The 50,577-nt window shown below is 38.5% G+C and carries 50 protein-coding genes, 1 pseudogene, 1 riboswitch and 2 other annotated features; of the genes and pseudogenes, 40 read left to right on the top strand and 11 right to left on the bottom strand.

The features are described 5' to 3' along the window. The coding region (locus tag SMSK597_RS0103030; protein ID WP_000181707.1) for a TetR/AcrR family transcriptional regulator at positions 1-535 on the bottom strand (535 nt) is incomplete at its 3' end. A gap of 132 nt (positions 536-667) precedes the next feature. Here SMSK597_RS0103030 and SMSK597_RS10540 point away from each other — a divergent pair. Beyond that, the gene (locus tag SMSK597_RS10540; protein WP_000645150.1) at positions 668-1,525 is read left to right on the top strand and encodes a cation diffusion facilitator family transporter; all 858 of its coding nucleotides are present in this window, start codon (positions 668-670) and stop codon (positions 1,523-1,525) included. Positions 1,526-1,586: 61 nt separating this feature from the next. Here the strand turns inward: SMSK597_RS10540 and galR are convergent, their stop codons facing one another. Beyond that, entirely contained in the window at positions 1,587-2,591 is a 1,005-nt protein-coding gene (gene galR, locus SMSK597_RS10535) for a DNA-binding transcriptional regulator GalR (protein WP_000212482.1), read from the bottom strand. Between the two features lie 164 nt (positions 2,592-2,755). On the opposite strand from galR, the gene SMSK597_RS10530 reads away from it, so the two are divergent. From SMSK597_RS10530 to SMSK597_RS10505, 7 genes are all read left to right on the top strand, one after another. Further along, positions 2,756-3,934, top strand: a complete 1,179-nt coding sequence (locus tag SMSK597_RS10530; protein ID WP_000191963.1) for a galactokinase — start codon at positions 2,756-2,758, stop codon at positions 3,932-3,934. Between the two features lie 18 nt (positions 3,935-3,952). Next, positions 3,953-5,434 (top strand): UDP-glucose--hexose-1-phosphate uridylyltransferase, encoded by a 1,482-nt coding sequence (locus SMSK597_RS10525; RefSeq protein WP_000177015.1) that lies wholly within the window; start codon positions 3,953-3,955, stop codon positions 5,432-5,434. Positions 5,435-5,503: 69 nt separating this feature from the next. Next, positions 5,504-5,908 carry a PaaI family thioesterase gene (locus SMSK597_RS10520; protein ID WP_000651221.1) on the top strand — a complete coding sequence of 135 codons (405 nt, stop codon included), beginning with the start codon at positions 5,504-5,506 and terminating at the stop codon, positions 5,906-5,908. Between the two features lie 156 nt (positions 5,909-6,064). Beyond that, entirely contained in the window at positions 6,065-6,919 is an 855-nt protein-coding gene (locus SMSK597_RS10515; RefSeq protein WP_004238417.1) for a DNA adenine methylase, read from the top strand. Between the two features lie 25 nt (positions 6,920-6,944). After that, positions 6,945-7,706, top strand: a complete 762-nt coding sequence (locus SMSK597_RS10510; protein WP_004238415.1) for a DNA-methyltransferase — start codon at positions 6,945-6,947, stop codon at positions 7,704-7,706. Further along, positions 7,703-8,326, top strand: a complete 624-nt coding sequence (locus SMSK597_RS0103025) for a hypothetical protein (RefSeq protein WP_000715242.1) — start codon at positions 7,703-7,705, stop codon at positions 8,324-8,326. Before SMSK597_RS10510 ends, SMSK597_RS0103025 begins: the two co-directional genes overlap by 4 nt. Before the next feature lie 2 nt (positions 8,327-8,328). Beyond that, positions 8,329-9,234 (top strand): type II restriction endonuclease, encoded by a 906-nt coding sequence (locus SMSK597_RS10505; RefSeq protein WP_001049915.1) that lies wholly within the window; start codon positions 8,329-8,331, stop codon positions 9,232-9,234. Positions 9,235-9,280: 46 nt separating this feature from the next. Here SMSK597_RS10505 and SMSK597_RS10500 read toward each other — a convergent pair whose 3' ends face one another. The 4 genes from SMSK597_RS10500 to SMSK597_RS10485 all read right to left on the bottom strand — a co-directional run bounded on the left by SMSK597_RS10500 (position 9,281) and on the right by SMSK597_RS10485 (position 12,801). After that, positions 9,281-10,543, bottom strand: coding sequence for a nucleobase:cation symporter-2 family protein (locus SMSK597_RS10500; protein WP_001194470.1), 1,263 nt, complete (start codon positions 10,541-10,543; stop codon positions 9,281-9,283). Next, positions 10,543-11,124, bottom strand: a complete 582-nt coding sequence (locus tag SMSK597_RS10495) for a xanthine phosphoribosyltransferase (RefSeq protein ID WP_000770415.1) — start codon at positions 11,122-11,124, stop codon at positions 10,543-10,545. The genes SMSK597_RS10500 and SMSK597_RS10495 overlap by 1 nt, the downstream gene beginning before the upstream one ends. Before the next feature lie 123 nt (positions 11,125-11,247). Continuing rightward, positions 11,248-11,343, bottom strand: a riboswitch (purine riboswitch). A gap of 232 nt (positions 11,344-11,575) precedes the next feature. Beyond that, on the bottom strand, positions 11,576-11,962 hold the full coding sequence (locus SMSK597_RS10490; protein ID WP_000386229.1) for a bleomycin resistance protein: 387 nt from the start codon (positions 11,960-11,962) through the stop codon (positions 11,576-11,578). Between the two features lie 11 nt (positions 11,963-11,973). Continuing rightward, complete coding sequence (locus tag SMSK597_RS10485) at positions 11,974-12,801, bottom strand: exodeoxyribonuclease III (protein WP_000767442.1); 828 nt, start codon at positions 12,799-12,801, stop codon at positions 11,974-11,976. 219 nt (positions 12,802-13,020) lie between these two features. Between SMSK597_RS10485 and SMSK597_RS10480 the strand changes: the two genes are divergently transcribed. From SMSK597_RS10480 to trpA, 29 genes are all read left to right on the top strand, one after another. Next, on the top strand, positions 13,021-13,920 hold the full coding sequence (locus tag SMSK597_RS10480; protein WP_000066798.1) for a CPBP family intramembrane glutamic endopeptidase: 900 nt from the start codon (positions 13,021-13,023) through the stop codon (positions 13,918-13,920). Then, positions 13,904-14,191, top strand: a complete 288-nt coding sequence (locus SMSK597_RS0103020) for an autorepressor SdpR family transcription factor (RefSeq protein WP_000006510.1) — start codon at positions 13,904-13,906, stop codon at positions 14,189-14,191. The genes SMSK597_RS10480 and SMSK597_RS0103020 overlap by 17 nt, the downstream gene beginning before the upstream one ends. Further along, complete coding sequence (locus SMSK597_RS10475) at positions 14,172-14,813, top strand: SdpI family protein (protein ID WP_000694120.1); 642 nt, start codon at positions 14,172-14,174, stop codon at positions 14,811-14,813. The genes SMSK597_RS0103020 and SMSK597_RS10475 overlap by 20 nt, the downstream gene beginning before the upstream one ends. 126 nt (positions 14,814-14,939) lie before the next feature. Next, positions 14,940-15,395 (top strand): DUF3290 family protein, encoded by a 456-nt coding sequence (locus SMSK597_RS10470; protein WP_000675342.1) that lies wholly within the window; start codon positions 14,940-14,942, stop codon positions 15,393-15,395. After that, a complete protein-coding gene (locus SMSK597_RS10465; protein ID WP_000174437.1) occupies positions 15,392-16,027 on the top strand; it encodes a DUF421 domain-containing protein in 636 nt (211 codons plus the stop codon). The genes SMSK597_RS10470 and SMSK597_RS10465 overlap by 4 nt, the downstream gene beginning before the upstream one ends. A 54-nt stretch (positions 16,028-16,081) precedes the next feature. Further along, the gene (locus tag SMSK597_RS10460; protein ID WP_000022589.1) at positions 16,082-17,827 is read left to right on the top strand and encodes an ABC transporter ATP-binding protein; all 1,746 of its coding nucleotides are present in this window, start codon (positions 16,082-16,084) and stop codon (positions 17,825-17,827) included. Further along, positions 17,817-19,559, top strand: a complete 1,743-nt coding sequence (locus SMSK597_RS0103015; protein WP_001180165.1) for an ABC transporter ATP-binding protein — start codon at positions 17,817-17,819, stop codon at positions 19,557-19,559. Before SMSK597_RS10460 ends, SMSK597_RS0103015 begins: the two co-directional genes overlap by 11 nt. A 183-nt stretch (positions 19,560-19,742) precedes the next feature. Further along, positions 19,743-20,435, top strand: coding sequence for a sugar transferase (locus tag SMSK597_RS10455; RefSeq protein WP_000922214.1), 693 nt, complete (start codon positions 19,743-19,745; stop codon positions 20,433-20,435). A 42-nt stretch (positions 20,436-20,477) separates the two neighbouring features. Beyond that, positions 20,478-21,704, top strand: coding sequence for a DegT/DnrJ/EryC1/StrS family aminotransferase (locus SMSK597_RS10450; RefSeq protein WP_001134535.1), 1,227 nt, complete (start codon positions 20,478-20,480; stop codon positions 21,702-21,704). Between the two features lie 920 nt (positions 21,705-22,624). Next, positions 22,625-24,733, top strand: a complete 2,109-nt coding sequence (locus SMSK597_RS10445; protein WP_000834723.1) for a glycosyl hydrolase family 28-related protein — start codon at positions 22,625-22,627, stop codon at positions 24,731-24,733. Then, entirely contained in the window at positions 24,717-25,463 is a 747-nt protein-coding gene (locus SMSK597_RS13030) for a protein phosphatase 2C domain-containing protein (RefSeq protein ID WP_000239035.1), read from the top strand. Before SMSK597_RS10445 ends, SMSK597_RS13030 begins: the two co-directional genes overlap by 17 nt. A gap of 57 nt (positions 25,464-25,520) precedes the next feature. Next, entirely contained in the window at positions 25,521-26,162 is a 642-nt protein-coding gene (locus SMSK597_RS10440; protein ID WP_000945323.1) for a phosphate signaling complex PhoU family protein, read from the top strand. A gap of 12 nt (positions 26,163-26,174) precedes the next feature. Further along, positions 26,175-27,650 carry a UDP-glucose--hexose-1-phosphate uridylyltransferase gene (gene galT / locus SMSK597_RS10435; protein ID WP_000848807.1) on the top strand — a complete coding sequence of 492 codons (1,476 nt, stop codon included), beginning with the start codon at positions 26,175-26,177 and terminating at the stop codon, positions 27,648-27,650. A 12-nt stretch (positions 27,651-27,662) separates the two neighbouring features. Continuing rightward, positions 27,663-28,673 (top strand): UDP-glucose 4-epimerase GalE, encoded by a 1,011-nt coding sequence (gene galE / locus SMSK597_RS10430; protein WP_000996560.1) that lies wholly within the window; start codon positions 27,663-27,665, stop codon positions 28,671-28,673. A gap of 183 nt (positions 28,674-28,856) precedes the next feature. Further along, on the top strand, positions 28,857-29,516 hold the full coding sequence (locus tag SMSK597_RS10425) for a DUF1868 domain-containing protein (RefSeq protein ID WP_000793804.1): 660 nt from the start codon (positions 28,857-28,859) through the stop codon (positions 29,514-29,516). A 24-nt stretch (positions 29,517-29,540) separates the two neighbouring features. After that, positions 29,541-30,608, top strand: coding sequence for an extracellular solute-binding protein (locus tag SMSK597_RS10420; RefSeq protein ID WP_000738379.1), 1,068 nt, complete (start codon positions 29,541-29,543; stop codon positions 30,606-30,608). Positions 30,609-30,710: 102 nt separating this feature from the next. Then, complete coding sequence (locus tag SMSK597_RS10415) at positions 30,711-31,721, top strand: ABC transporter ATP-binding protein (protein WP_000589134.1); 1,011 nt, start codon at positions 30,711-30,713, stop codon at positions 31,719-31,721. 11 nt (positions 31,722-31,732) lie between these two features. Further along, positions 31,733-33,424, top strand: coding sequence for an ABC transporter permease (locus SMSK597_RS10410; protein WP_001216168.1), 1,692 nt, complete (start codon positions 31,733-31,735; stop codon positions 33,422-33,424). Positions 33,425-33,426: 2 nt separating this feature from the next. Next, complete coding sequence (locus tag SMSK597_RS10405; RefSeq protein WP_001149046.1) at positions 33,427-34,137, top strand: MgtC/SapB family protein; 711 nt, start codon at positions 33,427-33,429, stop codon at positions 34,135-34,137. A gap of 95 nt (positions 34,138-34,232) precedes the next feature. Beyond that, positions 34,233-34,601 carry a hypothetical protein gene (locus SMSK597_RS10400; RefSeq protein WP_000656281.1) on the top strand — a complete coding sequence of 123 codons (369 nt, stop codon included), beginning with the start codon at positions 34,233-34,235 and terminating at the stop codon, positions 34,599-34,601. A gap of 107 nt (positions 34,602-34,708) precedes the next feature. Further along, entirely contained in the window at positions 34,709-35,710 is a 1,002-nt protein-coding gene (locus SMSK597_RS10395) for a LacI family DNA-binding transcriptional regulator (RefSeq protein ID WP_000789952.1), read from the top strand. 220 nt (positions 35,711-35,930) lie between these two features. Then, positions 35,931-36,155: a binding site (T-box leader), on the top strand. Positions 36,156-36,317: 162 nt separating this feature from the next. Continuing rightward, positions 36,318-37,496 carry a tryptophan synthase subunit beta gene (gene trpB, locus SMSK597_RS10390; protein ID WP_000208451.1) on the top strand — a complete coding sequence of 393 codons (1,179 nt, stop codon included), beginning with the start codon at positions 36,318-36,320 and terminating at the stop codon, positions 37,494-37,496. Continuing rightward, positions 37,493-37,718 (top strand) — a binding site (T-box leader). It overlaps the preceding gene by 4 nt. 71 nt (positions 37,719-37,789) lie before the next feature. Further along, a complete protein-coding gene (gene trpE, locus SMSK597_RS10380) occupies positions 37,790-39,151 on the top strand; it encodes an anthranilate synthase component I (protein WP_000439675.1) in 1,362 nt (453 codons plus the stop codon). Next, positions 39,148-39,714 carry an aminodeoxychorismate/anthranilate synthase component II gene (locus SMSK597_RS0103000; protein WP_000601908.1) on the top strand — a complete coding sequence of 189 codons (567 nt, stop codon included), beginning with the start codon at positions 39,148-39,150 and terminating at the stop codon, positions 39,712-39,714. The genes trpE and SMSK597_RS0103000 overlap by 4 nt, the downstream gene beginning before the upstream one ends. Positions 39,715-39,724: 10 nt before the next feature. After that, positions 39,725-40,729, top strand: coding sequence for an anthranilate phosphoribosyltransferase (trpD, locus tag SMSK597_RS10375; RefSeq protein WP_000658705.1), 1,005 nt, complete (start codon positions 39,725-39,727; stop codon positions 40,727-40,729). Then, a complete protein-coding gene (gene trpC, locus SMSK597_RS0102995; protein WP_000076517.1) occupies positions 40,726-41,493 on the top strand; it encodes an indole-3-glycerol phosphate synthase TrpC in 768 nt (255 codons plus the stop codon). Before trpD ends, trpC begins: the two co-directional genes overlap by 4 nt. Next, positions 41,480-42,079 (top strand): phosphoribosylanthranilate isomerase, encoded by a 600-nt coding sequence (locus SMSK597_RS10370; RefSeq protein WP_000169923.1) that lies wholly within the window; start codon positions 41,480-41,482, stop codon positions 42,077-42,079. The genes trpC and SMSK597_RS10370 overlap by 14 nt, the downstream gene beginning before the upstream one ends. Continuing rightward, entirely contained in the window at positions 42,057-43,280 is a 1,224-nt protein-coding gene (gene trpB / locus SMSK597_RS10365) for a tryptophan synthase subunit beta (protein ID WP_000331270.1), read from the top strand. The genes SMSK597_RS10370 and trpB (SMSK597_RS10365) overlap by 23 nt, the downstream gene beginning before the upstream one ends. Then, a complete protein-coding gene (gene trpA / locus SMSK597_RS0102990; RefSeq protein WP_001127034.1) occupies positions 43,273-44,049 on the top strand; it encodes a tryptophan synthase subunit alpha in 777 nt (258 codons plus the stop codon). The genes trpB (SMSK597_RS10365) and trpA overlap by 8 nt, the downstream gene beginning before the upstream one ends. On the opposite strand, the gene SMSK597_RS10360 is transcribed toward trpA, so the two are convergent. After that, positions 44,018-44,680, bottom strand: a complete 663-nt coding sequence (locus SMSK597_RS10360; protein WP_000565599.1) for a prepilin peptidase — start codon at positions 44,678-44,680, stop codon at positions 44,018-44,020. The two genes, trpA and SMSK597_RS10360, sit on opposite strands and share 32 nt — an antisense overlap. Positions 44,681-44,749: 69 nt before the next feature. Between SMSK597_RS10360 and SMSK597_RS10355 the strand changes: the two genes are divergently transcribed. Then, complete coding sequence (locus tag SMSK597_RS10355; protein ID WP_000155435.1) at positions 44,750-45,205, top strand: GNAT family N-acetyltransferase; 456 nt, start codon at positions 44,750-44,752, stop codon at positions 45,203-45,205. Between the two features lie 157 nt (positions 45,206-45,362). Here SMSK597_RS10355 and SMSK597_RS10350 read toward each other — a convergent pair. The 4 genes and pseudogenes from SMSK597_RS10350 to SMSK597_RS10335 form a co-directional block, all read right to left on the bottom strand. Beyond that, positions 45,363-46,241 (bottom strand): annotated as a pseudogene (locus tag SMSK597_RS10350) (SDR family NAD(P)-dependent oxidoreductase). Position 46,242: 1 nt separating this feature from the next. Further along, the gene (locus SMSK597_RS10345; protein ID WP_000120503.1) at positions 46,243-47,079 is read right to left on the bottom strand and encodes an alpha/beta fold hydrolase; all 837 of its coding nucleotides are present in this window, start codon (positions 47,077-47,079) and stop codon (positions 46,243-46,245) included. Between the two features lie 14 nt (positions 47,080-47,093). After that, positions 47,094-48,098 carry an NADP-dependent oxidoreductase gene (locus SMSK597_RS10340; protein ID WP_000861518.1) on the bottom strand — a complete coding sequence of 335 codons (1,005 nt, stop codon included), beginning with the start codon at positions 48,096-48,098 and terminating at the stop codon, positions 47,094-47,096. 81 nt (positions 48,099-48,179) lie between these two features. After that, on the bottom strand, positions 48,180-48,611 hold the full coding sequence (locus tag SMSK597_RS10335; protein WP_000379854.1) for an Rrf2 family transcriptional regulator: 432 nt from the start codon (positions 48,609-48,611) through the stop codon (positions 48,180-48,182). Between the two features lie 538 nt (positions 48,612-49,149). Between SMSK597_RS10335 and SMSK597_RS10330 the strand changes: the two genes are divergently transcribed. Further along, entirely contained in the window at positions 49,150-49,530 is a 381-nt protein-coding gene (locus tag SMSK597_RS10330) for a hypothetical protein (protein ID WP_224782904.1), read from the top strand. A gap of 395 nt (positions 49,531-49,925) precedes the next feature. Next, entirely contained in the window at positions 49,926-50,501 is a 576-nt protein-coding gene (locus SMSK597_RS10325; RefSeq protein WP_000810870.1) for a hypothetical protein, read from the top strand. Positions 50,502-50,577 lie beyond the last annotated feature (76 nt).

Here is a 50,577-nt window from a genome sequence, read left to right as displayed (position 1 = left end):
AGTCTTTAGAAATGAGAAGGTCTAGATAAAACTGGACAACTTCCTGATTTGTGAAGTCTTGACCTTTTTTGAGCCACCAGGTCAATGTTTCGATAAAGTTGGTCACGACCAAGTGTTGGAGATAAGAAGCAGGTAGACTTGGGTGAGATTCTTTCAACTCATCAGCCAGCATGGGGTAGACGTGGTGTTCCAACTCTCTCTGGAGTTGGCGGAGGAAGTAGTCATTCTTGGAGAATAGTAAACTGGTGATATGGTCTTGATTTTTCTGAAAATGCAGAAAGAGGTGGGCGAGGTAATCTTCGGTTGAAATGGCTTGCTCTCTTTCAAAAAGATGATGGAATAGGTAGCGGCAAAGCTCGTCCAGAAGCAGCTCCTTGCTCTCATAGTGACAGTAAAAAGTAGAACGTCCCACATCTGCGAGATCAATAATATCCTGAACAGTAGTGGCCTCGTAGCCCTTAGTGTTCAAAAGTTGTAGAAAAGCTTGATAGATGGCTTTTTTTGTTTTACTGATACGGCGGTCAATGTTAGTCATATGGACACTTGAGGCAAATTGTTCAGAACTGAATAAAGCTGACCTTTTGCTTCTATCCTTTCTTTGAGTTTTAGTGGATAATGATAATGAACAAGATGTTCATAAATCTATTATAACAAAGGAATGAGAAATATGAAGGCAAAATATACTGTTTGGCTAGCTTTTTTCTTAAATTTGACTTATGCCATTGTCGAGTTTATCGCTGGTGGAGTGTTTGGGTCCAGTGCAGTTCTTGCTGACTCGGTGCATGACTTGGGAGATGCGATTGCTATTGGGATCTCAGCCTTTTTGGAAAGTATCTCCAATCGTGAAGAAGACAGCCACTATACCTTGGGCTACAAGCGTTTTAGCCTTTTAGGGGCCATGGTAACGGCTGTGATTCTTATGACAGGGTCCGTTTTGGTCATTTTGGAAAATATAGCGAAAATCTTTCATCCACAATCGGTCAATGATAAGGGGATTCTCTGGTTAGGAATTATTGCGATTACTATCAATGTGCTAGCGAGTCTCGTCATTCGCAAAGGACAAACCAAGAACGAATCCATTCTCAGCCTGCACTTTCTGGAAGATACCTTGGGTTGGGTGGCTGTCATCCTGATGGCCATTGTTCTTCGATTTACCGATTGGTATATCTTGGATCCGCTCTTGTCTCTTGCTATTTCCTTCTTTATTCTGTCAAAAGCCCTTCCACGTTTTTGGAGCACGCTCAAGATATTCCTCGATGCAGTGCCAGAAGGAGTAGATATCCAGAAGATCAAGACGGATTTAGCAGAATTGGACCATGTCGCTAGTGTCAATCAGCTTAATCTCTGGACTATGGATGGTTTGGAAAAAAATGCCATTGTCCATGTTTGTTTAAAAGAGATGGAGCATATGGAAACTTGTAAAGAATCTATTCGAATTTTCCTCAAAGATTGTGGCTTTCAAAATATTACCATTGAAGTTGATGCTGACCTAGAAAGTCACCAAGCACATAAGCGAAAGGTGTGAGTTGGAGCGGAATCATAGAGATTATTAGAGAAACAGCCTTGCTAGAGGTCGTTTTGTAATCCTAATCATTCCTTGTACTTTCTCTCAGAGTCAGTCTGGTTCCCAGCATGGTCAGGCTAGGTATTTTGCGACCGTGGAGTACTTCTTTGTTAAGAATATCCATACCTGCTCGGCCCATTTCTTCGGTATAGACGGTGATGCTGGAGAGGGGTGGATAGACCTGCTTGGTCAGGCTGGTGTCGTTAAAGGAAATAAGGCTGACGCGGTCTGGCAGAGTGATTCCAGCTTCTTGGAGGGCACGGAGGGCACCGATAGCTAAACTATCGCTAGCTGCAAAAAAGGCTGGTGGCAGTTGGTCTCCCAAACTCTGAATAGCCTCCTTCATCAAGTCATAGCCAGACTGGGCAGTAAAGCTTCCTTGAAAGACCAGTTCATCATGATAAATTCCCTTCGCTTGACTGTAGTTTCTGAAATTTTCCAGCCGCTTATCCTCAATGATTTCTTCTTGGTCTGTTGTTTCCTCAAGCCCTGTTAGAATCCCGATACGGTCCATCCCTTGACTGAGGAAATAATCGACAACCTGTTTCATGGCAGTGTAAAAGTCCGTAATAATGCAGGTATGTCCCAGGGAAAGTGTATCACTGTCTAGAAAGACCAGGGGTTTTTGGTATTCTTCAAAGGCAGAAATCTGAGCTCGGCTAAATTTTCCGATGCAGAGAATCCCAATCACTTCCTCGCTTAATGTAAAAGGATGGTCATTAAAATAGCGCAAGATATCATAGTCCAACTCTTGGGCTCTTTTTTCTATGCCTAGGCGAATCTGGTAGTAGTAGAGGTCGTCCAGTTCCCCTTGTTCGCTGACCCATTGGATAATGGCAATCTTTTGTTTGGGTTTGTGGGACTCGCCTGTCTTGAGGTGCTTGGTGTAACCCAACTCTTCAGCAACGGTTAAAATACGGTGTCTGGTTTCTTCTGTGACAGATAGGCTCTGGTCGCCGTTGAGGACACGGGATACAGTCGCGATAGAGACAGAGGCTAGCTGTGCAATGTCTTTTAAGGTAGCCATAAATCCTCCTTCTTTTATGTTAGTATATCATATTTTTCTGCCTTTTACCGATATTTTAGTAAAAGTTTAGTAAAAAGGATTGACCTTGGAAAATCCCTTGGATACAATAGAAGAAAACGATTACACGTTAAGGTGACTTAACGGACAGTAAAAGGAGAATTCATATGACACAACATCTTACTGCTGAAGCTCTTCGTAAAGACTTTCTTGCTGTTTTTGGTCAAGAAGCAGACCAAACTTTCTTCTCACCAGGTCGTATCAATTTGATTGGTGAACACACAGACTACAACGGTGGGCACGTTTTTCCTGCTGCTATTTCCTTGGGAACATATGGGGCAGCTCGCAAGCGTGAAGACCAAGTTTTGCGTTTCTACTCAGCTAACTTTGAGGACAAGGGAATTATCGAAGCGCCTCTCGCCGACCTCAAGTTTGAAAAAGAGCACAGCTGGACCAACTATCCAAAAGGGGTTCTTCATTTCTTGCAAGAAGCTGGACATGTGATTGACAAAGGTTTTGATTTTTATGTTTATGGGAATATCCCAAATGGTGCTGGATTATCTTCTTCAGCATCATTGGAACTCTTGACAGGGGTCGTGGCAGAGCATCTCTTTGATTTAAAATTAGAGCGTCTCGATTTGGTTAAAATCGGAAAACAAACAGAAAACAACTTTATCGGAGTCAACTCTGGTATCATGGACCAGTTTGCTATCGGTATGGGGGCTGACCAACGTGCAATTTACCTAGATACTAATACTTTAGAATATGATTTGGTACCACTTGATTTGAAGGACAATGTCGTTGTTATCATGAACACCAATAAACGTCGTGAACTAGCAGACTCTAAGTACAATGAACGCCGTGCTGAGTGTGAAAAAGCAGTGGAAGAATTGCAAGTTGCCTTAGATATTCAGACCTTGGGTGAATTGGATGAGTGGGCCTTTGACCAATATAGCTATCTGATTAAAGATGAAAATCGTTTGAAACGTGCTCGTCATGCAGTGCTTGAAAATAAACGTACCCTCAAAGCTCAAGCAGCCCTTCAAGCAGGAGATTTGGAAACATTTGGTCGTTTGATGAATGCGTCTCACGTTTCTCTTGAGCATGATTATGAAGTAACTGGCTTGGAATTGGATATCCTTGTTCACACAGCTTGGGCACAAGAAGGCGTTCTCGGTGCTCGTATGACAGGGGCAGGTTTTGGCGGATGTGCCATTGCCTTGGTTCAAAAAGATACTGTTGAGACCTTTAAGGAAGCTGTAGGCAAACACTACGAGGAAGTAGTTGGCTACGCTCCAAGCTTCTATATCGCTGAAGTTGCAGGTGGCACTCGCGTCCTTGACTAGTCAAAAGGAGGCTCTATAGTGACCTTAGTAGATAAATTTGTAACATATGTCATTTCTGAAAGTTCATATGAGGAAATGGATCGAATCTACCTGACTAATCGTGTTTTGGCACGAGTGGGAGACGGTGTTTTGGAAGTTGAGACCAATCTGGATAAAGTGATTGACCTCAAGGACCAGCTGGTTGAGGAAGCCGTTCGATTAGAGACGATTGAGGATAGTCAGACTGCGCGTGAAATCCTTGGTGCTGAACTGATGGACTTGGTGACCCCTTGTCCAAGTCAGGTCAATCGTGACTTTTGGGCAACCTACGCCCAATCTCCTGAGCAGGCGATTGCGGATTTCTACCAACTCAGTCAGAAGAATGACTACATCAAACTCAAGGCTATTGCTAAAAATATCGCTTATCGTGTTCCATCTGACTACGGAGAACTTGAAATTACCATCAATCTCTCTAAGCCTGAAAAGGATCCGAAGGAGATTGCGGCAGCTAAGTGGGTGCAAGCTAGCAATTATCCTCAGTGTCAGCTTTGTATAGAGAATGAAGGCTACCATGGTCGGGTCAACCACCCAGCTCGCAGCAATCACCGTATTATCCGCTTTGAAATGGCTGGTCAGGAGTGGGGCTTCCAGTATTCGCCCTATGCTTATTTTAATGAGCACTGTATTTTCTTAGATGGGCAGCATCGTCCCATGGCGATTAGCCGTCAGAGTTTTGAGCGTCTACTGGCTATTGTAGAGCAGTTTCCAGGATATTTTGCTGGCTCTAATGCCGACCTGCCGATTGTGGGGGGCTCTATTCTAACTCATGATCATTATCAGGGAGGCCGTCACGTATTTCCTATGGAATTGGCTCCCTTGCAAAAGACTTTCTCTTTTACTGGTTTTGAGCAGGTCAAGGCTGGAATTGTCAAGTGGCCCATGTCAGTGTTGCGTTTGACTTCGGATTCCAAAGAAGATTTGATCATCTTAGCTGACAAGATTTTGCAGGAATGGCGCCAGTATTCAGATCCAAGGGTGCAAGTCTTGGCAGAAAGTAATGGAACACCACACCATACCATTACACCGATTGCTCGTAAACGCGATGGACAGTTTGAGTTGGACTTGGTCTTGAGAGACAATCAGACTTCTGCAAAGCATCCTGATGGCATCTATCATCCCCACAAGGATGTCCAACATATCAAGAAGGAAAATATCGGCTTAATTGAGGTTATGGGTTTGGCTATCCTTCCACCACGTCTGAAAGAAGAAGTGGAGCAAGTCGCTAGCTATCTTGTAGGAGAAGCTGATGCAGTTGCCGATTATCATCAGGAATGGGCATACCAACTCAAAGTCCAACATCCAGACCTAACAGATAGAGAAAAAGCCCTTGAAATCGTCAAGGACTCTGTGGGGGCTATCTTTGCGCGTGTACTTGAGGATGCAGGAGTCTACAAGCAGACGGAACAAGGGCAGGCAGCCTTTATGCGCTTTGTGGAACAGGTCGGAATTTTACCAGACTAGGAGCTTTCTCCTTGCACAGTCCTATAAAAAGTAGTATCATAGTGTCGTTTGAAATATCAGGAGGAAACGATGAAAGATTTTCATTTTGACGCTATATCTGCCTTTGAAAATTACGAAATTGAACAAATGAGAGATGGTCACGTTGTGGTGACGACCAAAGTAGTAGACTCGTCGCTCAACTACTATGGCAATGCCCATGGTGGCTATCTCTTTACCCTTTGCGACCAGATCAGTGGTTTGGTGGTCATATCTCTGGGACTTGATGGAGTGACACTCCAATCTTCTATCAACTACCTCAAGGCAGGAAAACTTGATGATGTATTGACAATAAAAGGAGAATGTGTCCATCAAGGTCGCACAACTTGTGTCGTGGATGTCGATATCACTAATCAAGATGGCAGAAATGTCTGTAAAGCAACCTTTACCATGTTTGTCACAGGCCAACGGTCAGAAGACAGACAGGTAAGGATATAGAGAGTAATTTAATAGAGTGAGGTGAATTTTGGAATTTATAAAATTTGCCTTACTCATTTTTTGATATTGATATGATTTAATTCTAAAATAGAAAATTTAGTAATGTGGTAGAAAATACAAGAGTTGTGTTTTAATTTCTATGGTATAATTAAAAGCATGAAGATAAAAGAAATAAAGGAAGTTACTTTACAACCGTTCACGAAATGGACAGGTGGTAAAAGACAATTATTGCCTGTTATTAGAGAATTAATGCCTAAAACCTATAACAGGTATTTCGAACCTTTTGTTGGAGGTGGAGCTTTATTTTTTGATTTAGCTCCTAAAGATGCAGTTATTAATGATTTTAACGCTGAACTAATAAATTGCTATCAACAAATTAAGGACAATCCTCAAGAATTGATTGAAATTTTGAAAGTTCATCAGGAATATAATTCAAAAGAATATTATTTAGATTTACGTTCTGCTGATCGTGATGAAAGAATAGATATGATGTCTGAAGTACAAAGGGCAGCACGTATACTCTATATGTTGAGAGTAGACTTTAATGGTTTATATCGTGTGAATTCTAAGAATCAGTTTAATGTACCTTATGGTCGTTATAAAAATCCTAAAATTGTTGATGAGAATTTGGTATCTGCTATTTCAACTTATCTGAATAATAATCAAATAGAAATTAAAAAAGGAGATTTTGAAAAGGCTGTTTTGGATGTTCAACCAGGGGATTTTGTATATTTTGATCCCCCGTATATTCCATTGTCAGAGACAAGTGCCTTTACTTCCTACACTCATGAGGGGTTTTCATATGATGATCAAGTAAGATTAAGAGATACCTTTAAGAAATTGAGTGATGCAGGGGCTTATGTCATGTTGTCAAACTCCTCTAGTTTTTTGGTAGAGGAGTTGTATCGAGATTTTAATATCCATTATGTTGAAGCTACCCGAACTAATGGAGCAAAATCTTCGAGTCGAGGAAAAATTTCTGAAATTATAGTCACAAATTATGAAAAATAACGAATATAAGTATGGAGGTGTTTTAATGACAAAACCATACTATAATAAAGATAAAATGATTCTTGTTCATGCAGATACGTTTAAGTTATTATCGAAAATGAAACCAGAAAGCATGGACATGATCTTTGCTGATCCTCCATATTTTTTGAGTAACGGTGGTATATCAAATTCTGGGGGACAGGTTGTATCTGTAGATAAAGGTGACTGGGATAAGATTTCTTCCTTTGAGGAAAAGCACGAATTCAATCGTAAATGGATTCGTTTAGCAAAAGAAGTTTTGAAGCCTAATGGGACTATTTGGATTTCAGGGAGTTTGCACAACATATACTCAGTTGGAATGGCATTAGAGCAAGAAGGTTTTAAAATTCTAAATAACATTACTTGGCAGAAAACAAACCCTGCCCCCAATTTATCTTGTCGTTATTTTACCCATTCTACTGAAACCATTTTATGGGCCAGAAAAAATGATAAAAAAGCTCGTCATTACTACAATTATGATTTGATGAAAGAGCTAAATGATGGTAAGCAAATGAAAGATGTTTGGACAGGTGCTTTGACGAAAAAAGCTGAGAAATGGGCTGGCAAGCATCCAACACAAAAACCAGAATATTTATTGGAACGTATAATTTTGGCTTCTACTAAAGAAGGGGATTACATTTTAGACCCGTTTGTAGGAAGTGGAACAACTGGAGTAGTTGCTAAGCGATTAGGTAGAAGATTTATAGGTATTGATGCTGAAAAAGAATATTTGAAAATTGCAAGGAAGAGGTTGGAATATACAGAATGAAAAAAGGTGGCATTGGAGGAGCAAATACTAAAACAGGTTTAGCTTTTGAAATACAAACGGATTTCCCTACATTTTTGGCTAGTCAAGATGGCTACAGTATTGAGAATATTGACTATGATACTAAAAGGACGGAACAAGGAGGAAATACGAAAATCATCAAAGGAACTAAATTGCGTTCGAAACCTTTTAGATGGAGTGTAAAATTTTTAGGAGACGAAGTTGGACAGATTTTCCAAAAAACTGGTCTCTATCGCTACTTTGATGAAATTGATGGATTTGATTATACAAAAATTATATCAGCTCAATTACTACCTGATGAAGCAATTTTTGTAGTAAGTAAAAATACAGTTTATATAGTTGAGAAAAAGACACAGAGTAAAGGTGGCAGCGTTGACGAAAAGTTACAAACATGTGATTTTAAATTAAAACAATACAAAAAACTATTTTCTCCATTAAATAAGGAAGTCAGTTATTCATATCTATTAGATAAAGATTGGTTTAAAAATCCACGATATAAAGATACTTTAGATTATATTATTAGTGTTGGATGTAAATATTATTTTAATTATATTCCGTTAGATGCGATTGGCTTACCATTACCTAAACAAGAGGACAATTAACTATGAATTTAAAAAATTATTTAATAAAAACTCCACAAGAAAGGTTAATGATTTTCTTAGAATCATTATCAATTACCAACAGAACTCCTGAATATTATGTAAATTGGGAGAAAGTTGATCGTGAGACAAAGAAGTATGAACTAGAGTTGAACACTTTAAACTACTTAATTGGTAAAGATGATATTTACATAGAAGCTCTTGACTTGTTCACTAAACAACCTAATTTATTAAAAGCAATTCCTAGTCTGATTGCAAGTCGTGATAATGTTTTAGATATTCTGACAATAGATAATGACGATAATATGTCTTTTGAGCAATTGGATTTCAAAACGATAGACGCTAGCAGAATAGATGATTACATAAAATTTATTGAGAAATCTGGTTTATTGAAGTTTTTACAACAACACGCTAATCGTTCATTAGTTGATTATGTTTATGGAGTGGAGACTGGATTAGATAGCAATGCACGAAAAAACCGAAGTGGGACAACCATGGAGGGAATTTTAGAGAGACACGTAGCAAAAATTTCTCAGGAACAAAAATTGGATTGGAAAGCTCAAGCTACAGCCCAATATATTAAAGACAAGTGGGGGATTAAAGTACCTGTCGATAAGTCTGAAAGAAGATTTGATGTTGCAGTTTATTCCCGAGAAAAACATAAGGTTTGGTTGATTGAAACGAATTACTATGGCGGAGGAGGAAGTAAATTAAAAGCGGTTGCTGGAGAGTTTACTGAACTCAGTGAATTTGTTGTTACTTCAGATGACGATGTTGAATTTGTTTGGGTTACTGATGGTCAAGGATGGAAAACAGCACACTTACCATTAGCAGAAGCATTTAGTCATATTACGAACATATTTAATTTAGAGATGTTAAGAGAAGGATTTTTAGCTGATTTATTTTTATAATGATTGCTCATTAGCTACACAAAAAAGAGGCTCGCACCTCTTTTTCTTATTTCTTTTTATGATTTAATACGGCATTGAGGACAATGGCGAGGAGGCTGGCTACGACGATTCCGTTTGAGAAGAACATTTGGAAGGCTGTCGGCATGCTGATAAAGAGATTACTGTTATTGAGTCCGACACCTGCAGCGATTGATACAGCTGCAATAAGGAAGTTGTGTTCATTGTTAGCAAAGTCAACACGGGCGAGGATTTGCATCCCTTGAATAGACACAAAACCAAACATTACCAGCATGGCACCACCGAGGACAGGGCTTGGAATGATTTGAGCAAGGGCACCAAACTTAGGAAGGAGTCCAAGGAGAACCAGGAAACCAGCTGCGTAGTAGATTGGTAGGCGAGTTTTGATACCTGATAATTTAACCAAACCAACGTTTTGTGAAAATCCTGTGTAAGGGAAGGTGTTAAAGATTCCTCCAAGAAGTACGGCCAAACCTTCTGCGCGGTAACCGTTGCGAAGGCGCGTGCTGTCGATCGGATCTTTTGTGATATCAGACAAGGCCAGATAAACACCAGTAGACTCAACCATAGACACCGTTGCGATGATACACATCATGACAATAGATGAGATTTCAAAGGTTGGCATCCCAAAGTAGAGTGGAGTTGGGACATGGACAAGTGGTGCTGCCGCAACTGGAGAGAAGTCAACTAAGCCCATGCTAGCAGCAATGGCAGTTCCAACAACCAGACCAATCAAAATAGAGATAGACTTGATAAATCCTTTGGTAAAGATGTTAATCAAGAGGATAATCAGAACAGTGATAGCTGCAAGCAAGAGACTTTGACCAGTTGGCTCTGGAACGTTATTTCCCATATTTCCAATAGCGACAGGAATCAAGGTTAAACCAATAGTGGTAATAACAGATCCTGTTACGATAGATGGGAAGAGATTGGCCACTTTTGAGAAGATGCCTGAAACAAAAACAACGTAAATCCCTGATGCGATAAGGGCACCAAACATAGCGCCACTACCATGGCTTTGTCCAATCATAATCAAGGGAGCGACCGATTGGAAGGCAACTCCAAGAACGACTGGGAGTCCAATCCCAAAGTATTTGTTGAGTTGGAGTTGGAGGAAGGTTGCCACCCCACACATGAAGATATCTGTAGAAATCAGGTAGGTTAACTGTTCAGCTGAATAGCCAAGGGCTGTCGCAATCATGATGGGAACCAGGATGGATCCTGAGTACATGGCTAGTAAGTGCTGCAAGCCAAGAACGGCTGCTTGCGAGTGTTTTTCTTGAGTTTGCATTAGAGATCTGCCTCCTTAAATACGACCTGACCATTTTCAAAACGATCCAAACGAGCAAGTGATAGTACAGGGTAGCCTGCTTTTTCAAGCAAATCACGGCCATCTTGGAAGGATTTTTCAATCACAATACCGATAGCTTCGACTGTGGCACCAGCTTGTTCAATGATTTGAATCAAGCCTTTGGCAGCTTGGCCATTAGCAAGGAAATCGTCGATAATCAAGACCTTGTCCTCTGGTGAGAGGAATTTTCCAGCGATAGAAACGGTGCTGGTTACCTGCTTGGTAAAGGAGTAAACTTCGGCAGTTAAGATACCTTCGTTCATAGTGATGTTTTTTGCTTTTTTGGCGAAAATCATGGGAACGTTTAAGGCTTCAGCTGTAAAAACGGCTGGGGCAATACCTGACGCTTCAATGGTTACGACCTTGGTAATACCAGCAGAAGCAAATTTTTCCGCAAAGACCTTACCGATTTCTCGCATCAGGCTAAAGTCAACTTGGTGGGTTAAAAAGGAATCCACCTTGAGGATGTTGTCACCCAAGATATGCCCATCCTTGAGGATGCGCTCTTCTAATAATTTCATAAGACCTCCTAAAGTCTAAAAGATGCTTCATTTGCTTGTCTAGAGTTTCTAGTATGTAATAGAAAAAGGACTTACTTGATCTCTAAGTAAGTCCCCAAAATAGGCATGGCAAAAACGACCATACCTCACTTCTGACTTACTTATTGTTAGGTGTTCCGGCACCTTGTAGAAACATCGTGCCAATTCACGACATAAACAAGTAAAACGATATTCAATTTTAAATAGGCTTGAGCCAATGTTTTTATTTTACACTAAATAACTTTAAAAATCAAATATTTTGTTAGTATTTTGGTTTTAAAAACGAACAAATATAATAAAAGTGGGCAAGAATTAACTTATTGGCTAACATTTAGAAGTTTTTCCATCATAAAAGGGCATATTATTAGGTTTTTAAACACCTGACAATATGCCTCTTTCTAACTTTAAAGACTTTTTCCCAATCTTTATTATTCTACTCGCTAAATCTTAAAAAATAGCCATCTGGATCCAAAATCGCAAATTCATGGGGATATATAAAGCTATCTCCTACTCGAAATTCTCTTTTTGTCAGGGGACGATAGATAGGATAGTCAGCTTCCAGCAGTTTTTGGTGGAGCTGAGGAACATCTTCAATGCCAAAGGAAATATTGACACCGCGCCCGAAAGGATAGTTCAGCTGAGCTAATTCTCCTGCGCCGCCTTCTTCTAGCATAAGTTGACAGTCTTCAAGCGAGAGGAAGAGAAATTTCTCCTCGGGGCGCTCGTATTCGACAGAGAATCCCAGCAAGTCGCAGTAGAAGTGGCGTGACTTTTCGAGGTCAGATACTACAAATTCAGGAATGACAGCTTGATAGTCCATTAGCTTTCTCCTTAGAGCTCAATCTCCATGACAATGGGTGTGTGGTCTTGACGCGCACCTGAGTCGATCATATCAGACTTAGTCACATTGTCAGCGATGCGGTTACTTGTGAGCCAGTAGTCGATTCTCCAGCCAGTATTGTTGATTTTAGAAGTCTTGCTGCGTTGTGCCCACCAAGTGTAGCGTTCTGGAGCATCGCCGTGAATGTGGCGGAAGGTATCCGTAAATCCAGTTGCCAAAAGGTTGGTAAATCCAGCACGTTCCTCGTCGGTAAATCCAGGTGAACGGCGGTTGCTAGCAGGATTTGCAAGGTCGATTTCATTGTGGGCTACGTTGTAGTCACCGGTTGCAAGGACTGGTTTTTGTTTGTCCAACTCCGCTAAATACTCAGCATATTTGACATCCCAGACTTGACGTTCTTCCAAGCGTTTGAGTCCATCTCCAGCATTTGGTGTGTAAACTTGGGTAACGAAAAATTTATCAAATTCTAGAGTGATGATACGACCTTCCAAGTCCATGGTAGAAGGGGCACCGATTTCTGGGAAAGTGACAGTGGGTGAGAGTTCTTTCTTATAGAGGAACATGGTTCCAGCATAGCCTTTCCGGGCAGGTTCTTGTGAAGAGCGCCACGTGTTTGCGTAGCCTGGGAAGAGTTCTTCTAAAATCTCCAAGTGTTTCTTTGTAGGCCCCTTGGCAGAAAGCTTGGTTTCTTGGATAGCAATGATATCAGCATTTTCAGCGACCAAGGTTTGTAGGACTTCTTGGGACAATTTGGCACGAGCTGAGTCACTAGTTAGGGCAGCATTGAGGGAATCAATATTCCATGAGATAAGTTTCATAAAGTTACCTTTTTCATTCAGATTATAGATTTTATTATACCAAAAAAAGGTCTATTTCCCCAATGTATGGTTTGAAAAATCACTCTTTAAACTTTATCCTGAGAAAATAAAAATCCCCTAAACTATTTAGAAAAAAATCTAAATAGTTCTTGTGTTTAGAATAGAAAGGTGTATAATGTTATTTAGAAAAACATCTAAATAGAAAGTGAAGTTACATATATGTCAAATAAGAGAACAATCCTTCTTTTTGTGGTCTTGGCTTATGTCCTTGCTTGGATAATATGGTTGGCACTATGGATAGGTGGTGTTGGTCTAAATTCTCCATGGAGTCAACTTGCTAGTATTGTAGCCATGTGGATGCCTGCGCTTGCAGTCTTTCTCTTAGGGAAAATAACGAATCAACCTAGTGGAATCAAATCTAAATTAGCCGTGAATTTCAAGAGGAACTGGCGCTTTTACTTACTAGCTATCTGGTTACCAGCAGTTATCAGTTTTTTAGGAGCAGGACTTTATTTTCTTGTATTCCCTAGCAATTTCAGCCTTGGTTTTGAATCTATTCAAGCCATCTTACAAGCAAAAGGTGTCTCTCAATCAGCCATTCCCTTATCTTTCTTGGCCTTGATTCAAATCTTAGCTAGTTTGACCTACGCTCCTTTTCTTAATAGTTTCTTTGCATTGGGGGAGGAAATTGGTTGGCGTGGCTATCTTTACCCAGCTCTAAGAGGACGCTTTTCAATAGTCCAGACTCATGTCTTGCTTGGTCTCATTTGGAGTCTTTGGCATCTACCAATCAATTTGCAAGGCTATAATTATGGACTATCTTATTTTGCTTATCCTGTTTTGGGAGTTGTCGCCATGTTTCTATTTTGTTTTAGCGTAGGAATATTGTTGAGCTGGTTGTTGGAAAAGACAGGTTCTATCTGGGCTTCTGCCCTATTTCATGGGGCAATCAATGCAACTGCAGGTCTTGGTTTACTCTTTCAATTACCAGGAGAAAAAATTTCAAGCCTCTTGATTTTAGGCCCATCACCGACAGGAATGCTATCAGTTCTACCTTGCTTAGTCCTAGCCCTACTAATATTACAAAGGGAAAGGAGTCATTATGAGTTTTGCAAATAGTTTTAAAGCCTTATCTCATCCAGTTAGGAGAGAGATTTTAAATTTACTCAAAGCAGGTAGATTATCTGCAGGAGAAATTGCCAGTCAATTCGAGTTGACTAGTGCAACTATTTCACATCATCTCACGATTTTGAAAGCAGCGGATTTGATTCATGAAATGAAAGAAAAAAACTTTATTTATTATGAGTTAAACACATCGGTTTTAGAGGATATAATGGTTTGGTTAGCAGATCTGAAAGGAGATCATTTTGATGAAGATAAAAATCAATAAGAAATTGGTATTATTTACGAGCATTCTCATCCTACTACCTTCCCTTGTAGGTTGTGTTTTCTGGAATCAATTACCAGAGGAGATACCCACTCATTTTAATCTACTGGGTCAAGCAGATGGCTACAATCATAAAATGTCTGCTATCTTTGGATTACCTACTCTCATGCTTTTGATGCATTGGTTGCTTCTATTTTTAATGATTAAGGATCCTAAATCTAGCAATATCAGTTCAAAAATACAACTTTTGATTTACTGGATTATTCCTTTTGTATCTTGTCTATTAATGATTTCTATCTTCGGAGAATCTTTGGGTTATTCCATGATGAGTGGGCTACTAGCTCAGATTTTTATGGGAGTCATGATGATCATAATTGGAAATTATCTACCAAAAACACACCGAAATTATATAGTCGGTATTCGACTACCGTGGACCTTGGAGAATGATGGAAACTGGAGAAAAACGCATCGCCTAGCTGGAAAAATTTGGGTATTAGGAGGATTGTTATTGTTTCTAAATTCCTTTGTGCAACTATATGTTTACTGGGTATTCTTCTTGACACTTTTCTTTGTAGTGATAATTCCTAGTGTCTATTCTTATCAATTATCAAAATCAGAATCTTGAAATAGCTACTGGAGTCATTAGTTTGAGAAGTTGGTCTGATATGTCTATTTCCCCAACGTATGGTTTGAAAAATCACCCTCTTTCGTTTATAATAAAGAATGATTTTATGAAAGGGAGTGAAAATAAATGAAATTTTACTCATATGACTATGTACTTAGCCAAATCAGTCAGCAAAATGGAATGATGATTGGCTTTGGGATTGTGCTCCTAGCTATCACAGGATTTTTTGCTTTTAAGGCTTATCGAGATAAAAAGGGGACTAAGTTTCGGGAATTGGTCATGATTTTGGCCCTGACTTTAGTGGCCCTGCTTTTGGTGACAATTTCAAAATACCAGACCAATCAAGCCTCTAACAATCAATTTCAAACCTCCCTTCATTTTATAGAGGTCGTTTCTAAAGATTTGGGAGTGGATAAATCAGAAGTTTATGTCAATACTTCTGCAACCACTGATGGAGCGCTTGTCAAGGTAGGTTCAAATTTCTACCGCGCTATGAATGGGAGCCAACCAGACAAGTATCTTTTAGAGAAACTAGAATTGCATCAAACAGACGCTATTGAATTGGTGGAGGTAAACAAATGACACTCAACTATATAGAAATTTTAATCAAACTGGCCTTGGGTCTCTTCTCGCTGGTTTTTGTTATCAATGTGACAGGAAAGGGGAACCTGGCACCTAACTCTGCGACAGACCAAATTCAGAACTATGTTCTTGGTGGTATCATCGGTGGGGTGATTTACAATAGTTCTATCAGCATTCTCCAGTATGCAGTGATTTTGATGATGTGGACGATTTTGGTATTGACCCTAAAGTGGCTCAATAACAATGTTCATTTTGTCAAACGCTTGATTGATGGAAAACCAACTCTCCTTATCAAAAATGGGCAGATTGACCCAGAAGCCTGTCGTTCAGTTGGTTTGTCTGCGGCAGAAGTTGCTCTCAAACTTCGTAGCCAAGGAATTTTCCAGATGAAGCAAGTTAAACGAGCTGTGCAGGAGCAAAATGGCCAACTCATCGTGGTCCAAATGGGAGATGAAAATCCTAAGTATCCAGTTGTGACTGACGGTGTGATCCAAGTAGATGTTTTGGAGTCGATTGGTCGTAGCGAAGAGTGGCTGCTTGATAACCTCAACAAGCAAGGACATGACAATGTAGCTAATATCTTTATCGCTGAGTATGACAAGGGTGCCGTTACAGTCGTAACCTATGAATAAGAAAAACCTGGGGTCTTGGCCTCAGGTTTCTATTTGCAATCAGAAAGGGATGTTATGTCCATTATTCAAAAACTTTGGTGGTTTTTCAAGTTAGAAAAACGCCGTTATTTAGTCGGGATTGTGGCTCTGGTCTTGGTTTCCGTCCTCAACCTCATTCCCCCCATGGTTATGGGGAGGGTCATTGATGCCATCACATCGGGGCAATTAACCCAGCAGGACCTCCTTCTTGCCCTATTTTACTTGCTTCTTGCAGCCTTTGGGATGTACTATCTGCGCTATGTTTGGCGTATGTATATCCTCGGTACTTCCTACCGTTTGGGACAGATTATGCGCTCTCGCTTGTTTGAGCATTTCACAAAAATGTCTCCAGCTTTTTATCAAACCTACCGGACGGGGGACCTGATGGCACACGCAACCAATGATATCAGTGCCTTAACCCGTCTCGCAGGGGGAGGGGTTATGTCAGCGGTGGATGCCTCAATCACAGCTTTAGTGACCTTGTTGACCATGCTTTTTAGCATTTCATGGCAGATGACCCTAGTTGCCATTTTACCCTTACCTTTCATGGCTTATGCGACCAGTCGTCTAGGGAGAAAGACCCATAAGGCCTTTAGCGAATCGCAAACCGCTTTTTCCGAACTCAATAACAAGGTACAGGAGTCCGTATCAGGTATCAAAGTGACCAAGTCTTTCGGTTACCAGGCGGATGAGCTCAAGTCCTTTCAGGAAGTCAATGAATTGACCTTCCAAAAGAACCTACAAACTATGAAATACGATAGTCTCTTTGACCCTATGGTTCTCTTGTTTGTTGGTTCATCCTATGTGTTAACCCTCTTGGTCGGCTCCTTGATGGTTCAGAAAGGGCAAATCACGGTTGGGAATCTAGTTACCTTTATCAGCTACTTGGATATGCTGGTTTGGCCTCTTATGGCTATTGGTTTCCTCTTTAATATTACTCAGCGAGGGAAGGTTTCTTATCAGCGGATTGAGGAACTTTTGTCTCAGGAATCACCTGTACAAGACCCTGAGTTTCCTTTAGATGGAATTGAAAACGGGCGCTTGCAGTATGCCATTGATAGCTTTGCATTTGAAAATGATGAAACACTAACGGATATTCATTTTAGTCTGGAAAAAGCGCAAACACTGGGCTTGGTTGGTCAGACAGGCTCTGGAAAAACGTCCTTGATCAAGCTTCTCTTGCGTGAATATGATGTGGATAAGGGTGCTATTTACCTAAACGGTCATAATATTCGTGACTATCGTCTGACAGACCTTCGCAGTCTTATGGGCTATGTTCCTCAGGACCAGTTTCTCTTTGCGACTTCAATCTTAGACAATATCCGCTTTGGGAATCCTGATTTACCACTTTCAGCGGTCGAGGAAGCGACCAAGCTAGCCCAAGTTTACCAAGACATTGTAGCCATGCCTCAGGGATTTGATACGTTGATTGGTGAAAAGGGAGTCAGTCTTTCTGGAGGTCAAAAGCAGCGTCTGGCCATGAGTCGGGCTATGATTTTAGACCCTGATATCTTGATTTTGGATGATTCTTTGTCGGCCGTGGATGCCAAGACAGAGTATGCCATTATCGACAACCTCAAGGAGACGCGAAAGGACAAGACAACCATTATTACGGCTCATCGCCTGAGTGCAGTTGTCCATGCAGATCTAATCTTGGTTCTGCAAAATGGTCAAATTATTGAACAGGGCACACACGAAGACCTGCTAGCTATGGATGGCTGGTATGCCCAAACCTACCAGTCTCAGCAGCTGGAAATGAAAGGAGAAGAAGATGCAGAATAAACAAGAACAATGGACTGTATTGAAGCGCTTGATGTCTTATCTCAAGCCTTACGGCCTCCTGACCTTTTTGGCACTCAGTTTTCTCCTAGCGACTACGGTCATTAAAAGCGTCATTCCCCTTGTGGCTTCCCACTTTATTGACCAGTATCTCAGCAATCTTAACCAACTCGCTGTGACGGTTTTGCTGGCCTACTATGGCCTTTATATCCTACAAACTCTGGTCCAGTATGTCGGCAATCTTCTCTTTGCGCGTGTGTCCTATAGTATTGTTAGGGATATTCGTCGCGATGCCTTTGCCAATATGGAAAAGCTGGGCATGTCTTATTTTGACAAGACGCCAGCAGGCTCGATTGTCTCTCGTTTGACCAATGACACCGAGACTATCAGTGATATGTTTTCGGGGATTTTGTCCAGCTTTATCTCAGCAGTTTTCATCTTTCTGACAACTCTTTATACCATGTTGGTGTTGGATTTTCGTTTGACAGCTTTAGTCCTGCTCTTTCTCCCCTTGATTTTCCTTTTGGTCAATCTCTATCGAAAAAAATCTGTCAAGATTATCGAGAAAACCAGAAGTCTCTTGTCTGATATCAATAGTAAGCTGGCTGAAAACATCGAGGGAATCAGAATTATCCAGGCCTTTAATCAAGAGAAGCGTCTGCAGGTGGAATTTGATGAGATCAACCAAGAACACTTGGTCTTTGCCAACCGTTCTGTAGCCTTGGATGCCCTCTTTTTGCGTCCTGCCATGAGTTTGCTGAAACTCTTAGGTTATGCTGTCTTGATGGCCTATTTTGGCTACCGTGGACTTTATCTGGGAATAACGGCCGGGACCATGTATGCCTTTATCCAGTACATAAACCGCCTCTTTGATCCCTTGATTGAGGTGACGCAAAACTTTTCAACCCTTCAAACGTCCATGATTTCTGCAGGCCGTGTCTTTGCCTTAATCGATGAGAGGACCTATGAGCCACTTCAAGAAGATGGGAAGGCTAAAGTCAAAGAAGGCAATATCCGTTTTGAACATGTGTGCTTCTCATATGATGGCAAACATCCGATTCTGGATGATATTTCCTTCTCCGTTAATAAGGGTGAGACCATTGCCTTTGTGGGGTATACAGGTTCTGGGAAATCGTCTATTATCAATGTCCTCATGCGCTTTTATGAATTCCAGTCAGGGAGAGTTCTCTTGGATGATGTGGATATCAGGAACTACAGTCAGGAAGAGTTGAAAAAGAACATCGGGCTGGTCTTGCAGGAACCCTTCCTCTGTCACGGGACCATTAAGTCCAATATCGCCATGTACCAAGAAATCAGTGATGACCAGGTCCAGGCTGCAGCAGCCTTCGTGGATGCAGATTCCTTTATTCAAGAACTTCCTCAGGGTTATGATTCCCCTGTTTCTGAGCGTGGTTTGAGCTTCTCTACTGGTCAGCGTCAGCTTCTTGCCTTTGCCAGAACAGTCGCCAGTCAGCCTAAAATTCTGATTTTGGATGAAGCGACAGCCAATATTGACTCTGAAACAGAAAGTTTGGTTCAAGCTTCTCTGGCTAAGATGAGACAGGGACGGACAACCATTGCCATCGCTCACCGTCTTTCTACTATCCAAGATGCCAATTGTATCTATGTTTTGGACAAGGGGCACATCATCGAGAGTGGAACCCATGAGGAACTCTTGGCTCTGGGAGGAACCTATCACAAGATGTATAGCTTGCAGGCGGGTGCTATGTCTTAATACTCTTTGAAAATCTATTCAAGTCAGGTCAGCTTTATCTGCAACCTAAAAGCTGTACTTTGATTTTCATTGAGTGTAAGAAGGAAATCCTTCAAATTACAGATTTCTTTCACCGCCTTTTCCATTTTGTGGTATAATGAAAAATGTTGACAAATAGTATAATAAAAACAAAGGAGAAACAGCATGCTGAAATGGGAAGACTTGCCCGTGGAAATGAAATCAAGCGAGGTTGAGTCTTACTACCAGCTTGTCTCTAAAAGGAAGGGTTCGCTGATTTTCAAGCGTTGCTTGGACTGGGTTCTAGCCGTAGTCTTGCTGATTCTGACCTCTCCCATCTTTCTCATTTTGAGCATTTGGATCAAGTTGGATAGCAAGGGGCCAGTTATTTACAAGCAAGAGCGCGTGACCCAGTACAACCGTCGGTTCAAGATTTGGAAGTTCCGTACCATGGTGACGGATGCGGACAAAAAAGGAAGTCTAGTGACTTCTGCTAACGACAGCCGCATCACCAAGGTTGGCAATTTCATCCGCCGTGTCCGTTTGGACGAACTGCCTCAGCTGGTCAATGTCCTGAAAGGCGAAATGTCCTTTGTAGGGACGCGTCCGGAAGTGCCACGTTATACAGAGCAGTATAACCCTGAAATGATGGCGACCTTGCTCTTGCCAGCAGGGATTACCTCTCCAGCCAGCATCAACTACAAGGATGAGGACACTATTATCAGTCAAATGACCGAAAAAGGCCTGTCAGTTGACCAAGCCTATGTGGAGCATGTTCTTCCTGAAAAGATGCGCTATAACCTCGCCTATCTCCGAGAGTTTAGTTTTCTTGGAGACATCAAAATCATGTTTCAAACCGTGTTTGAAGTACTAAAATAAAGTAGTCATGAGAAAATGAGTACAAATAAAAGGAGCAAATCAATGCCAAATTACAATATTCCATTTTCACCACCCGATATTACGGAAGCAGAAATTGCTGAAGTAGCAGACACTCTGCGTTCTGGTTGGATTACAACAGGTCCTAAGACAAAAGAACTGGAGCGTCGCTTGTCTCAATACACACAGACGCCTAAGACTGTCTGCCTCAACTCTGCGACAGCCGCTCTGGAGTTAATTTTGCGTGTGCTTGAAGTGGGATATGGTGATGAAGTCATCGTTCCAGCCATGACTTATACAGCTTCATGTAGTGTCATCACTCACGTAGGAGCAACCCCTGTCATGGTGGATATCCAAGCAGATACGTTTGAGATGGATTATGACTTACTGGAGCAAGCCATTACTGAAAAGACTAAGGTGATTATTCCGGTTGAACTTGCAGGGATTGTTTGCGACTATGACCGTTTGTTCCAAGTTGTGGAAAAGAAACGTGACCTCTTTACTTCTTCAAGCAAGTGGCAAAAAGCTTTTAACCGTATTGTGATTGTCTCTGATAGTGCCCATGCTTTGGGATCAACTTATAAAGGGCAACCTGCTGGTTCTATCGCGGACTTTACTTCCTTCTCATTCCACGCCGTTAAGAACTTTACAACGGCAGAAGGTGGAAGTGCCACTTGGAAGGCCAATCCAGCGATTGATGACGAAGAAATGTACAAGGAATTCCAAATTCTTTCCCTTCACGGACAAACCAAGGATGCTCTTGCTAAGATGCAACTGGGCTCATGGGAATACGATATCGTAACACCAGCCTACAAGTGCAATATGACTGATATCATGGCATCGCTTGGTTTGGTACAATTGGACCGCTATCCAAGTTTGTTGCAACGTCGTAAGGACATCGTGGACCGCTATGATCGTGGTTTTGCAGGTTCTCGTATCCATCCATTGGCACACAAGACTGATACTGTCGAATCTTCACGCCATCTCTACATCACTCATGTAGAAGGAGCGAGTTTAGAAGAACGTAATCTCATCATCCAAGAATTGGCTAAAGCAGGAATTGCAAGTAATGTCCACTACAAACCGCTTCCGCTCTTGACAGCCTATAAGAATCTTGGCTTTGATATGGCGAATTATCCCAAGGCCTATGCCTTCTTTGAAAATGAAATTACGCTCCCTCTTCATACTAAACTAAGCGATGAAGAAGTGGACTATATCATTGAGACTTTCAAAACAGTTTCTGAAAAAGTGCTAACTTCATCAAAAAAATGACAAACTACAGTCAAGTAATAGTGATTCTGTTTCTAAAAAGTCTAATTGAGTGTAAAACTGTTGTTTTCAATTGAAAGTCCTATAGTAAAATGAAATAAAAACAGGACAAATCAATCAGGATAGTCAAATTAATTTCTAGCAATATTTTAGAAGCAAAGGTGTACTCTTATAGTTTCAATATACTGTATGGTTTGAAATGAGATGTGAGCAATTTGGTGTAGCATTTAGAATTTTTATTAGGCATCATTTAGAAAATGTAGTGTCTTGTTCTAGTTTTCAATTCACCCTATTTTTTGAAAGACGCGAGTTTCCACGATGAGGTTGTGGAAACTCGCGTCTTTCTTTTTTGTTTTCAGAATATTGTTCAAAGTTTTGAGACTATTTTTCATGTTCTAGTCATTCTTTTGAAATAATCTATAAAACACGTGTCTACAATGATTTATATGTCCTATTCCAGTATTTTAGAAGAACTGCGTCTATTTTTATAGAGCTTGAATCTAGCTTTTATAGAAAATCTATTTAAGAAATATATTGTATTGTTTTGATTTCAATCCGCTATATGAACGATATTCATGTAAATATACCTGGCGAATGCTTGCATGACAAGATATTTGTTCTTGTATTTATAAATTAGTATTTTACAAGATGTCAACATGCTTTAAATACAGTGAATAGGATATTTTTATGTTCAAGCTAAGAAAGATAGTAATCACTTTTGAATGGAAGGTTAAAGAATTATTAGAAGTATGGTTAGATATATAAATGGTCACGCTTTCACAATTTTGATATTTTATTGTGTTATTCCTTGACAATTTTGATTTAAAAATATATTATAAAGAAAATGACAGCGGTGTCATTTTCTGGTATGGAATTTATATGAATATTAAATTAGGACATAATATTTTTAATTGGAGGCTAATATGAAATCTTTTCAAGAAAATGAGGTTTTCTCTATTCGTAAGTCTAAGGTGGGAGTTTGCTCAGTTCTCTTAGCGGTTTTATTTATTGGAACACAAAGTGTTTTAGCTAATGAAGTAGTTGGTGAAACTTCTTCGTCTAAAGATAATATGCAAATGAACTCTTTGTTGAGTAGCACATCTACATCATTATCTGCGCAACCCCATTCTGATACTCTCAGTCTTGATAACAATTCAAGTTTAAGTACTGATAATAATGGAGGAGTGAGTATTAATCAAAATAAACCTGATATAACAAATGATACTATGATGGGTAACATCTCTGGGATGGAAGTGAATACTATTTTAAGTACTAATCTGAACGAACACGTAGCTTTGAATGTTAAAGATTATGGAGCAATAGGTGACGGGGTTAATGATGATCGACAAGCAATTCAAGATGCAATAGATGCTGCAGCTCAAGGGCTAGGTGGAGGAAATGTATATTTTCCGGAAGGAACTTATTTAGTAAAAGAAATTGTTTTTTTAAAAAGTCATACACACTTAGAATTGAATGAGAAAGCTACCATTCTAAATGGTATAAATATTAAGAATCACCCTTCTATTGTTTTTATGACAGGTTTATTTACGGATGATGGTGCGCAAGTAGAATGGGGCCCAACAGAAGATATTAGTTATTCTGGTGGTACTATTGATATGAACGGTGCTTTGAATGAAGAAGGAACTAAAGCAAAAAATCTACCACTTATAAATTCTTCAGGTGCATTTGCTATTGGGAATTCAAATAACGTAACTATAAAAAATGTAACATTCAAGGATAGTTATCAAGGGCATGCTATTCAAATTGCAGGTTCGAAAAATGTATTAGTTGATAATTCTCGTTTTCTTGGGCAAGCCTTACCCAAAACGATGAAGGATGGGCAAATCATAAGTAAGGAGAGCATTCAGATTGAACCATTAACTAGAAAAGGTTTTCCTTATGCCTTGAATGATGATGGGAAAAAATCTGAAAATGTGACTATTCAAAATTCCTATTTTGGTAAAAGTGATAAATCTGGAGAATTAGTAACAGCAATTGGTACACACTATCAAACATTGTCGACACAGAACCCCTCTAATATTAAAATTTTAAATAATCATTTTGATAACATGATGTATTCTGGTGTACGTTTTACAGGATTTACTGATATTTTAATTAAAGGAAATAGATTTGATAAGAAAGTAAAAGGAGAAAGTGTACATTATAGAGAAAATGGTGCAGCCTTAATAAATGCTTTTAGTTATAAAAATGTAAAAGATGAACTTGATTTAAATAAGAAAGTCGTTATTACTGAAAATACATTTTATATTTCTGATCCTAAAACAAAGGCTATTAGAGTAGCAAAAGATAGTGCAGAATATTTAGGAAAAGTATCAGATATTACTGTAACAAAAAATGTAATTAATAATAATTCTAAGGAAACAGAACAACCAAATATTGAATTATTACGAGTTAGTGATAATTTAGTAGTGTCAGAGAATAGTATATTCGGTGGTAAAGAAGGAATTGTTATTGAGGATTCAAAGGGTAAAATAACCGTTTTAAATAACCAATTTTATAATTTATCCGGTAAGTATATATCATTCATCAAATCTAATGCAAATGGGAAAGAACCTGTTATACGTGATAGCGATGGTAATTTCAATATTGTAACGGAGAATGGGCTTTACAAAATTGTAACAAATAATTTAAGTGATAAAAACGAAAAAGAAAAAAACAAAGAGGAAAAATTTAAAACAAGTTCATATGTGCATGAAAAACAATCTAATTCAAATAATGTAATTGATAGTAACCAGAAGAACGGAGAGTTTAACTCAAGTAAAGATAATAGACAAATGAATGACAAGATCGACAATAAACAAGATAATAAGACAGAAGAAGTGAACCATAAAATAGTTGGAGATGGAAGAGAAACTGAAAATCATATTAATAAATCTAAAGAAATAGTAGATGTAAAACAAAAATTACCAAAGACTGGTTCGAACAAGATTATGGAACTATTCTTAACAGTGACAGGAATTAGTTTACTTTTGACACTAAAAGGGTTGAAGTATTATGGTAAAGATAAATAAAATTTGTTCAATACAAGGAAGTTCCGTAGAAAATGAGGATACTGTAGGTTCACAAAATCAGTATTTTTGGATTATCGATGGAGCTACAGATTTATATAATTCTAAAGAGGAGATGGGTTATTCAGTCTCAGAAGTTGTACATATTTTATCAGAAAGTTTGTCGGTTAATTGTAAAGAATCAAAAACTCTTAAACAAATATTTGAAACTGCTTTACTCGAGGTTAAAGATGAAATCGGTTTAAACTCATATGAATTAACAGAGTATTATCGCTTACCAACATTTGCTTTTATATTTGCTAAACTTTCAGAAAAAAAGTTGGAGTATATGATGCTAGGTGACTGCGTCATGCTAGTAAACGAAATGGAAATAACTGATCATAGAGTAGATAACTTATTTGAAAAAGGAAAAAATGAGATAAAAGATTCAATTGGTACAAATAGTGCTTTAAATAAAAAAATTATTTTACAAAAAATCAGAAAATTATCTAATCAACCGAGTGGGTACTGGATAGGTTCGTTGGATGAGAGATTTTTAGACCATGCTATTATTAATCAAATAGATGTTACTAGTGAACAAATTGTTTTAATGAGCGATGGCTTTTATGAATTCTATCAAAATAATCAAAATAAGACTTTTGAAGAGTTAATTAAGATGAGATTTAATTCTTCTGCTATTGATCCAATCTATGGAAAGAAGGATGATGCAAGTATTCTAGTTATTGATGTTTGATATATTGTTTAAAATATTAATTGTTACTATTGAACTTTGTTAAGAAGAGGTACCTAAATGTTAAGGTTATATTTAGAAAATGAAATTATAGAATTATCAAATAATTTAGAGACCATTTGGGTATCTGTGCTTGATAAATACGAGAAGTTATTTGAATATTTATCAAATGAAGAACGAATAGAATTGATTAAAGAAGATTTAATCATAAATGAGTCAGTTCTAAATGTTGATAAAAAAGGATATGAGTTAATTTGTTTACAACATCCCGTTTCATATGACTTAAGAAGAATTATTAGTGTAATAAAAATATCAACTGACATTGAACGTATTGGGGATAGAATTGTTGAAATTTTAAAAAATCTACAGATTATTCAAAATAATGAAATTTTGAAGAAAATTATTTCAGAAATAAAAATACTTCATGAAGTTATCGGACTGCATATGAATAGGGCTATATCTTGTTATAGAGAGGAACAATTTGGATGTTTAGATATGGTTGTTATACAAAAACAGAATGAGATAGAAGAGCTTAGTATAAATATTGAAAAGAAAATAATGAATTACATATTTGAAGATGATGGGAATGTTTCTGAAGTAATTGGTGCTTTAGATATTATTCATCACCTTGATAAAATTGCTCATACTACGCAATCAATTTATAAATGGATAATGTATAGAAAATATGGGAACATAAATTAGAAAGAAAAATATATGAAAACAATTATTGATAATTTTGTTGATAGAGTAATTGAATACGGAATGTATAATGAAATTGACAAAATATATGTGAAAAATAGGGTACTAGCGTTAATAGGTGAGGAGGGAACTGATCGCATTTCCGATGAAAATGACCTGAAACAAATAAAAGATTACTTAGTGGAAATCGCCTTAAAAAACGGTAAAATTAAAGATTTAATTGAGGAAAAGGAATGTTTAGGAGCAGAGTTAATGAATTTCATAGTTCCTTTACCTAGTCGATTAAATGATATTTTTTGGAGTTCATATGATATATCACCTCAAGAAGCAGTTGAAGAGTTTTATAAGTTAAGTAAAGATAGTGATTATATTAAAACTTCTGCTATTGCTAAGAATATTGAGTTTCGAGCATCAACTAAATACGGAGAGCTAGAGATTACGATAAATTTGTCAAAACCCGAAAAAGATCCAAAAACAATTGCTGCTGAAAAATTAGTAAAAGCCACTAATTATCCCAAATGTTTACTATGTATGGAAAATGAAGGATATCAGGGGCGAATAAATTATCCAGCACGTTCGAATCATAGAATTATTCGGATGAAACTTGGTGACGAAGTATGGGGATTCCAGTATTCTCCTTACTCATACTTTAATGAGCATGCGATATTTTTGAATAGTCAACATGTACCAATGGCTATTACCTCTAAAACATTTGAACAATTATTGGAGATTGTTGATATTTTGCCAGGATATTTTGCTGGTTCAAATTCTGATCTTCCTATCTCAGGAGGCTCCATTCTTAGTCATAACCACTACCAGGGAGGGAAACATATTTTCCCAATGGAAAAAGCAAAATTTGAGAGTGAATTTCGTTTTAAAGACTTTGAGGATGTTAATGCTGGTATTGTAAAATGGCCAATGTCAGTAATTAGGTTACAAAGTGAAAATAAAAATCGCTTGTTAGATTTAGCTACTAAAATTCTAAATAAGTGGAGAGAATACTCAGATTTAGAAGTAGACATCATTGCTATGACTGAAGATGTCCCACACCATACGGTGACTCCTATTGCTCGTAAAGTGGACGGGAGATATGAATTAGATATTGTTCTAAGAGATAATCATACTACTGAACAATACCCAGATGGTGTTTTCCATCCTCATCAAGATGTACAACATATTAAAAAGGAAAATATCGGATTAATCGAAGTGATGGGACTTGCGATATTACCACCTCGTTTGAAACCAGAGTTAGAAGAAGTTGGAAAATATCTTTTAGGAGAGGAAAACGCAATTGCGGATTATCATTTAGAATGGGCTGACCAATTGAAAGAAAAATATCCTCGCATTAATAAAGAAGAGGTTAATAGCGTAGTTCAACACGAAGCAGGACAAGTGTTTGCGAGAGTTCTGGAAGATGCAGGAGTTTATAAGAATACACCGTCTGGGCATGAAGCGTTTATGAGATTTGTTAAGTCGGTTGGAATTAATTAGGAGGAAACCCAAATGGCAATATTGGTAACAGGCGGAGCTGGTTATATTGGTAGCCATACCGTAGTAGAATTACTAAATTTAGGAAAGGAAGTCATCATTGTCGACAACCTTTCGAACTCTAGCATCTTGGTGCTAGACCGTATTGAAGCAATTACAGGAATACGTCCCGTGTTTTACGAATTAGATGTTTGTGATAAACAAGCATTGAGAAAGGTATTTGAACAAGAATCGATTGATGCTGCAATTCATTTTGCAGGTTATAAAGCTGTCGGAGAATCCGTGCAAAAGCCTGTGATGTACTACAAAAATAATATTATGAGTACATTGGCACTTGTTGAAGTGATGTCAGAATTTAATGTTAAAAAGATTGTCTTTTCTTCAAGTGCGACTGTATATGGAATTAACAATCAGTCACCTCTAATTGAGACTATGCAAACAAGTGCGACAAATCCTTATGGGTATACGAAAGTGATGCTTGAGCAAATTTTAAAAGATGTTCATGTGGCAGATTCAGAATGGAGTATTGCGTTGCTTCGTTATTTCAATCCAATTGGTGCTCATGAGTCTGGTTTGATTGGGGAAGATCCCTCAGGAATTCCTAACAACTTGATGCCCTATATTGCACAAGTAGCGGTAGGTAAGCTGTCAGAACTAAGTGTGTTCGGAAATGATTATGATACGCTTGACGGTACTGGTGTGCGCGATTATATCCATGTAGTAGATTTAGCAATAGGACATATAAAAGCTTTAGAAAAAGTATCTGAAAAAACAGATGTTTATATCTATAACCTAGGCTCGGGAGAAGGAACTAGTGTATTACAACTAGTAAATACATTTGAAAGTGTTAATAAGATCCCTATTCCTTATAAAATAGTTCCAAGACGTTCAGGAGACGTTGCAACTTGTTATGCAAATGCAGACAAAGCATATAAGGAATTAAATTGGAGGACAACAAAATCGATTGAAGACATGTGTAGAGATACATGGAATTGGCAATCAAAAAATCCCAATGGCTATAATTGATGATACTGTCTATATGAGTGCTGTATTTTGGAAAAATTACTTAACCTTTTAATGAAATGCATATTTAATGAAAGATAAATTTTTTTAAAAAATTTTTGAAAGCGCTTGACAAAGTAAACGGTTTCGTTATATAATATAAGCATGGGTGACACCGGTGTCAAATATAAAAAAGAGGGTCTTTATATGAAAAACCTAACAAAAATTAAGTTCAAAGAAAATGGAGAATTTAATCATTTTCCAGGAAATACTGTTGTAGCAAATCTTTATACTAAACAAGATTTGATGGAAGTTGTTGATATTATTCAATCACGTTATAGAGAATTACCATTTATCGATAAGTTTACTTTAACTCCAAGGAATTCTATTCACATGACTGTAATTGAATTGTTGTGCCATGAAAATCGTGAAACGGAGTTTTGGAGCAGTAATCTTCCTCTAGATACACCTTTACAGGAAATACATGATTACTTTGCTAAACAACTTGACATATTTCCATTGTTGGACGAAGAAATTCATATGCGTGTAACTGAAATGGGGAAACAAAACATACTAGTTGAACCTGCAGATGAAGCTTCTGCAAAGAGATTAGAAGAAATTCGTACTTATGTCTCAGAAAAAGCAGGTGTTCGTTTCCCTAATCATGATAGATATCAATTCCATATTTCAATTGGGTATCTTCGGATTCCTCTAACCGAAGAGGAGGAAGAAGAGTTTACTAAAGTCAGAGCAGAATTAACTGAAATCTTATTAGAGAAGATTCCAACTATTACTGTAAACCGAATTGACTATACTGTATTTGAAGATATGAGACAATTTGTTCCATATTACGAAAAATTTAAATAAAATAATAAAAAAGGAGAACTTATCATGAAAAAAATGAAAGTTTGGTCTACTGTACTTGCAACGGGAGTTGCTCTTACTACACTTGCTGCTTGCTCTGGCGGTTCAAATTCTACGACTGCTTCTTCATCTGAAGAAAAAGCTGATAAAAGTCAAGAATTAGTAATCTATTCGAACTCAGTCTCAAATGGTCGTGGTGATTGGTTAACTGCTAAAGCAAAAGAAGCTGGTTTTAATATAAAAATGGTTGATATCCCTGGCGCTCAATTAGCAGACCGTGTTATTGCCGAGAAGAATAATGCAGTTGCAGATATGGTATTTGGAATTGGTGCTGTTGATTCAAATAAAATTAGAGATCAAAAATTACTAGTACAGTACAAGCCTAAATGGTTAGATAAAATTGATCAATCTTTATCAGATAAAGATAATTATTATAATCCTGTGATTGTTCAACCATTAGTTTTAATTGGAGCGCCTGATGTAAAAGAAATGCCTAAAGATTGGACTGAATTAGGTAGTAAATATAAAGGTAAATATTCAATTTCTGGGCTCTCAGGTGGAACAGGACGGGCAATTCTAGCAAGTATCTTAGTTCGATACCTTGATGATAAAGGTGAATTAGGTGTTTCTGAAAAAGGTTGGGAAGCAGCAAAAGAATATTTGAAAAATGCATACACTCTTCAAAAGGGAGAAAGTTCAATTGTTAAGATGTTAGACAAAGAAGATCCAATACAATATGGAATGATGTGGGGTTCTGGTGCATTAGTTGGACAAAAAGAACAAAATGTTGTTTTCAAAGTTATGACTCCTGAGATCGGTGTACCATTTGTAACTGAACAAACTATGGTTTTAAGCACTAGTAAAAAACAAGCGTTAGCTAAAGAATTTATTGATTGGTTTGGTCAATCAGAAATTCAAGTAGAATATAGTAAGAACTTTGGATCTATTCCTGCAAATAAAGATGCCCTCAAAGATCTACCAGAAGATACAAAGAAATTTGTTGATCAAGTGAAACCACAAAATATTGACTGGGAAGCTGTTGGAAAGCATTTGGATGAATGGGTAGAAAAAGCTGAATTAGAATACGTACAATAAGAAATAAGAGTTAATTTTTATGTCCAAGTCTCTCTATTATTTCTAAATTTATGGAAGAAATAAAGAGAGGCTTTTGGTTTAGTAATAGAGGGAGTTAGTGAGATGATTAAATTTGATAATATTCAAATTAAATATGGTGATTTTGTTGCAATTGATAATCTGAATTTAGATATACATGAAGGGGAATTTTTTACATTTCTTGGGCCTTCAGGATGTGGTAAATCAACTACTTTGAGAGCATTGGTAGGTTTTCTAGATCCATCATCAGGAAGTATTGAAGTTAATGGAACAGATGTCACTCATTTGGAACCTGAAAAGCGTGGAATTGGTATTGTATTTCAATCTTATGCGCTATTTCCAACTATGACTGTTTTTGATAATATTGCATTTGGTTTAAAAGTTAAGAAGGTAGCTCCAGATGTTATTAAAGCAAAAGTATCAGCAGTAGCAGCAAAAATTAAGATCTCTGATCAACAGTTACAGCGTAATGTATCAGAATTATCTGGGGGTCAACAACAAAGGGTAGCATTGGCTCGTGCTCTGGTTCTTGAACCTAAAATTCTTTGTCTAGATGAACCATTGTCAAACCTTGACGCAAAATTACGTGTAGATTTGAGAAAAGAGTTGAAAAGACTTCAAAAAGAGTTAGGTATTACTACTTTATATGTTACTCATGATCAAGAGGAAGCCTTGACTTTATCTGATAGAATTGCAGTCTTTAACAATGGATTCATCGAACAGGTTGGTACACCAGTAGAAATTTATCATAATTCTCAAACTGAATTTGTATGTGATTTTATTGGAGATATTAATGTTTTGACCGATGAAACAGTCCACGAAGTATTACTGAAAAATGCAAGCGTTTTCTTAGAAGATAAAAAAGGATACATTCGATTAGAGAAAGTTCGATTCAATCGTGAAACTGAACAAGATTTCATTCTAAAAGGGACAATTATTGATGTTGAGTTTTCTGGAGTTACAATTCACTATACAATAAAAGTTTCTGAAAGTCAGATTCTTAATGTAACAAGTATTGATAGTCAGGCTGCTATTAGATCTGTCGGAGAAAGTGTGGAATTATTTATCACACCATCAGACGTTCTGCAATTTTAAGGAGGTGCAGTATGCGTCATAAATTAAATTTAAAAGATTGGCTTATTCGTTTAGGGTTAATCTGGTTCTTAGTAACATTTATTATTTATCCAAACTTTGATCTAGTAGTGAATGTATTTGTAAAAGGAGGAGAATTTTCCCTTGATGCTGTACATCGTGTTCTAAAATCTCAAAGGGCACTTCAGAGTATTATGAACAGTTTTAAGTTGGCATTTTCACTCATTATTACAGTTAATATCGTAGGTATTCTTTGTGTTCTATTTACAGAATACTTTGATATTAAAGGTGCTAAAATTTTAAAATTAGGTTATATGACCTCTTTAATTTATGGAGGAGTGGTTTTAGCGACTGGATATAAATTTGTCTATGGTCCTTATGGATTGATTACAAAATTTTTACAAAATATTATACCTTCTTTAGACCCTAACTGGTTTATTGGGTATGGTGCAGTCTTATTCATTATGACATTTTCAGGAACTGCTAATCATACATTGTTTTTAACAAATACAATTCGAAGCGTTGACTATCACACTATTGAGGCTGCTCGAAATATGGGAGCAAAACCATTTACTGTTTTCCGAAAAGTAGTGTTACCAACCTTAATTCCAACTCTATTTGCACTTACTATCATGGTTTTTCTTAGTGGTTTATCTGCAGTAGCAGCACCCATGATTGTTGGTGGTAAAGAATTTCAAACTATAAATCCAATGATTATTACATTTGCAGGGATGGGGAATTCTCGTGATTTAGCTGCCCTACTTGCAATTATTTTAGGTATTGCAACTACAATTTTGCTTACTATCATGAATAAGATAGAAAAAGGTGGAAATTATATTTCTATCTCTAAGACTAAAGCGCCTCTTAAAAAACAAAAAATTGCGTCTAAGCCTTGGAATATCATTGCTCACATTGTAGCATATGGATTGTTCACAGTTTTCATGCTTCCACTAATTTTTATAGTATTATACTCATTTACAGATCCAGTTGCAATTCAAACAGGTAACTTAACATTATCAAACTTTACTTTAGAAAATTATCGCTTATTCTTTAGTAATAGTGCGGCATTCTCTCCATTCTTGGTCAGCTTTATTTATTCTATTATCGCTGCGACAACAGCAACAATTCTAGCAGTTGTATTTGCTCGTGTTGTCAGAAAACATAAAGCTCGCTTTGATTTCTTATTTGAATATGGTGCTCTACTTCCTTGGTTACTACCAAGTACACTTTTAGCAGTAAGTTTATTATTTACTTTTAATCAGCCACAATTTCTTGTCTTGAATCAGATTTTGGTAGGTAGTTTGGTAATTCTACTTATTGCATATATAGTTGTAAAAATCCCATTTTCTTATAGAATGGTACGTGCTATTTTATTTAGTGTTGATGATGAGATGGAAGATGCAGCAAGAAGTATGGGTGCTTCACCTTTTTATACTATGATGAAGGTTATCATTCCATTTATTTTACCGGTTGTTCTCTCTGTTATTGCTTTAAACTTTAACTCTTTATTAACTGACTTCGACTTATCTGTATTTCTTTACCATCCATTAGCTCAACCGCTGGGTATAACTATTCGTTCAGCAGGTGATGAAACAGCAACTTCAAATGCTCAAGCACTTGTGTTCGTTTATACTATTGTATTAATGATAATTTCTGGTTCTGTATTATACTTTACTCAGAGACCAGCTAGTAGAAAAAGGAAATAATAATGCAGGCAACAAGCTTAGGACTATCATATATCGAAATTGTATTAAGAATTGTACTTTCATTAGTTATTGGTGGTGTAATTGGTTTAGAGAGAGGAAGTAAATCTCAACCAGCAGGTATTCGTACACATAGTATTGTTTGTCTGGCTGCATGTTTAATTATGATGACTAATGAGTATGTATCTTATAAATTTGGTACAGGAGATCCTACACGCTTAGGTGCGCAAGTTATATCAGGTGTTGGTTTTCTTGGGGCTGGAACAATACTTATTACAGATAAAAAGAAAATAACTGGTTTAACAACTGCAGCCGGAATATGGGCTTCAGCTGGAATCGGTCTAGCTATAGGTGTTGGTTTTTATGAAGGAGCCGTACTAGGAGCAGTTTCTGTTTGGAGTGTTATAACTATGTTCCAACCTTTAAAAAAATATCTTCAAAGTCGTTCAAAGATAATCGAATTGTATATCGTTGTTAGATCTACAGAGGCATATAATCGAGTACTAGTATACTGTGCTGAGAATGGCATTAGAATGACTGATTCTAGAACTGCATTTGGAGATGTTAATTCAGAAAGAATTGAATATTTTGATGTTCCAGAAAAAAAAATAGCATCATTTATTACTCTAGAACTATCAGGAAGATTTGAACATCTTCGTTTGATGGAAGAAATTGCTAATATTGTAGGTGTTATTTATGTCGAAGAAATTAGCTGAAATTTAGTAAACAAAGGGACAGATGTTTTTGTCCTTTTGTTTTTTAGATGTTTTAATCATCTAATTTTTGAGTAGATTTTTGCTCAGAGGTTTTTATGAAAGATTATAAATTTTATTTTGATTTAGGTAAAATAGAATATTTTGATAATAATTGTTTGATACAAGTATACAAATTTATTTCTTTTTATGATATTTGTGAAATGGTGTTTGCCTTTCATTTACCTCCTGATGAGTTGATAACAAATGTTATTTTTAAAGAAAAAATTAACTCTATGTTAGAATGTTACATTGACAGGCTATTATATGTTTTTATAAATCCTACAAATTTTACTGAAAAAGTTAATCTAGAATTTTATGGTAGTTTTTTCTCATATGAATTTATTTGTCGTGAAGTTGGAAACATTCTTAAAAATAAAGGTGTGAAATGCAATTTAAACTTTTTTGAAGGGGAAGAATATTTGTAAAATTAATTTTGTGGATTTGTTGATCTTAAATAATTTACTAAATTCTCTTGTTAAAAAAAATTAAATATTGTATAGTAATATTAGAATGTTCGTAATGGAGGACTGAAATGAAAAATATAAATGGGAAAAAGGTAACTATTTATGATATTGCACGTTTATCAGGTTTTTCTCCAAAAACAGTTTCACGAGTTATTAATGGTGGAGTAAATGTTAAAGAAGAAACTTATCAAGCGATTCAAAAAGTTATAGAAGAATTGTCGTATATTCCAAATGCGTATGCAAGAAATTTAACTAAAAAAGAAGCTATAAATATATTGATTTCTGTAAAAAAAATCGACTCTTTTCCTTTAATTTGGTTCCAAACTTTATTAGATAAAGTTTTACAAACTTGTAAAGAGTATGGTGTTAACGCTATTGTTGAATATTTTAGTGAAGAGGATACAATTAGTAATTCAATAATCTCGAGTACAGGAAGTTTGATAGATGGTGTAATAGTATTTTATGAAAGTAAAGAAGATATTCGGATTAATTACTTACAAAAGAATAAAATTCCATTCATAGTTTTTGGAGAATCTAGAACACCTAATGTTGTGTATGTTTCTAACAACAATTTTCAGGCCACTTATGACATGATGAAATTAGTATCAAAAGAAAACATTAATAGTATGTGGTTACTTATGGGAGGAGAATCCCTTGTTAATATTGATCGAGAGAGAGGGGTTCGTGCTTTTTTAAATGATAATAACTATGAAATGGATTTGAAAGTAGTATATGGTCTAACTACAATAGATTCGGTTTATTCATATGCTACAAGACATCTATCTAATCAAAATTATCCTGATTTGATTTTTGTATCCGGTGATGAAAAAGTACAGGGATTGATTCGTTCTTGCTATGAGAAGGAAATTACCATTCCTGATGATATTTCAATAATCGGATTTGACAATATTCCAATTTCTCAATATTATACTCCAGCTTTATCTACAATTTCTCCTAATTATGTTAAATTAGCTCAAGAAATGATTGAAGGGGTATTAGCAATTATAAAGGGGGAAAGTGTCACATCTGTTGAAGTTTCTACTAAACTTGTTAGGAGACAGAGTTTCTAGTATTGTTTAATTCTTGAAAATCCTAATGGAAAAGATGGAGTGTTCTAAAGTAAGTTCTGTTTAGCATCTATTCAGTTTCTATTGAGTTGGATCCAATTTCTAACAAGTGGGACATTTTCACGTTCGATTTACTAAAGACATTATCACATTCGAATCACACATCTTTCAAAAAAATCGTAAAAAAGTCTTGACAAAGAAAAAACAAAGTATTAAAATAAGTTCAACAAATCAGAAAAGTAACTATTTTTGATCTTCAGGGAGCCTGTGGTGATTGTGAACAGGTGGTTGGAAGTAGTGAAAGTGGGCTGATTTTAAAAATGAATTTGAAACAATGAAAATTCGGTGCGCACACCTTACAGTGCAACTTGTTGTTAGACAAGGTAGAGATGTAAAGGGGATAGTCCCTTTATAATTGAGGTGGCACCGCGTTACCAACGCCCTCACACGGAAGTATATTCTGTGTGTGGGCTTTTTTCTATCCGTCGTTTTGTTTATCTTTTATTAGGGCGTTAAGTCGCTTTGATGAACTTGAGTTCTATCTACAGCTCCTTGCCTACTACTAAAAGCAAACAAAAAGGCCGGATTAATATGGAAAGAGGAAAATTTTATGACAACTAAAGGTTATTTTGGACAATTTGGTGGTAGTTTTGTACCGGAGCCGATTCAGGCTTTGTTGGATGAGTTGGAAGTGACATTTGACAAGTACAAGGATGATCCAGAATTTTTGGTAGAATTTCGTCATTATTTGAAGGACTATTCAGGTCGCGAAACACCGCTCTATTTTGCAGAAAGTTTGACAGAGCACCTAGGTGGAGCTAAGATTTATCTCAAACGTGAAGATCTTAACCACCTTGGTTCTCACAAGCTCAACAATGTTTTAGGACAAATTCTTTTGGCCAAACGTATGGGCAAAAAACGAGTGATTGCAGAAACAGGAGCTGGTCAGCACGGTGTTGCGACAGCAGCGGCTGCAGCCAAGTTTGGTATGGCTTGTGATGTCTACATGGGGGCAGAGGATGTGGAGCGTCAACGTCTCAATGTTTTCCGTATGGAGATGATGGGAGCAACTGTTCACGCAGTTGAAACGGGGACACGAACTCTCAAGGATGCGGTCGATGCAGCCTTTGGAGCATGGATGAATGACCTTGAAGCCTTCTATGTTCTGGGATCTGCTGTAGGTCCTCACCCATATCCAACCATTGTTCATGAGTTCCAAAAGGTCATCAGTGAAGAATCTCGCCGTCAAATCTTAGAAAAAGAAGGTCGTTTACCAGACTACGTTATTGCCTGTGTAGGTGGTGGCTCTAATGCCATCGGTGCTTTTTCTCAGTATGTGGCTGATCAAGAAGTTAAATTGGTTGGGGTCGAAGCTGCTGGTCATGGACTTGACACAGACAAGCACGCAGCTACTATGACAAAAGGTAGTATCGGAATTGTTGATGGTATGAAGACCTATGCAGTCTTTAAGGAAGATGGAGAACTAGCTCCAGTTTACTCTATCTCAGCTGGATTGGACTATCCAGGGGTTGGCCCAGAACACGCCTACTTCAAAGATTCAGGTCGCGTAGAATATGTTGCAGCGACGGATGAAGAAGCTGTTCAGGCTCTCCTCCTTCTCAGCAAGACTGAAGGAATTATCCCGGCGATTGAAAGTTCGCACGCTATCGCAGAAGCAGTTAAACGTGCACCGAAACTAAGTAAAGACGACATTATCATCATCAATGTCTCTGGTCGTGGAGACAAGGATGTAGCTGCAATTGCGGACTACCTAGAAGCTAAAAAATAATAGATGGAAAAATTACAGTCTTTTCTCTCACAGAGAGCTTGTGGTTGCTGGAAACAAGCAGAGAAAGCTGTAAGGTTGGGTCCATCTGAAACGAGAGAAGAAAACATAATTCTCAAGGGAGTGCCCTTTATCGCACAACCTGTTACAGAATCTTTCTAAGACAGGAATGAGAGATAGGAGAAATCCTATAATTGAGGTGGCACCGCGAATTTCGTCCTCACGCAAGTTATTTTGCGTGGGGATTTTTCATACAGTCGCCACGGACTAGAAGTAGAACTGAAAGGGAAATTACAATGGAACGAATCATTCATGGAGATGTCTTATCACCAATCTTGGCTTATATGCGCCTACAGGGGCAACACAAGGTTATTTTAGAAAGTATTCCGAGAGACAAGGAAACAGCTCGTTTTTCTATCTTAGCCTATAATCCAGTTTTTGAGATTAAGTTTGAAAATGGAGTTCTTTATCAAAATGGTCAAGTGATTGATCAGGATCCCTTAGATTTCCTTTATGAAGTGACTCATAAGAGCCAGCACCATTTAGATCTACCTTTTGGTGGTGGGGCAATTGGTTTTGTTGGTTACGATATGATTTCGCTTTATGAAGAAATTGGTCAAATCCCTCAAGATACAATTGGAACGCCAGACATGCATTTCTTTGTCTATGAGAGTTACATGGTCTTTGACCACAAGAAGGAAAAAATTCATGTCATCGAGGATGCTCTCTATAGTGAGCGTAGTCAAGAAGACTTGGAAAAAGCCTTGAACCAAGTGCTTGAGGAATTACGCATTCCTGCTCCAAATGAATTTGAAGACTTGGATCTATCTCCGCTGGACTTCAAACCGCATATCGCTCCTCAGAAGTTTGAGGAAATGGTGGAAACAGCTCGTGACTTGATTCGTAATGGGGATATGTTCCAATGTGTACTCAGCCAGCGTTTCTCAGCAGAAGTGACTGGAAATCCATTTGACTTCTACAGAAATCTCCGCGTGACTAATCCTTCTAATTACCTTTATTTCTATGATTTTGGGGATTATCAAATCATCGGTGCCAGTCCAGAAAGTTTGGTTTCTGTCAAAAATGGCATCGTAACAACCAATCCGATTGCGGGTACGCGACCAAGAGGAGCTACGGATGAAGAAGACAAGGCTTTGGCGACAGACCTGCTTTCGGATGAGAAGGAAACGGCAGAGCATCGAATGTTAGTAGACTTGGGTCGTAATGATATTGGTCGCATCTCTGAAACGGCCAGTGTCCAAGTCACCAAGTATATGGAAGTGGAGCTCTTCCGTTATGTTATGCATTTGACCAGCGTGGTCAAGGGGCGTTTGCTTCCAGAACTCACTGCTATGGATGCTTTGAAAGCAACACTTCCTGCTGGAACAGTTTCTGGAGCACCAAAGATTCGAGCGATGAGACGCATCTATGAACTAGAAACAGAAAAACGGGGCGTATACGCAGGAGCAATCGGCTACTTGTCTGCGACGGGCGATATGGATTTTGCCATTGCCATTCGAACTATGATTCTCAAAAATCAAACAGCTTATGTGCAGGCTGGGGCAGGGATTGTCTACGACTCCATCGCCCAAAACGAATACCAAGAAACCATTAACAAGGCTAAATCTATGACTAGAATTGGAGAACTAAGACCATGATTTTATTGATTGACAACTATGATTCTTTTACCTATAACTTGGCCCAATACATTGGGAATTTTGCAGAAGTTCAGGTCTTGAGAAATGATGATCCCAAGCTGTATGAAGAAGCTGAAAAAGCAGATGGTCTGGTCTTTTCTCCTGGTCCTGGTTGGCCAGTTGATGCTGGTAAGATGGAAGACATGATTCGTGATTTTGCTGGCAAGAAGCCGATTCTTGGGATTTGTTTGGGCCACCAAGCCATTGCAGAAGTCTTTGGTGGTAAGTTAGGTTTGGCTCCAAAAGTCATGCATGGGAAACAGAGCAATATCAGCTTTGAAGCACCATCTGTTTTGTATCTAGGTATCGAGGATGGCCGTGCGGTCATGCGTTACCACAGTATTTTAATTGAAGAAATGCCAGAAGACTTTGAAGTGACAGCTCGTTCGACTGATGACCAAGCCATCATGGGGATTCAACATAAAAACCTACCGATTTATGGCTTCCAGTACCATCCAGAAAGCATTGGAACGCCAGATGGCTTGTCTTCTATTCGGAATTTTATCGAGAAGGTTGTAAAGTGAGGAAACCAGGATGAAAGAGATTATTGAAAAACTAGCAAAATTTGAAAATTTATCAGGTGTGGAAATGACGGATGTCATTGAGCGTATCGTAACTGGGCGTGTAACGGAGGCGCAGATTGCTTCTCTCCTCTTGGCTCTTAAGATGAAGGGGGAAACACCTGAGGAACGCACAGCCATTGCCCAAGTCATGAGAGGACATGCCCAACACATTCCAACTGAAATCCATGACGCTATGGACAACTGTGGTACAGGTGGGGACAAGTCTTTCAGCTTTAACATCTCTACAACTGCAGCCTTTGTCTTGGCTGGTGGCGGTGTTCATATGGCCAAGCATGGTAATCGCTCGATTTCTTCTAAATCTGGTTCTGCAGATGTCCTAGAAGCCTTGGGTATTAACCTTGACCTCAAACCAGCTGAATTAGGTAAGGTCTTTGATAAAACTGGTATCGTCTTTCTCTTTGCTAAAAATATGCACCCAGCAATGAAATACATCATGCCAGCTCGTTTGGAATTGGGAATTCCAACGATCATGAACTTGACTGGTCCTCTGATTCACCCAATGGCTTTGGAAACACAGCTTCTTGGTATTAGTCGTCCAGAACTTCTAGAAAGTACAGCTCAGGTTTTGAAAAACATGGGTCGCAAACGTGCCATCGTGGTTGCTGGACCAGAAGGATTGGATGAAGCTGGTTTGAATGGAACAACCAAAATTGCACTTCTTGAAAATGGCGAAATCACCTTATCAAGCTTTACTCCAGAGGATTTAGAGATGGAGCGCTACGCTATCGAAGCTATCCGTGGTGGCAATGCTCAGGAAAATGCAGAAATTTTGCTCAGCGTTCTTAAAAATGAACCAAGTCCATTCTTGGAAACGACAGTTTTAAATGCTGGTCTTGGTTTCTATGCTAATGGTAAGGTAGCTAGTATCAAGGATGGAGTTGCATTAGCTCGTCAAGTGATTGCTAGTGGCAAGGCCCTTGAAAAACTCAGACTGTTACAGGAGTACCAAAAATGAGTCAGGAATTTTTAGCACGAATTTTGGAGCAGAAGGCGCGTGAGGTTGAGCAGATGGAGCTGGAGGAAATCCAGCCCCTGCGCCAGACCTATCTCTTGGCAGAATTTTTGAAGAATCATCAGGAACGCTTGCAGGTAATCGCTGAAGTCAAGAAGGCTAGCCCTAGTCTGGGAGATATCAATCTTGATGTGGATATTGTGCAACAGGCCCAGACTTATGAAGAAAACGGAGCAGTGATGATTTCTGTTCTGACAGATGAAGTTTTCTTTAAAGGACATTTGGATTATCTACGGGAGATTTCCAGTCAGATACAGATTCCGACGCTTAACAAGGACTTTATTATCGATGAAAAGCAAATCATCCGCGCTCGCAATGCAGGTGCGACAGTCATCTTGCTCATTGTGGCTGCCTTGTCAGAAGAACGTCTTAAGGAACTTTATGACTACGCAACGGAACTTGGTCTAGAAGTTTTAGTGGAGACTCACAATCTAGCTGAACTAGAGGTAGCACACAGACTTGGTGCGGAGATTATTGGTGTTAATAACCGCAATTTGACTACCTTTGAGGTCGACTTGCAGACCAGTGTAGATTTGGTCCAGCACTTTGAGGAAGGTCGCTATTACATTTCTGAATCTGCTATTTTCACAGGGCAGGATGCGGAACGAGTAGCACCATCCTTTAACGGAATTTTAGTTGGGACAGCTCTCATGCAGGCAGAGGATGTGGCTCAAAGAATCAAGGAGTTGCAAATTGACAAAGGTTAAGATTTGTGGACTATCGACTAAAGAAGCGGTAGAAACAGCCGTTTCAGCAGGATCCGACTACATCGGTTTTGTCTTCGCACCTAGCAAAAGACAGGTGACCTTGGATCAGGCTGCTGAGTTGGCAAAGTTTATTCCTGTAGATGTCAAAAAGGTTGGTGTATTTGTTTCACCAAGTCGGGCAGAACTGCTAGAAGCGATTGACAAAGTTGGCTTGGACTTGGTTCAAGTTCACGGTCAGGTGGCAGATGATTTGTTTGAGAATTTGCCTTGTGTCAGTATTCAGGCTGTGCAGGTGGATGGAGAGGGTCATGTGCCCAATTCTCAGGCAGACTATCTACTCTTTGATGCCCCTGTGGCTGGGAGTGGCCAGACCTTTGACTGGGCTCAACTGGATACGACAGGATTAACTCAGCCTTTCTTTATCGCAGGTGGCCTTAATGAAGACAATGTAGTAAAAGCAATTCAACACTTTACTCCCTATGCAGTAGATGTATCGAGCGGAGTGGAGACAGACGGACAAAAAGATCAGGAAAAGATTAGAAGATTTATAGAGAGGGTAAAGAATGGCATATCAAGAACCAAATAAAGATGGATTTTACGGAAAATTCGGTGGACGTTTCGTCCCAGAAACATTGATGACAGCAGTTTTGGAGTTGGAGAAGGCCTACCGTGAAAGTCAGGCAGACCCAAGTTTCCAAGAGGAATTAAACCAGCTCTTACGCCAGTATGTAGGACGTGAAACTCCCCTTTACTACGCAAAAAACTTGACCCAGCATATTGGCGGAGCCAAGATTTACCTCAAACGTGAAGACCTCAACCATACAGGGGCCCACAAGATTAACAATGCCTTGGGACAAGTTCTTCTGGCTAAACGCATGGGTAAAAAGAAAATTATCGCTGAAACAGGTGCTGGTCAGCACGGTGTGGCAACTGCAACTGCTGCAGCCCTCTTTAACATGGAATGTACTATCTACATGGGTGAGGAAGATGTCAAACGCCAAGCTCTCAATGTCTTCCGTATGGAGCTTTTGGGAGCCAAGGTTGAAGCAGTGACAGACGGTTCGCGCGTGCTCAAGGATGCGGTCAATGCGGCTCTTCGTTCATGGGTAGCTAATATCGATGATACCCACTATATTCTTGGTTCTGCCTTGGGGCCTCATCCATTCCCAGAAATCGTTCGTGACTTCCAAAGTGTCATCGGTAGAGAAGCTAAACAACAGTACCGTGACTTGACAGGTCAAGATTTGCCAGATGCCCTAGTAGCCTGTGTTGGTGGTGGTTCTAATGCTATCGGACTCTTCCATCCCTTTGTAGAAGATGAGTCAGTAGCCATGTATGGGGCTGAAGCAGCTGGACTTGGTGTGGATACGGAGCACCACGCAGCTACCTTGACCAAGGGTCGTCCTGGTGTCCTTCACGGTTCTCTCATGGATGTGCTCCAAGATGCCCATGGTCAAATTCTTGAAGCCTTCTCTATCTCAGCAGGCTTGGACTACCCTGGTATCGGTCCAGAACATTCTCACTACCACGATATTAAACGTGCTAGCTATGTCCCTGTGACGGACGAAGAAGCCTTGGAAGGATTCCAGCTCTTGTCTCGTGTGGAAGGGATTATCCCAGCCTTGGAATCTAGCCATGCTATCGCCTTTGCAGTGAAATTAGCCAAAGAACTTGGACCAGAAAAGTCTATGATTGTCTGCCTATCAGGTCGTGGAGATAAGGATGTGGTTCAAGTCAAAGACCGCTTGGAAGCAGATGTAGCAAAGAAGGGAGAAACTCATGCCTAAGACACTAACAGAAAAATTAAATGCTATTAAAGCGACTGGAAAAGGAATTTTTGTTCCCTATATCATGGCTGGAGACCACGAGAAAGGTTTGGACGGTCTTGCTGAAACAATCCACTTTTTAGAAGATTTGGGTGTCTCTGCAATTGAAGTGGGCATTCCCTTTTCAGATCCTGTCGCAGATGGACCTGTTATAGAAGAAGCTGGCTTGCGCAGTCTAGCCTACGGGACCTCTACCCAGGCTTTGGTTGAAACCTTAAAAATCATTGAAACAGAGGTTCCGCTGGTCATCATGACCTACTTCAACCCCCTCTTTCAGTACGGTGTGGAGAATTTTGTCAAAGATTTGGCAGATACAGCGGTTAAGGGCTTGATTATCCCAGACCTGCCCCATGAGCATGCCAACTTTGTAGAGCCCTTTTTGGCAGACACAGACATGGCCTTGATTCCTCTAGTTAGTTTGACGACAGGGATTGAGCGCCAGAAAGAGTTGATTGATGGGGCAGAAGGATTCGTCTATGCGGTTGCCATCAATGGGGTGACAGGGAAATCTGGCAATTACCGTGCAGATTTGGACAAGCACTTGGCACAACTTCATCAAGTGGCCGACATTCCAGTCTTGACAGGATTTGGCGTATCTAGTCAGGCTGATGTAGAACGCTTCAATGCGGTGTCAGATGGTGTTATCGTCGGCTCAAAAATTGTAAAAGCTCTCCACGAGGGAGAGCCAATTCAGGACTTTATGAAACAAGCAGTAGCTTACCAAAAATAATCATACAAGCAGCAAGTAAGAGGAAGGGCACGAAAGGAAGTCTTTCCTTTTTCTTTTGCAGGAGAAAGGCTAGAATTCCTGTTGCAGAAGCAAACTGAATCAAGATCAACAACTCTGTCGCACTAAAGACGAGAGCGCACGAAGCTAAAAAGAGAAAATCCCCTGCGCCCATGCGGATATCGATAAAATGAGCCAAAATTCCGAGGATAAGGAAGAAGACCATGACCAGATTCCAGCCAGAGCAGGACATTAGAAGCAGATGAAAGACAATCCAGACCAGTAAGGGATATTCCTGATGGCGAAAGTCGTAGATGCCCAAGGTCAAACCAGTAGTTATCAGAATGACTTGACCCCAGGAAAGAAATCCCCAATACCAAGATAGAAAGAGGAGTCCTAAGCTTAGTTCAAAGAGGGCATACCAGACAGGGTAAGGAGCCTTGCAGTAGCGACAGCGAAAGCGATTGAAGACCTGCGAGAGAATCGGAATCAAATCTGAGGGACGCAAGCGAGTCTGACAGGAATCGCAGTGACTAGCTGGTATGATAATGGATTGCTCTGGAAAACGGTCAATGACCAAACCAAGAAAGGAAGCGAGAATGCTCCCGACAAGAAAAAAATAAATATCAATCATACTTATCTATTCGTAAAAAATGGGAGAAGTAGTATAATGGAGAAACATAGATAAGATGGGGAGGAAAAGATGACAATTCGTTTTGAAGAAAAGGTGAGTACAGAAAACGCTCAGCTCGTATGCCAATGGTCCAACTCCCTTGGCAAATCCTTTCAAGAACAATGGATGGGACCAATGATTCCTTTTCCCTTGACAATTCAAGTTTTGCAAGATTTGGAAGGAATCTTTTCAGTCTTTGATGGACACGAGTTTGTGGGGCTTATCCAGAAAATTAGGCTAGAAGACAGTAATCTACATATCGGGAGATTTTTTATCAACCCCCAGAAACAGGGGCAGGGCTTAGGTAGCCAGGCTTTAAGGAAATTTCTTAGTTTGGCCTTTGAAAATGAAGACATAGATACTATTTCTTTAAATGTCTTCGAGGCAAATCAAGCAGCTTACAAGCTTTACCAAAAAGAAGGATTTGAAATCGTTCAAATGGTTGAAGAACCTGTACGAAAATATATCATGAAAAAGGGGAGATAGGAAGTAAAAAAGAGGCTAGAAAAAGTCTTTGAAATCAGAAAAAACGCATAGTATCCAGTTTTGAAGACCTTGATATTATGCGTTTTATTGTGGGAAGATTTACTTCGTTTTCTCCTGAAATTGAGTTCCTGTCCAGTCTTCCTCTTGTATTAAATTTCTAATCAAACTCGGCGTAATTCTGTTTAAACAACTCAATTTTATCATTACAGTAAGTGATTAAATCTCGAGTTTTCTCAAAAGTATAGCCTTTTTCAGAAACTGTTTTGACAGTTTTATCATCAAAATAGTAGCCAGTCAAACCAGTGACTTCTTCTGATAATGTAAGATAGTAACCTGTTTCAATTCCCTCGTCTAGATTTTTGGAAAATGACTTCATCAAGCGTCCGAAGAGAGACTTTTTCGCCTTTTCATCACTGGAATCATTCCCTAAGTTGGTTGAAATCAAACCTGGATGATAGGCATTGACGGTGATGCTTGAACCTCTTAAAAAGAAGTCTCTGGCTAGATAGCGTGTCATCCAAATAGTGTAGAGTTTGGAATTGTTGTAGGCTAAACCAGGATTGTAGTTCGTCTCAAATCCAAAGTCTAAATCCTTGATCTTGGCAAAATGATGCATATAGGAAGAAGTATGAATGACACGGCCGTCAGACGCTTTTTCTAACAAGGGGCTTAGCTCAGTTGTTAAAATATAGGGAATCAGAACAGATAGCATAAAGGTCAACTCGACATTTTCAGCACTCGCTTTTCGTTCTTTTCAGGCATACAGGCCAGCATTGTTAAACAAGACATCAATACTTTGAAAGTCTCGCTTGATTTCCTCCACAAATCGATAAATATCGTCTAATTTTGAAAAATCTGCAAGGTAGCTAGAAATTCTTCCTCTCAAGGAAACTGTCCGAACCTCTTGAAGCACCAGCTCAAGTTTTTGAGGATTTCGACCATGAAGAATGATCTGATGTCCTTGGCTAGCCAATTTCTTTGCCAAATGTTTACCGATACCGTCAGTAGCACCTGTAATTAGAATGGTTTTGACCATCTTAGTCCTCCAAGAAAGCCAGTAGTTCTTTTGAAAATTCGTCTGCATATTGGAAGATTGAACCGTGGCCAGCATTTGGATAGATAATCAGCTTACTATTTTCGATTTTTGCATGCATATCGTAAGAATTTTCCGTTGGAACCTGCATATCCTTATCCCCGTTGACGATTAAGGTTGGTTGGGTGATAAATTGAAGATCGTCCTGCGAATCTTTTCCCCACCGTTTAATAGCTTTGAGTTGAGTTAGGAATCCTGATAGGTTCATATCTTTATCCGCAAATTCCTTTGTTCTCATCCCTATTCGTCCTAGGACTTTCAAAGCTTCAATTTTCCCTTGTTCATCATGATTATAGAAGATATAGCGTTTAGGATCGATGCGCTCGAGTCCCGCTTTAAACATATAGTTAAAGGTTTTCCCTGTGACCTTATCGACCTCTTTTCCGCCTCGAGGTCCTGTTCCAGCCAAGATTAAACGATTAACTAGAGTAGGATTTATTCGGATGATTTCTTGGGTAATCATACCTCCCATAGAAAGGCCAAGAAGATTGATTTTATCGTAACCAAGCACTTTTACAAAGTCAATTGTCTGCTTAGCCATTCCAGGAATCGTCGAAGCAACTTTGCCTTGACTGGCTCCAACACCAGGAAGATCAACTGCAATGACATGGTGCTTTTCAGCAATCAAGTCCAAGAGTTTAGGATCCCAGTTGTCGAGGGTTGCTGCCAAATGGACCAGCATCAGAAGAGGTAGTTTTGATTTGCCTTTACTGAGTTCGCGATAAGCGATTTTGTTCCCGTCGACTGTGATGTATTGATTTTTTGTTGTAATATATGACATGATTTTTTCCTTTTTTATTTCTTAAAGCTGAGAACTGTTTTTCCACGTGAGCGACCATTAGCGACTTTGTCTAATGCGCTATTTACCTCTTCAAATGGATAAACTGTATCGATAGAGGGTTTGATTTCTAATTTACTAAAGAGGTCAGCTACCTCTTGTAATTGAGCTCCATTGCTTTCTACAAAGATAAAATAGTAGTGAACACCGTATTTGTCAGCCATCTTATCAAATTTGCGACCTGCTAAGCCAAGAATAATCTGTTTCCATTTTGGTAGATTCATGCGTTTGGCAAAGGCACCGTTTGGCATGGCACGAAGGGAAACAAGATGACCACCTTTTTTCATGATAGACATTTGTTTCTCAGTTTCAGCTCCACCGAGAGTATCGAGGACATAATCCACCTGGCTAACAGTTTTTGTATAATCCTCTGTTTTGTAATTGATAAAGCGGTCTGCTCCTAGGTTCAATACACGCTCAGCACTATCTCCAGATCCATTGGTGATGACTTTCAAGCCTTTGGCCTTGGCAATTGGAATGGCCATTCCACCGACACCACCAGTCCCACCAGAAATAAAGATCGTTTTCCCAGCTTGAGCGCCCATGAGGTCAAGAGCCTGCATGATAGTCAAGGCAGTAAGCGGAACAGCAGCAGCTTCCTCGTCTGACAGATAGTCTGGAACCTTGGCTAAGGCTTGGCTATCGACAGCTAGATATTCTGCAAAGGCGCCGATATGATCAAGTGGAAGACGGCCAAAGACACGGTCTCCTATCTGAAAGTTGTCAACTTGCTTGCCAATGCTTTCAACGATTCCAACCACTTCGTTACCTGCAGTTTGAGGAAGTTTGTAAGGAACAATCATCTTGACCTCACCACGAGAGATCATGTTATCGAGAGGATTAACACCGGCTGCGGTGACTTTCACCAAGACTTGTTTGTCTGTAATACTTGGTTTAGCGATTTCTGTGATGTTCAGTGTGATATTGTTTTTGTTATAAGTAGTATGTTGTGCGACTTTCATGTGTTTTCTCTTTTCTTTTTTATGTACCTGTATCTTATACAAGTATATGTTGTTTTCAGTAAAAACTGACTTGCTAGAAAATCAGTTTCGGACTTGTTTGGCTTGTTTATATAGATTGTCAATGACATCTTCTAAAGTTTGATTTGCTAATTCCTTCTCTAATTGAGATTCGGCACTAGCGAAAAGCGGTGAAACTGCTCCTTGGATATGTTTTCCAACAGGGCAATCGGGATTACTATTTTGATGAACAGGGAATAAACTAATGTGATTGATTTCTTGAGTAGCATAGTAGATCTCTAGTAAAGTCATTTTCTTTGGAGACTTACTGAGTTGATAGCCTGTTTTTCCTTGCTGGGAATGAATCAAATCTGCATTTTTCAACAAGGCAATCACCTTTCGAATGTAACTAGCGTTAGTCCCAACACTAATAGCTAGTGCTTGAGAACTTAATGTTTCCTTGCTTTCACTAATCATTGTTAAGATATGCAAAGCAACTGAGAATTTTGTATCCATCTGAACTCCTTTCCATAAACATGTATCAGGTACAAATACAAGTATAACAAAAATTAAATGAAAAGCAAGACTTTTGTTTTAAATTTAAAAAAATTTTTTGAAGAGTGTCTTAAGATTAAAGATGTCTGGAAAGGAAATTGATAAACAAATGTGGGACAAATCTGACTTAGACAAGCAAAAAAAGCCTTGTAAATCAAGGCTTTTCCTGTTGTATTTAGATGCCCCCTACAGAAATTGTAGGAGATATGTTGCTTAGATGTTCTTGATTTTCTGGTGTTTTGTAACATTTAAATGAGTTTTTTGAGTTTGTTACTAGTGCGTTGCCCGGCAATTGCCCGACTAATTTTGAGTTATAAACTCCTCAGTTTCAAACTCAAAATTTCGATTAAATCAGCATTTAACGATAGTATGTTTGTCATAAAATGATAAATTTTTAGATTGTGGAAATTTTTTTAACATAAAAGGCTTGATTTTTTTTCTAAAATGTTATATACTTAATTTACGGGATAATAGAATCCCGTTAGAAAGGGGTGATAATGTGGGAAAAGGAAATATTAGAATGCGATTATCGTCTGAATCGAAAATAATTTTAGATAAGCTTCAAAACGATATTTACTCCAAGCAGGGATATGAAGTAAGCTATTCTAGTATAGTCAGCCAAGCTGTTCGGCAATTCGTGCCTAAAAAGGATAGCGTAGATTGGAAAGAGTTGAAAGAAACAACCCTTAAGTTCTCTTCATTAGAACAGAGTAACAATTGGGAATATCAGACATCATTCATGCTAGAACAAGATGTGCTAGCTTTGCTTTCTGAACTGCAAAACTTCTTTTTAGATGTATTTGAAGCTAAACGGATTCATCGAGCTTTCTGCGTCAGATTATGTCTAAAGGCTCAATTTTTAAGTAATAATGATTCTTAATACTATCAATATTAATGCGGAGTGTAATGCTCCGCTAAAATAAAACCTATTACGGGATAAAAAACCACTTTATTTAAGATGGAATAAGAACGTATTTTATTAATATTATCTAGAAAGGAGCTTCTTTATGACACCAGAAGAGCAAATGGAATTAAATTATTTTTATGAAGAGATGGAAAGCTACTATGATGAAGAGGAGCAAGCCGAGATGTTTGATTTGTATGATAATTAAATCATCTCCATATTTTCTGAGAATAATTGAGAAACTATACTCTAAATCATAGGTTTATGTAAAGCTAGATATACACAAAAGGAGGTACTATGAAAGGTAGGGATTCACCAAAACTTTTTATGCTAAACAAAATAAATTATTAACCAAAAAGGAGAAAAAAACCATGAAACAAAAACAACCGATTGTCCTAGGGACAAAGAAATTTGAGGAACTTATTAAAGCTAAAAAGTTACACAGGTTAGCCAAGTTAGCTCCTGACTTAGTTGGAGATAGTTATTTTACTGCCGCCTCTGCTCTACCATATGCTCAGTTAATTAAAGAATCATATGGATTGGTAAATATCAACATAATGTACGCAAGCAAGCTCTTAGGTCTGTGGAACATTGCTTGCAAATGTTTTCATAAAGTTGAAGGGGAACAAAGGGTTTTATCAGATTCACTGTTTGATAATAAAAAAATTTATCTAGATTCTTACTATTACCACAAGAATACCTCTAATACCATAACTAGTGATGTGATAAAAGATGTTTACGATAATTATAATAATTATATGGTTTTAACTCGAGAAGCGACACCTGAATACATTTATGTTGTACAAACTGAAATGCCAAAAGATTCAGATTTATACTTTTATATTAGAGAAGTTCTGGGATTATCGTTTAGTACCATGCATTATGCATTTTTAGTCAAGGTTCTTGCAGGAGCGCTTGCTAGAAAATATAAGCCATATCGAAATTGAATTATTTAAATTTATACTCTTCGAAAATCAAATTCAAACCACGTCAGCTTCGCCTTGCTGTACTCAAGTGCTGTCT

The sequence above is a fragment of the Streptococcus mitis SK597 genome, from assembly GCF_000148545.1.
In the GTDB taxonomy this organism is placed as follows: Bacteria; Bacillota; Bacilli; order Lactobacillales; family Streptococcaceae; genus Streptococcus; species Streptococcus mitis_C.
Note: the sequence above shows the minus strand (reverse complement) of the source record. Positions and strands in the feature narration are given on the sequence as shown.

What these genes read in the sequence shown, in the direction of transcription:
- SMSK597_RS10520 (WP_000651221.1), top strand. Translation starts at nt 5,504, where the DNA reads ATGAAAGATTTTCATTTTGACGCTATATCTGCCTTTGAAAATTACGAA.
- SMSK597_RS10355 (WP_000155435.1), top strand. Translation starts at nt 44,750, where the DNA reads ATGACAATTCGTTTTGAAGAAAAGGTGAGTACAGAAAACGCTCAGCTC.
- SMSK597_RS10445 (WP_000834723.1), top strand. Translation starts at nt 22,625, where the DNA reads ATGAAATCTTTTCAAGAAAATGAGGTTTTCTCTATTCGTAAGTCTAAG.
- trpB (WP_000208451.1), top strand. Translation starts at nt 36,318, where the DNA reads ATGACAACTAAAGGTTATTTTGGACAATTTGGTGGTAGTTTTGTACCG.
- trpA (WP_001127034.1), top strand. Translation starts at nt 43,273, where the DNA reads ATGCCTAAGACACTAACAGAAAAATTAAATGCTATTAAAGCGACTGGA.
- SMSK597_RS10490 (WP_000386229.1), bottom strand. Translation starts at nt 11,962, where the DNA reads ATGGACTATCAAGCTGTCATTCCTGAATTTGTAGTATCTGACCTCGAA.
- trpE (WP_000439675.1), top strand. Translation starts at nt 37,790, where the DNA reads ATGGAACGAATCATTCATGGAGATGTCTTATCACCAATCTTGGCTTAT.
- SMSK597_RS13030 (WP_000239035.1), top strand. Translation starts at nt 24,717, where the DNA reads ATGGTAAAGATAAATAAAATTTGTTCAATACAAGGAAGTTCCGTAGAA.
- SMSK597_RS10400 (WP_000656281.1), top strand. Translation starts at nt 34,233, where the DNA reads ATGAAAGATTATAAATTTTATTTTGATTTAGGTAAAATAGAATATTTT.
- SMSK597_RS10465 (WP_000174437.1), top strand. Translation starts at nt 15,392, where the DNA reads ATGACACTCAACTATATAGAAATTTTAATCAAACTGGCCTTGGGTCTC.
- SMSK597_RS10425 (WP_000793804.1), top strand. Translation starts at nt 28,857, where the DNA reads ATGAAAAACCTAACAAAAATTAAGTTCAAAGAAAATGGAGAATTTAAT.
- SMSK597_RS10485 (WP_000767442.1), bottom strand. Translation starts at nt 12,801, where the DNA reads ATGAAACTTATCTCATGGAATATTGATTCCCTCAATGCTGCCCTAACT.
- SMSK597_RS0103015 (WP_001180165.1), top strand. Translation starts at nt 17,817, where the DNA reads ATGCAGAATAAACAAGAACAATGGACTGTATTGAAGCGCTTGATGTCT.
- SMSK597_RS10460 (WP_000022589.1), top strand. Translation starts at nt 16,082, where the DNA reads ATGTCCATTATTCAAAAACTTTGGTGGTTTTTCAAGTTAGAAAAACGC.
- SMSK597_RS0103025 (WP_000715242.1), top strand. Translation starts at nt 7,703, where the DNA reads ATGAAAAAAGGTGGCATTGGAGGAGCAAATACTAAAACAGGTTTAGCT.
- galE (WP_000996560.1), top strand. Translation starts at nt 27,663, where the DNA reads ATGGCAATATTGGTAACAGGCGGAGCTGGTTATATTGGTAGCCATACC.
- trpB (WP_000331270.1), top strand. Translation starts at nt 42,057, where the DNA reads ATGGCATATCAAGAACCAAATAAAGATGGATTTTACGGAAAATTCGGT.
- trpC (WP_000076517.1), top strand. Translation starts at nt 40,726, where the DNA reads ATGAGTCAGGAATTTTTAGCACGAATTTTGGAGCAGAAGGCGCGTGAG.
- galR (WP_000212482.1), bottom strand. Translation starts at nt 2,591, where the DNA reads ATGGCTACCTTAAAAGACATTGCACAGCTAGCCTCTGTCTCTATCGCG.
- SMSK597_RS10345 (WP_000120503.1), bottom strand. Translation starts at nt 47,079, where the DNA reads ATGTCATATATTACAACAAAAAATCAATACATCACAGTCGACGGGAAC.
- SMSK597_RS10340 (WP_000861518.1), bottom strand. Translation starts at nt 48,098, where the DNA reads ATGAAAGTCGCACAACATACTACTTATAACAAAAACAATATCACACTG.
- SMSK597_RS10510 (WP_004238415.1), top strand. Translation starts at nt 6,945, where the DNA reads ATGACAAAACCATACTATAATAAAGATAAAATGATTCTTGTTCATGCA.
- SMSK597_RS10395 (WP_000789952.1), top strand. Translation starts at nt 34,709, where the DNA reads ATGAAAAATATAAATGGGAAAAAGGTAACTATTTATGATATTGCACGT.
- SMSK597_RS10470 (WP_000675342.1), top strand. Translation starts at nt 14,940, where the DNA reads ATGAAATTTTACTCATATGACTATGTACTTAGCCAAATCAGTCAGCAA.
- SMSK597_RS10455 (WP_000922214.1), top strand. Translation starts at nt 19,743, where the DNA reads ATGCTGAAATGGGAAGACTTGCCCGTGGAAATGAAATCAAGCGAGGTT.
- SMSK597_RS10500 (WP_001194470.1), bottom strand. Translation starts at nt 10,543, where the DNA reads ATGCAAACTCAAGAAAAACACTCGCAAGCAGCCGTTCTTGGCTTGCAG.
- SMSK597_RS10335 (WP_000379854.1), bottom strand. Translation starts at nt 48,611, where the DNA reads ATGGATACAAAATTCTCAGTTGCTTTGCATATCTTAACAATGATTAGT.
- SMSK597_RS10480 (WP_000066798.1), top strand. Translation starts at nt 13,021, where the DNA reads ATGTCAAATAAGAGAACAATCCTTCTTTTTGTGGTCTTGGCTTATGTC.
- SMSK597_RS10475 (WP_000694120.1), top strand. Translation starts at nt 14,172, where the DNA reads ATGAAGATAAAAATCAATAAGAAATTGGTATTATTTACGAGCATTCTC.
- galT (WP_000848807.1), top strand. Translation starts at nt 26,175, where the DNA reads ATGAAAACAATTATTGATAATTTTGTTGATAGAGTAATTGAATACGGA.
- SMSK597_RS0103000 (WP_000601908.1), top strand. Translation starts at nt 39,148, where the DNA reads ATGATTTTATTGATTGACAACTATGATTCTTTTACCTATAACTTGGCC.
- SMSK597_RS10540 (WP_000645150.1), top strand. Translation starts at nt 668, where the DNA reads ATGAAGGCAAAATATACTGTTTGGCTAGCTTTTTTCTTAAATTTGACT.
- SMSK597_RS10530 (WP_000191963.1), top strand. Translation starts at nt 2,756, where the DNA reads ATGACACAACATCTTACTGCTGAAGCTCTTCGTAAAGACTTTCTTGCT.
- SMSK597_RS10450 (WP_001134535.1), top strand. Translation starts at nt 20,478, where the DNA reads ATGCCAAATTACAATATTCCATTTTCACCACCCGATATTACGGAAGCA.
- SMSK597_RS10505 (WP_001049915.1), top strand. Translation starts at nt 8,329, where the DNA reads ATGAATTTAAAAAATTATTTAATAAAAACTCCACAAGAAAGGTTAATG.
- SMSK597_RS10325 (WP_000810870.1), top strand. Translation starts at nt 49,926, where the DNA reads ATGAAACAAAAACAACCGATTGTCCTAGGGACAAAGAAATTTGAGGAA.
- SMSK597_RS10405 (WP_001149046.1), top strand. Translation starts at nt 33,427, where the DNA reads ATGCAGGCAACAAGCTTAGGACTATCATATATCGAAATTGTATTAAGA.
- SMSK597_RS10495 (WP_000770415.1), bottom strand. Translation starts at nt 11,124, where the DNA reads ATGAAATTATTAGAAGAGCGCATCCTCAAGGATGGGCATATCTTGGGT.
- SMSK597_RS10360 (WP_000565599.1), bottom strand. Translation starts at nt 44,680, where the DNA reads ATGATTGATATTTATTTTTTTCTTGTCGGGAGCATTCTCGCTTCCTTT.
- SMSK597_RS10415 (WP_000589134.1), top strand. Translation starts at nt 30,711, where the DNA reads ATGATTAAATTTGATAATATTCAAATTAAATATGGTGATTTTGTTGCA.
- SMSK597_RS10420 (WP_000738379.1), top strand. Translation starts at nt 29,541, where the DNA reads ATGAAAAAAATGAAAGTTTGGTCTACTGTACTTGCAACGGGAGTTGCT.
- trpD (WP_000658705.1), top strand. Translation starts at nt 39,725, where the DNA reads ATGAAAGAGATTATTGAAAAACTAGCAAAATTTGAAAATTTATCAGGT.
- SMSK597_RS10515 (WP_004238417.1), top strand. Translation starts at nt 6,065, where the DNA reads ATGAAGATAAAAGAAATAAAGGAAGTTACTTTACAACCGTTCACGAAA.
- SMSK597_RS0103020 (WP_000006510.1), top strand. Translation starts at nt 13,904, where the DNA reads ATGAGTTTTGCAAATAGTTTTAAAGCCTTATCTCATCCAGTTAGGAGA.
- SMSK597_RS10440 (WP_000945323.1), top strand. Translation starts at nt 25,521, where the DNA reads ATGTTAAGGTTATATTTAGAAAATGAAATTATAGAATTATCAAATAAT.
- SMSK597_RS10410 (WP_001216168.1), top strand. Translation starts at nt 31,733, where the DNA reads ATGCGTCATAAATTAAATTTAAAAGATTGGCTTATTCGTTTAGGGTTA.